The sequence below is a fragment of the Mycolicibacterium chlorophenolicum genome (genome assembly GCF_001044235.1).
Classification (GTDB): Bacteria; Actinomycetota; Actinomycetes; order Mycobacteriales; family Mycobacteriaceae; genus Mycobacterium; species Mycobacterium chlorophenolicum.
The window spans coordinates 1-53590 of sequence record NZ_JYNL01000015.1 but is presented as its reverse complement, the minus strand read 5'-3'; the positions used below and the strand labels follow the sequence as shown (position 1 = coordinate 53590).

The 53590-nt window shown below is 64.6% G+C and carries 50 protein-coding genes and 10 pseudogenes; 32 read left to right on the top strand and 28 right to left on the bottom strand.

The window, feature by feature from the left end:
• Positions 1–543 (bottom strand): cbb3-type cytochrome c oxidase subunit I (locus tag MCHLDSM_RS07305; protein ID WP_201780365.1); only part of this gene is annotated, 543 nt, incomplete at its 3' end.
• A 510-nt stretch (positions 544–1053) separates the two neighbouring features.
• Here MCHLDSM_RS07305 and MCHLDSM_RS07300 point away from each other — a divergent pair.
• The 3 genes from MCHLDSM_RS07300 (at position 1054) to MCHLDSM_RS07290 (ending at position 3640) form a co-directional block, all read left to right on the top strand.
• On the top strand, positions 1054–2073 hold the full coding sequence (locus MCHLDSM_RS07300) for a M23 family metallopeptidase (RefSeq protein ID WP_011896140.1): 1020 nt from the start codon (positions 1054–1056) through the stop codon (positions 2071–2073).
• A gap of 239 nt (positions 2074–2312) precedes the next feature.
• On the top strand, positions 2313–2696 hold the full coding sequence (locus tag MCHLDSM_RS07295) for a BlaI/MecI/CopY family transcriptional regulator (RefSeq protein WP_041801148.1): 384 nt from the start codon (positions 2313–2315) through the stop codon (positions 2694–2696).
• Complete coding sequence (locus MCHLDSM_RS07290; protein ID WP_011896142.1) at positions 2696–3640, top strand: M56 family metallopeptidase; 945 nt, start codon at positions 2696–2698, stop codon at positions 3638–3640. Before MCHLDSM_RS07295 ends, MCHLDSM_RS07290 begins: the two co-directional genes overlap by 1 nt.
• Before the next feature lie 755 nt (positions 3641–4395).
• Here MCHLDSM_RS07290 and MCHLDSM_RS07285 read toward each other — a convergent pair.
• From MCHLDSM_RS07285 to ctaE, 4 genes are all read right to left on the bottom strand, one after another.
• Positions 4396–5286 carry a cytochrome c oxidase assembly protein gene (locus MCHLDSM_RS07285; RefSeq protein WP_233211219.1) on the bottom strand — a complete coding sequence of 297 codons (891 nt, stop codon included), beginning with the start codon at positions 5284–5286 and terminating at the stop codon, positions 4396–4398.
• A 133-nt stretch (positions 5287–5419) separates the two neighbouring features.
• Positions 5420–6037, bottom strand: coding sequence for a TlpA family protein disulfide reductase (locus tag MCHLDSM_RS07280; protein ID WP_041801095.1), 618 nt, complete (start codon positions 6035–6037; stop codon positions 5420–5422).
• A 381-nt stretch (positions 6038–6418) separates the two neighbouring features.
• Entirely contained in the window at positions 6419–6688 is a 270-nt protein-coding gene (locus MCHLDSM_RS07275; protein ID WP_233211215.1) for a hypothetical protein, read from the bottom strand.
• Positions 6689–6759: 71 nt separating this feature from the next.
• Positions 6760–7353, bottom strand: coding sequence for an aa3-type cytochrome oxidase subunit III (ctaE, locus tag MCHLDSM_RS07270; RefSeq protein ID WP_011896146.1), 594 nt, complete (start codon positions 7351–7353; stop codon positions 6760–6762).
• Between the two features lie 293 nt (positions 7354–7646).
• On the opposite strand from ctaE, the gene ripC reads away from it, so the two are divergent.
• The 6 genes and pseudogenes from ripC to MCHLDSM_RS40675 form a co-directional block, all read left to right on the top strand.
• Complete coding sequence (ripC, locus tag MCHLDSM_RS07265) at positions 7647–8738, top strand: peptidoglycan hydrolase RipC (protein WP_011896147.1); 1092 nt, start codon at positions 7647–7649, stop codon at positions 8736–8738.
• Between the two features lie 287 nt (positions 8739–9025).
• The gene (locus MCHLDSM_RS35850; RefSeq protein ID WP_233211216.1) at positions 9026–9661 is read left to right on the top strand and encodes a copper resistance CopC family protein; all 636 of its coding nucleotides are present in this window, start codon (positions 9026–9028) and stop codon (positions 9659–9661) included.
• 166 nt (positions 9662–9827) lie between these two features.
• On the top strand, positions 9828–10592 hold the full coding sequence (locus MCHLDSM_RS07260) for a CPBP family intramembrane glutamic endopeptidase (protein WP_041321994.1): 765 nt from the start codon (positions 9828–9830) through the stop codon (positions 10590–10592).
• Positions 10593–11172: 580 nt separating this feature from the next.
• Positions 11173–11901, top strand: a complete 729-nt coding sequence (locus MCHLDSM_RS07255) for a lytic transglycosylase domain-containing protein (protein ID WP_011767854.1) — start codon at positions 11173–11175, stop codon at positions 11899–11901.
• Between the two features lie 196 nt (positions 11902–12097).
• A pseudogene (locus MCHLDSM_RS07250) lies at positions 12098–12795 on the top strand (CbtA family protein); the annotation flags it as partial.
• Position 12796: 1 nt separating this feature from the next.
• Positions 12797–12990 (top strand): CbtA family protein (locus tag MCHLDSM_RS40675; RefSeq protein WP_234713909.1); only part of this gene is annotated, 194 nt, incomplete at its 5' end.
• A gap of 348 nt (positions 12991–13338) precedes the next feature.
• On the opposite strand, the gene MCHLDSM_RS07245 is transcribed toward MCHLDSM_RS40675, so the two are convergent.
• Complete coding sequence (locus tag MCHLDSM_RS07245) at positions 13339–14004, bottom strand: DsbA family protein (RefSeq protein ID WP_011767814.1); 666 nt, start codon at positions 14002–14004, stop codon at positions 13339–13341.
• A gap of 360 nt (positions 14005–14364) precedes the next feature.
• Between MCHLDSM_RS07245 and MCHLDSM_RS37080 the strand changes: the two are divergent.
• Both MCHLDSM_RS37080 and MCHLDSM_RS07240 read left to right on the top strand, forming a co-directional pair.
• A pseudogene (locus MCHLDSM_RS37080) lies at positions 14365–14750 on the top strand (fused MFS/spermidine synthase); the annotation flags it as partial.
• Between the two features lie 29 nt (positions 14751–14779).
• Positions 14780–16129 (top strand): fused MFS/spermidine synthase, encoded by a 1350-nt coding sequence (locus MCHLDSM_RS07240; protein ID WP_234713911.1) that lies wholly within the window; start codon positions 14780–14782, stop codon positions 16127–16129.
• 31 nt (positions 16130–16160) lie between these two features.
• On the opposite strand, the pseudogene MCHLDSM_RS07235 reads toward MCHLDSM_RS07240, so the two are convergent.
• The 8 genes and pseudogenes from MCHLDSM_RS07235 to MCHLDSM_RS07215 form a co-directional block, all read right to left on the bottom strand.
• Positions 16161–16838 (bottom strand): annotated as a pseudogene (locus tag MCHLDSM_RS07235) (L,D-transpeptidase); the annotation flags it as partial.
• A gap of 1 nt (position 16839) precedes the next feature.
• Positions 16840–17131: pseudogene (locus MCHLDSM_RS39135) on the bottom strand (Ig-like domain-containing protein); the annotation flags it as partial.
• A 1-nt stretch (position 17132) separates the two neighbouring features.
• Positions 17133–17435 (bottom strand): annotated as a pseudogene (locus tag MCHLDSM_RS38730) (Ig-like domain-containing protein); the annotation flags it as partial.
• 1 nt (position 17436) lies between these two features.
• Positions 17437–17739 (bottom strand): annotated as a pseudogene (locus tag MCHLDSM_RS39130) (hypothetical protein); the annotation flags it as partial.
• A gap of 371 nt (positions 17740–18110) precedes the next feature.
• Positions 18111–19472, bottom strand: a complete 1362-nt coding sequence (locus MCHLDSM_RS07230; RefSeq protein ID WP_011767811.1) for a hypothetical protein — start codon at positions 19470–19472, stop codon at positions 18111–18113.
• Positions 19469–19918: a hypothetical protein gene (locus MCHLDSM_RS07225; RefSeq protein ID WP_011767810.1), complete on the bottom strand. Its 450-nt coding sequence runs from the start codon at positions 19916–19918 to the stop codon at positions 19469–19471. Before MCHLDSM_RS07225 ends, MCHLDSM_RS07230 begins: the two co-directional genes overlap by 4 nt.
• 579 nt (positions 19919–20497) lie before the next feature.
• Positions 20498–21058, bottom strand: coding sequence for an RES family NAD+ phosphorylase (locus MCHLDSM_RS07220; protein WP_011767808.1), 561 nt, complete (start codon positions 21056–21058; stop codon positions 20498–20500).
• Entirely contained in the window at positions 21055–21396 is a 342-nt protein-coding gene (locus tag MCHLDSM_RS07215; RefSeq protein WP_011767807.1) for an antitoxin Xre/MbcA/ParS toxin-binding domain-containing protein, read from the bottom strand. The genes MCHLDSM_RS07220 and MCHLDSM_RS07215 overlap by 4 nt, the downstream gene beginning before the upstream one ends.
• Positions 21397–21482: 86 nt before the next feature.
• On the opposite strand from MCHLDSM_RS07215, the gene MCHLDSM_RS07210 reads away from it, so the two are divergent.
• Positions 21483–22634: a hypothetical protein gene (locus MCHLDSM_RS07210; RefSeq protein ID WP_233211217.1), complete on the top strand. Its 1152-nt coding sequence runs from the start codon at positions 21483–21485 to the stop codon at positions 22632–22634.
• Positions 22635–22747: 113 nt separating this feature from the next.
• A complete protein-coding gene (locus tag MCHLDSM_RS35835; protein ID WP_011767805.1) occupies positions 22748–22981 on the top strand; it encodes a DUF2188 domain-containing protein in 234 nt (77 codons plus the stop codon).
• A gap of 332 nt (positions 22982–23313) precedes the next feature.
• On the opposite strand, the gene MCHLDSM_RS07205 is transcribed toward MCHLDSM_RS35835, so the two are convergent.
• From MCHLDSM_RS07205 to MCHLDSM_RS35830, 3 genes are all read right to left on the bottom strand, one after another.
• Positions 23314–23496, bottom strand: a complete 183-nt coding sequence (locus MCHLDSM_RS07205; RefSeq protein WP_041321980.1) for a type II toxin-antitoxin system Phd/YefM family antitoxin — start codon at positions 23494–23496, stop codon at positions 23314–23316.
• Positions 23497–23541: 45 nt separating this feature from the next.
• A complete protein-coding gene (locus tag MCHLDSM_RS07200; protein WP_131722613.1) occupies positions 23542–23868 on the bottom strand; it encodes a hypothetical protein in 327 nt (108 codons plus the stop codon).
• A gap of 86 nt (positions 23869–23954) precedes the next feature.
• Positions 23955–24707 (bottom strand): TniQ family protein, encoded by a 753-nt coding sequence (locus tag MCHLDSM_RS35830; protein WP_011767803.1) that lies wholly within the window; start codon positions 24705–24707, stop codon positions 23955–23957.
• Positions 24708–24870: 163 nt separating this feature from the next.
• Here MCHLDSM_RS35830 and MCHLDSM_RS07195 point away from each other — a divergent pair, with 163 nt between their 5' ends.
• Complete coding sequence (locus tag MCHLDSM_RS07195) at positions 24871–25149, top strand: helix-turn-helix domain-containing protein (protein WP_011767802.1); 279 nt, start codon at positions 24871–24873, stop codon at positions 25147–25149.
• A gap of 13 nt (positions 25150–25162) precedes the next feature.
• On the opposite strand, the gene MCHLDSM_RS07190 is transcribed toward MCHLDSM_RS07195, so the two are convergent.
• From MCHLDSM_RS07190 to MCHLDSM_RS07170, 6 genes and pseudogenes are all read right to left on the bottom strand, one after another.
• Positions 25163–27712, bottom strand: a complete 2550-nt coding sequence (locus tag MCHLDSM_RS07190) for a TniQ family protein (RefSeq protein ID WP_011767801.1) — start codon at positions 27710–27712, stop codon at positions 25163–25165.
• On the bottom strand, positions 27709–28890 hold the full coding sequence (locus MCHLDSM_RS07185) for an ATP-binding protein (RefSeq protein ID WP_011767800.1): 1182 nt from the start codon (positions 28888–28890) through the stop codon (positions 27709–27711). The genes MCHLDSM_RS07190 and MCHLDSM_RS07185 overlap by 4 nt, the downstream gene beginning before the upstream one ends.
• Complete coding sequence (locus MCHLDSM_RS07180) at positions 28887–31034, bottom strand: TnsB C-terminal domain-containing protein (protein ID WP_011767799.1); 2148 nt, start codon at positions 31032–31034, stop codon at positions 28887–28889. The genes MCHLDSM_RS07185 and MCHLDSM_RS07180 overlap by 4 nt, the downstream gene beginning before the upstream one ends.
• A pseudogene (locus MCHLDSM_RS39125) lies at positions 31031–31123 on the bottom strand (TnsA-like heteromeric transposase endonuclease subunit); the annotation flags it as partial. The gene MCHLDSM_RS07180 and the pseudogene MCHLDSM_RS39125, both read right to left, overlap by 4 nt.
• Position 31124: 1 nt before the next feature.
• Positions 31125–31714 (bottom strand): TnsA-like heteromeric transposase endonuclease subunit (locus tag MCHLDSM_RS07175; protein WP_234713910.1); only part of this gene is annotated, 590 nt, incomplete at its 3' end.
• A gap of 647 nt (positions 31715–32361) precedes the next feature.
• Positions 32362–33492 carry a lysozyme family protein gene (locus MCHLDSM_RS07170; protein WP_013470145.1) on the bottom strand — a complete coding sequence of 377 codons (1131 nt, stop codon included), beginning with the start codon at positions 33490–33492 and terminating at the stop codon, positions 32362–32364.
• Positions 33493–33834: 342 nt separating this feature from the next.
• On the opposite strand from MCHLDSM_RS07170, the gene MCHLDSM_RS07165 reads away from it, so the two are divergent.
• Both MCHLDSM_RS07165 and MCHLDSM_RS07160 read left to right on the top strand, forming a co-directional pair.
• The gene (locus tag MCHLDSM_RS07165) at positions 33835–35058 is read left to right on the top strand and encodes a tyrosine-type recombinase/integrase (RefSeq protein WP_013470144.1); all 1224 of its coding nucleotides are present in this window, start codon (positions 33835–33837) and stop codon (positions 35056–35058) included.
• On the top strand, positions 35058–37436 hold the full coding sequence (locus MCHLDSM_RS07160) for a tyrosine-type recombinase/integrase (protein ID WP_048469516.1): 2379 nt from the start codon (positions 35058–35060) through the stop codon (positions 37434–37436). Before MCHLDSM_RS07165 ends, MCHLDSM_RS07160 begins: the two co-directional genes overlap by 1 nt.
• A 31-nt stretch (positions 37437–37467) precedes the next feature.
• On the opposite strand, the gene MCHLDSM_RS07155 is transcribed toward MCHLDSM_RS07160, so the two are convergent.
• Positions 37468–37827, bottom strand: a complete 360-nt coding sequence (locus MCHLDSM_RS07155; protein ID WP_003887760.1) for an Rv2640c family ArsR-like transcriptional regulator — start codon at positions 37825–37827, stop codon at positions 37468–37470.
• A gap of 101 nt (positions 37828–37928) precedes the next feature.
• Between MCHLDSM_RS07155 and MCHLDSM_RS07150 the strand changes: the two genes are divergently transcribed.
• The 6 genes and pseudogenes from MCHLDSM_RS07150 to MCHLDSM_RS07125 all read left to right on the top strand — a co-directional run bounded on the left by MCHLDSM_RS07150 (position 37929) and on the right by MCHLDSM_RS07125 (position 41671).
• A complete protein-coding gene (locus MCHLDSM_RS07150) occupies positions 37929–38405 on the top strand; it encodes an ArsI/CadI family heavy metal resistance metalloenzyme (RefSeq protein ID WP_013470142.1) in 477 nt (158 codons plus the stop codon).
• 57 nt (positions 38406–38462) lie between these two features.
• Entirely contained in the window at positions 38463–38975 is a 513-nt protein-coding gene (locus tag MCHLDSM_RS07145; protein ID WP_013470141.1) for a DinB family protein, read from the top strand.
• A 43-nt stretch (positions 38976–39018) separates the two neighbouring features.
• The gene (locus MCHLDSM_RS07140) at positions 39019–39393 is read left to right on the top strand and encodes an ArsR/SmtB family transcription factor (protein WP_003887763.1); all 375 of its coding nucleotides are present in this window, start codon (positions 39019–39021) and stop codon (positions 39391–39393) included.
• Positions 39390–40463, top strand: a pseudogene (arsB, locus tag MCHLDSM_RS07135) (ACR3 family arsenite efflux transporter); the annotation flags it as partial. The gene MCHLDSM_RS07140 and the pseudogene arsB, both read left to right, overlap by 4 nt.
• Positions 40464–40504: 41 nt before the next feature.
• Positions 40505–41173: an arsenate reductase ArsC gene (locus MCHLDSM_RS07130; protein ID WP_013470140.1), complete on the top strand. Its 669-nt coding sequence runs from the start codon at positions 40505–40507 to the stop codon at positions 41171–41173.
• A 30-nt stretch (positions 41174–41203) separates the two neighbouring features.
• On the top strand, positions 41204–41671 hold the full coding sequence (locus tag MCHLDSM_RS07125; RefSeq protein ID WP_006246586.1) for an arsenate-mycothiol transferase ArsC: 468 nt from the start codon (positions 41204–41206) through the stop codon (positions 41669–41671).
• 306 nt (positions 41672–41977) lie between these two features.
• On the opposite strand, the gene MCHLDSM_RS07120 is transcribed toward MCHLDSM_RS07125, so the two are convergent.
• Positions 41978–43957 carry a heavy metal translocating P-type ATPase gene (locus MCHLDSM_RS07120; RefSeq protein ID WP_006246587.1) on the bottom strand — a complete coding sequence of 660 codons (1980 nt, stop codon included), beginning with the start codon at positions 43955–43957 and terminating at the stop codon, positions 41978–41980.
• Positions 43954–44325, bottom strand: a complete 372-nt coding sequence (locus MCHLDSM_RS07115; RefSeq protein ID WP_013470139.1) for an ArsR/SmtB family transcription factor — start codon at positions 44323–44325, stop codon at positions 43954–43956. The genes MCHLDSM_RS07120 and MCHLDSM_RS07115 overlap by 4 nt, the downstream gene beginning before the upstream one ends.
• 116 nt (positions 44326–44441) lie before the next feature.
• On the opposite strand from MCHLDSM_RS07115, the gene MCHLDSM_RS07110 reads away from it, so the two are divergent.
• The 8 genes and pseudogenes from MCHLDSM_RS07110 (at position 44442) to MCHLDSM_RS07070 (ending at position 49678) form a co-directional block, all read left to right on the top strand.
• Positions 44442–45080, top strand: coding sequence for a methyltransferase family protein (locus tag MCHLDSM_RS07110; RefSeq protein ID WP_006246589.1), 639 nt, complete (start codon positions 44442–44444; stop codon positions 45078–45080).
• Positions 45055–45759, top strand: coding sequence for an adenylate/guanylate cyclase domain-containing protein (locus tag MCHLDSM_RS07105; protein ID WP_006246590.1), 705 nt, complete (start codon positions 45055–45057; stop codon positions 45757–45759). Before MCHLDSM_RS07110 ends, MCHLDSM_RS07105 begins: the two co-directional genes overlap by 26 nt.
• The gene (locus tag MCHLDSM_RS07100; protein ID WP_006246591.1) at positions 45756–46400 is read left to right on the top strand and encodes a class I SAM-dependent methyltransferase; all 645 of its coding nucleotides are present in this window, start codon (positions 45756–45758) and stop codon (positions 46398–46400) included. The genes MCHLDSM_RS07105 and MCHLDSM_RS07100 overlap by 4 nt, the downstream gene beginning before the upstream one ends.
• Positions 46401–46826: pseudogene (locus MCHLDSM_RS07095) on the top strand (DsbA family protein); the annotation flags it as partial.
• A 71-nt stretch (positions 46827–46897) separates the two neighbouring features.
• Positions 46898–48060, top strand: a protein-coding gene (locus MCHLDSM_RS07085; protein ID WP_099156389.1) for an IS3 family transposase whose coding sequence is annotated in 2 segments (ribosomal slippage) — positions 46898–47182 and positions 47185–48060 — 1161 coding nt in all. Because the reading frame shifts where the segments join, the coding sequence is not laid out codon by codon here.
• Positions 48061–48085: 25 nt separating this feature from the next.
• Positions 48086–48331, top strand: a pseudogene (locus MCHLDSM_RS07080) (DsbA family protein); the annotation flags it as partial.
• Between the two features lie 79 nt (positions 48332–48410).
• Positions 48411–49022, top strand: coding sequence for a methyltransferase family protein (locus tag MCHLDSM_RS07075; RefSeq protein ID WP_006246593.1), 612 nt, complete (start codon positions 48411–48413; stop codon positions 49020–49022).
• Positions 49023–49048: 26 nt separating this feature from the next.
• Positions 49049–49678 (top strand): class I SAM-dependent methyltransferase, encoded by a 630-nt coding sequence (locus MCHLDSM_RS07070; RefSeq protein WP_006246594.1) that lies wholly within the window; start codon positions 49049–49051, stop codon positions 49676–49678.
• A gap of 115 nt (positions 49679–49793) precedes the next feature.
• Here the strand turns inward: MCHLDSM_RS07070 and MCHLDSM_RS35815 are convergent, their stop codons facing one another.
• The gene (locus MCHLDSM_RS35815) at positions 49794–50111 is read right to left on the bottom strand and encodes a thermonuclease family protein (RefSeq protein WP_006246595.1); all 318 of its coding nucleotides are present in this window, start codon (positions 50109–50111) and stop codon (positions 49794–49796) included.
• 59 nt (positions 50112–50170) lie between these two features.
• A complete protein-coding gene (locus MCHLDSM_RS07065) occupies positions 50171–50902 on the bottom strand; it encodes a helix-turn-helix domain-containing protein (protein ID WP_006246596.1) in 732 nt (243 codons plus the stop codon).
• 212 nt (positions 50903–51114) lie between these two features.
• Between MCHLDSM_RS07065 and MCHLDSM_RS07060 the strand changes: the two genes are divergently transcribed.
• Both MCHLDSM_RS07060 and MCHLDSM_RS07055 read left to right on the top strand, forming a co-directional pair.
• On the top strand, positions 51115–51411 hold the full coding sequence (locus tag MCHLDSM_RS07060) for a WhiB family transcriptional regulator (RefSeq protein ID WP_006246597.1): 297 nt from the start codon (positions 51115–51117) through the stop codon (positions 51409–51411).
• Between the two features lie 51 nt (positions 51412–51462).
• On the top strand, positions 51463–52098 hold the full coding sequence (locus MCHLDSM_RS07055; protein ID WP_234713907.1) for a hypothetical protein: 636 nt from the start codon (positions 51463–51465) through the stop codon (positions 52096–52098).
• The last annotated feature ends 1492 nt before the right edge of the window (positions 52099–53590 follow it).

The window sequence follows — 53590 nt, the reverse complement described above, 5'->3', positions numbered from 1 at the left end:
GCCCAGCCCGCCGACGATCAGGCCGAGAATCCAGAGGTCGGCGCCGGCGCCTGGTGAATTGATCGCACTAGACAAGGGTGTGTAGGCGGTCCAGCCGAAGTCCGCGGCGCCGCCGGGGGTGATGAAGCCCGCGGTGGCGATCAGTGCACCGAAGAGGAACAGCCAGAACGAGAACGCGTTCAGCCGCGGGAACGCGACATCGGGGGCGCCGATCTGCAGCGGCAGCACCAGATTCGCGAAGCCGAACACGATCGGGGTGGCGTAGAACAGCAGCATCACGGTGCCGTGCATCGTGAACAGCTGGTTGTACTGCTCGTTGGACAGGAACTGCAGCCCCGGCACCGCCAATTCGGTGCGAATGAACAACGCCATCAACCCACCGATGAGGAAGAAGGCGAAACACGCGACGCAATACATCATGCCGATCAGCTTGTGATCGGTGGTCGTGATCAACCGGTAGATCAGGTTGCCTTTCGGGCCCATCCGGGCAGGAAAAGGACGGCGTGCCTCCAGTTCCGCGATCGGTGGCGCATCGGCAACCATTGAATCCCTTCCGCCACGCGCCGGAACGCGCTCCCATTATCTACTGACTAGATACGTAGGATACTCTACGGCGGAGCTTAGTACTACCTTGCGTAGCTGCGCCATCCCGGATCCGGGCGTGAGCCACATCGCCCGGTGACGGGTGCCCCGCCGGGGCGGGTGCAGAGCACTCGCGCCCGCTCCGGCCAGCGCTGAAGGGTCGTTTTCTGCGCGCGCGGCGTTGCGCTATCCGGCGACGACGGGAGTTGTTTCGAGGTGGGTCGCCGAACGACATCCATCCTTGGCGATCGTCCGTAACTCGCAATCTACTACGTACGTACCAAGGATCGAGATTGTGTGCAGCGCTGCGTTCTGACGTAACCAAACTGATTGCGCCTCAACCCTTTGCGCGAAGCATGTTGCCATGCCGGGGGGACCTCGCTACGGTCGGCGGCTTGCCCAATCGCGGGCATTGGGTTAGCGTCTCGCCAACCAGATAACGAATTGGTAACGGCAAAGGATCGTCTCGAAGTGGTGCATCACCGGATCGCGCAACCAAACGCGCCGGCCGATCTCGCCAACGACGTCACCGAGATCATCGCCCTCGGCGAGTTCGGCGCGATGCTGGATATGCCCAACTATTGCACTGATCCCCTTGCCATCGAGCTCGCGGTGTTGAACGCACCTGAACTCGACGACCTCAACGATGTGGTCGACGAGTCTCCGCGGCTGCTCCTCTCACCGAGAGATGCTTCGAAGTCAGAACCGCCGACCGTGCCAATCCCCGTCGGCGGGGCAAGGCTTCCGGGAAGCCCACTTCCGTCTCACCGGGCGCTGTCGGGCGCTACCGTCCGCGCTTCTTGTGGGGCGCATCGAAAAATCCCCCCGGCCACCGGCGCGGCGCACAGCAGGCTGGTCGTCACGGCTATCGCCGTTGGCGCGATCGCTGCCGCAGCGAATACAGCGGTCAACGCAGCCGATGCGCAGCAGCCGGTTTTGGTCGCAGACACTGCGGCGTCCCCGGCTGCCCTGCCCGACCCTTCGGGGATGCAGATCATCCCAGTGGCGAACAGCTTTGATGCCGGGATCCATCGACAGGAGTTGGCCAACGGGGCGGCCTACGCTCAGGAGCGGGCACAGCGGGAGGCACGACTTCGGCGCCCACAGTTCGTTTTTCCTTCCCGAGGCATCTTGACATCGGGCTTCGGAGCCCGGTGGGGCACCCTGCACGCCGGTCTCGACATCGCCAACGCCGTCGGTACTCCGATATACGCCGCATCAGATGGCGAGGTCATAGCTTCCGGTCCGACACCGGGTTTCGGCATGTGGGTCAAGATTCGTGCCGGGGACGGCACCGTGACGCTCTACGGGCACATTGACACCACCATGGTGCAAACCGGCCAGCGGGTGATGGCCGGCGACCAGATCGCCACCATGGGCAACCGAGGCAATTCGACAGGACCGCATCTGCACTTCGAGGTGCATCGCAATGGAACTGACAAGATCGACCCGATGGCGTGGTTGGGGGAACGGGGAGTACCCGACGGCTAGGCGCCCTGGAGAGGCCGGGCGATCCGAGGGGTCGAAGGCCCGGCCTCATGGCCGGCAGCATTCGCGAAGTGCATGCCCGCCGCTGAAGGCTACCAGCTCAATTACTGACTTCCTCAGTAGGATCCTGCCTGGCCCGGCTGGCCGCTGCGAGGTTGCAGTCGGTGCCGCGCGCTCACTTCAGCGTCGGCACGCCGATCGACACCGTAAGCTACCTACTGACCAATTCAGGAGGTTCGATCATGGCTCGGGTGCGTGGCTTCGGAGAACTCGAGGCGTCGATCATGGATCGCCTCTGGAACCGTGACCCTGACGCCGACACCACGGTACGGGACATCTTCGACGAGTTGAGCACCGAACGCCACATTGCGTACACCACAGTGATGTCGACGATGGACAACTTGCACAGCAAAGGCTGGCTGTCGCGTGAACGCGACGGCAAGGCTTATCGCTATCGGCCAACGCTGACTCGCGAGGAGCACAGTGCACGACTCATGCTGGAGGCACTGAGCGGCGGCGGTCGATCCGAGGCGATCCTGAGTCATTTTGTGGCGCAGATCGACGCGGAGGAATCCGCTGATTTGCGTGCTGCGCTGCGGCGTCTGGCCCGCAAGTCGGGTCGCTGATGACCGTCGCGGCGGCGTTGCTGCTGTACGTCGCGGCAGTCCTGTACACCGGACCGAAGGTGCTGGTTCACATCACGGCCGACGGCGGGGCTCCGCGCCTGGCGATAGCCGCGTGGATCACAGCTGTCGTGACGGTGATCGGCTGCGCGGTCGCCGCCGTCGCGCTGCTGCTCATCGAGGCCGCTGGGCATTGGGACAGCCCCGACGCGCTGCTCGTCACGTGCCTGGAACGTCTGCGCGCCATTCTCGTCGGCCACGCCGGGTGGCCGGCCCGAACCGTCGCAACCGTCGCGGTAGCCATCGCCGTCGGTAGTCTGATCGCCGTCGTCTTTCGAATCGGCCGCGCTCTGGGGCGCATGCGCTCCCACACTTTCGCGCATGCCGACGCCGTACGCCTGGTGGGCAGGTCGTACGGCAGCGATGTCGTGGTCATCGAAGCATCCGAGCCTGCGGCGTATTGCGTGGCGGGCCGCCCACCGGCGATTGTGGTGACCTCCGCAGCTCTTGCCGCACTCAATGAAGACCAACTGGCTGCCGTTGTCGCCCACGAGCGTGCTCACCTAGATGGCCGGCACGCCTACGTCGTCGCCGCGACCCGCGGCCTGACCGCCGCGCTGCCCACCTGCGGCCTCTTCGCGAGCGCCGCCAGCCATATCAGTTCTCTATTAGAGATGTGCGCCGACGACGCGGCCGCTCGTCGCCACGGCCGTCAGCCGCTGCTCGCTGGCTTGTTGACCCTCTCGGGCGCCACCACCCCGGCGCACGGTCTGGCCGCCGCCGGTATCGCCGTGCTCGCTCGTGCCGAACGCTTATTGAAGCCACCACGAAGGTTTGCCCGCATCCGCACCCAAGTCACGCTCAGCGGTGCAGTAGCAGCGATGGCCACTACACCGTTGGCGATCGTCGCTCTGTCCCTAGCGGGCGTGTTGATCTGCTTCGCGTAGACGGCTCACGCGCCAAACGACTTCCCGACCGACCGTTGGCGCGTCCTAATACGGTGCTGGACGGCGTCCTTGTTGAACTTGCAGCTACGCAAGGGGCTTGGTGCTTGTACTGATAGCTAGACGCCCATGAGGTGAGCGGCGGCCGGGTCGGCTACGAGCAAGGCCAGCACCGCCAAACTCAGCGCCAGCAATAGCGCAGTCGCGATCCATCGGCGAGCTAGCCGACCCGCCGACCGCGCGTGATGCTGGTGTGGCCAAGTCGACCGCGGTCCCTGGCAGGACACGGCCAGTGCACTCTTCACACCACTAACCTACTATGTGACTACGTATATGACCATTGCTTGACTGTCACGCGGCACCAGGTGCGGCGATGGTCCCCTAGCGCCGGATAGTCGAGCCTGCGCCCGGGCGCCTAAGGCATTCATCGTCTCCTCCTCTTCTATGCCAGTGAATTCGGAATAGACTGCGTCAGTGAGGATTCCGTAAAGACCCGATTACCGATCCATGCGGTATGGGCGGCTCTCGCAGCCGTTGCAACCATCGTTGCGCGAATGCGCTGATACACAAAGCCCTCGTCGCCAGGTCGCGGGCCAGTATCTCGAATTGATGATCAGCAGCACGGTTTACGATTCCGGCCGCACCACCGGATGCAGTTAGGGCGGTTCTCCGGGGATGGCGATGTGCGGCGACCTAGGTCCGGCGCCAGGATATTGCCCACGTCTCGTCGTGGCGGTGTTCGGCAGATGGGCAGCTGGTCAGCGCTGTTGGTGCAGTTGGCGCAGAAATGCGTTGTAGGCAGCCAATTCCGCGTCGTCGCGTTCGACGTCGGCCTCCCTCTTCACCGACTCCAACTCCTCGTCACGGCGCCATCGGATGGCGAAGATCACCGTGGTCAGCAGGGCGACCGGCTCGCCGTAGGACCACGCCAAGGCGCCGGCGACCCCCTGGTCGGCGACGGGGTCGACGTTCCAGTCCGGCGGAGGTTGGGCGAAGGTCTCGGTGAGCGTCCGAGGCGCCATCATCAGGATGACGCCGATGAAGACGTGCAGCGGCATCTCGACGAAGATGTCGAAGAAGCGTCCGAGGTTGCTCTGCCGGACCGGCAAGGGACCGGTCGACAGGATCGGCACGATGAACAACAGGCCGCTGACTAGGAAGAACACTTGCAGTGTGACGTGTCCGGCCACGCTGGCCGCCGCCGCGTCGAACAGGTCGGAGAGGTACAGGCCGTAGTAGCTCAACAGGAACACCGGAATGGTGAAGCCGGGGTGCAACACGATTCTGCTTGCCCGGCAGCGCAGTCCGCCGAGCGCGGAGATGACGACGTAGCGTCCGAGTCCACGATGGGGCGTGGACCTCAGTAGCAGCCTGCCGGGCGCACCCAGCACCAGCAGCGGCGGGACGAGGATCGAGAGCGTGAGGTGCTGGAACATGAAGGCACTGAACAGTCGGTAGCCGTAGCCGTCGATGGCCAGGCCCGTCACCGCCGCCAGGGCGATACAGCCCGCCAGGAAGCTCGCCGTCCGTTTCCACGCCCACTGGCGGCCCCGCGATCTGACGACGCGAACGGCGAGCAGGTACCAGACCGCCAAAACAATTGCTAATACGGGCAATAAAGGAACCGGTGGTACTAGCCAACCGAGCATCGCCCAGAGCGACGGCGGCGAGGTGGGGAGCACCACCTGACCAATCACGGTGCCGCCTTCCGTCGAGTCGCACCGTTGCGCCTGAGCCTCGGCCGGGCCCCGCGGTGACGTGCGGCCGGGGCGGGGTCACCGTTCACCGCGGTGGTCCGGAGCCGGTTGCGGTCTCGGCGGCGAGCCGACGGACCACCGGTTCGAGATCCTCGGCGAGCAGCGCCCTCAGGAACACCGCGGCGACGCGATGTGACCGGTCCAAGACGATGGTGGATGGAATAGCGGTCGTGGGATACCTCGCGCCCAAAGCGATCATCGTGCGCATCGGTGGGTCGTAGATCGATGAAAAGGTGACCTTGCGATCGACGATGAAGTCAACCGCCGCTTCGCGATTGTTGTCGCGGACGTCGATGCCCAGGAAGGCGACTCCCTCGTTGCGGGTCGCGTCGTACACCCTTTGTAGTTCTGGCATCTCGGTTCGACAAGGACCACACCACTGACCCCACACGTTGATCACAACCACCTTCTCGGAGAAGTCATCAAGTGACAACGTGCGGTCAGGGTCCATCAGGTCGGGTCCGCTTATCGGCCCCGGCCGACCACGACTCAGCGGCGGGTCATAGAAGATGTCGACCTGCCCGCCCGGCGACACGAACTCGAATGTGCCACCCTGCGCGACGGCATCGGCTCCGCTGGAGCATCCGGACACTGCGGCACCGAGCAGTACCGCGCTCAGGCCTGCAGCGATGCCGCGCCGCATCAACGGTGACCAACGTGTCGGGGGTCGCCGCCGGCACCAACGCTCAACACCCATGTCCAGCCGCGACCGCGACATTCGAGGCGCATCGGTCAGTCGATGAGTCATTTGAGCGCCTCTCACGTTCGCTCGTTGAGATATAGGCCTGCCGACTCGAAGCTGCGCAACGTAGGGCGTGAACTTTGGCGACGACACAACGACCTCCGTTACGGGACGTTCGGCGGCGACCCTGGTGCAAGAGCCCGCTGCGCACGCCACATCCTACGTAGGGACTACGTAGGATGTTAGTGCACCGGCTTCACCCGAATGACCGGACTGGCATGGTGGGCCGGATCGACCATGCTCGCGATCCATCGGCGCAGAAGCGTTCACTCGCCGTTGAGGTCACGGCCCCCGGTTGAGGTGATGGCGTGCAGGTCTGCCCGCTCTCAACATGATGACGGCGATCGCGACCAGTCCCGCGACGGCGCCACCCAGGATCCACAGCGCCGGGTTCGCGACTTCGGGTTGGTCGGGGTGCGTGTCGTCGTAGGAGTGTTTGGTCGGCGTTGAGCCCACGGGTCGTGGCGGAGCTGTCGAGGTGGCCTGCGCCGACGTCGGCTCCGCGGCGACGTTCGCCGCGACCGTCGAGGCGAGTCCGAGGAGGGTAGCCACGACTGCGACGACAACGGCCGCCCGCGCCGGCCACCTTCGGGATCGTCGACACCTGCGCGGCGTGCCCCCCGTCATCTCACGAAGTAGATGACGGCAAAGAGCGCGATCCACACGATATCAACGAAGTGCCAGTAGTAAGACACCACGATGGCGGCGGTCGCCTGGGCGGGAGTGAACTTACTCATGCGCGTGCGCACAAGCAGCAGGATGAACGCGACGAGACCGCCGATCACGTGCAACCCGTGGAAACCCGTCGTGAGGTAGAAGACCGACCCATAAGCGCTGCCAGCGATCGTGGTTCCCTCACGCACCAAGCTGAGGTACTCGTACCCCTGGCCGAGCACGAAGAACAACCCCATGACGAACGTGACGACGTACCACCGGCGCAGGCCGAACACGTCGCCGCGCTCGGCGGCAAATACACCCATCTGACAAGTGAACGAGGACGCAATGAGGACCAGGGTCACCGGCACTGCGAGCGCGAGGTTTAACTCGGTGGGTGGTGGCGGCCACTCCTCGGCCTGAGCGCGAGCGGTGAAGTACATCGCGAACAGACCGGCGAAGAACATCAGCTCACTGGACAACCACACGATCGTCCCCACGGCGACCATGTTGGGCCGATTCAGGGAATGAACCCGTGCCGTGATGGCGGTGCCACTTGTCATGTCGTTCCTCGTCGAGCCAAGTCCGCAGACGGTCTACTGAGTTCCTACCTACTATTGCACATAGTAAATATGTGATAGTAGCGGCGTCAGGTCCATGGTTCGCCTGCCCGAAACATGCTGCGGAAAGGCGGTTTTGAGCGGTTCCTCATGCGATGGAGCGCGCGCGATCGAAGTGTACGGCCGCTGAGCGATGCCGCGCGCGTGGACATTGGACGCAGTTACTCGTAATCTTTCCGTGACCTACGTAGCTAGACCATAGATGTCCCTGCGGGGTGAGGACTGGTGTTTTGAGGATGAACCGCCATGGCGCGGTATGCCGATCGGCGGGTGCTCTCGTCGTGGCGATCGTGCTGGCACTGACACTCGGCGACTCGGCCGGCGTCGGGTGGGCCGACCCGGCTGCCGATGCCTTGGCCCGCTTGACGGAGCTCTCTCGGGAGGCCGAGCGGACCACGGAAGCGGTCTATTCGGCCGAACTCGACCTCGCGGCGAAACTCACGGCGCAGCGCAGGGCTGAGGATCGTCAACGCGCCGAACTGGCGGCGATGACCGCGGCGCGAGCCGACCTCGGTGAGTACCAGACCGCCGTGAACCAGGTGGCAGCTGCGTCTTACATGGGCGGTTCCACCAGCACAATCAGCGCGGCGCTGACCGCGGAGTCTCCGCAACGCCTCCTCGACGAACTCTCGGCGAGCAAGGTGATGGCCACTCAGATGTCGGACCGTATCGAGGCTTTCCGCGCCGCATCGACCCGTGCCGACGACGCAGCGCGTGCGGCGCAGTCGTCGGCGCTGGCAGCTCGTACTGCCACGGAGCAGGCGTCCGCGGTCAGCGCAAGCCTGCAATCCAAGCAGAGCCGGCTGCGAACACAGATCGCCGAAGTAGAGGCGCTATATCGCGCACTCACTCCCGACCAACGTGCAGCGCTTGCCGATCCCGGTCCCGTGCCGCCCACGCCGCCGGCCCCCCCAGCGGCAAACCCGGCCATCATGGCGATGCCCGAGGCGATAGCGCCGGCGGGGCCGGGTCCGTCCAACTCAGCCGACGGGGCCGCCGTCGTGCAGGCGGCGTTGACCCGTGTGGGTGCGCCCTACTCGTGGGGCGCGACAGGACCAGATGCCTTCGACTGCTCGGGGCTCATCAAGTGGGCATTTCTGCAGAACGGCAAATCGCTCCCCCGATCCAGTCAGGCGCTCGCGGCGGGCGGACAACCCGTGGCGACGACCGCGGTACAGCCTGGCGACATCGTCACCTTCTACTCGGACGCCTCACACGCGGGCATCTACATCGGCGACGGGAACATGGTGCACGCCTCGACGTACGGCACTCCGGTGAAGGTGGCGCCGATCTCGTCGGCCCCGATCTACAACGTGCGCCGCTACTAGCCGGCTAGCGTTGTGTTGCCCGCCCCCACGGTTCCCAGGGAATGTTCCATCGCCGAGTCCGTCGGTCGGTACCGGACAGGGTGGTCCCACCGTGTTGACGGCTTCGACGACTATGCGGCGTTTGGTGTTGTCGTACGTTTGGTGTTGTCGTAGAAGCCCTTGCCTGCAAGGGTGCCGGTGTTGAGGCACGCGTGACTGGCGTTGGCGTTGGCGTTGCCAGACCAGAACATACACTCAGGTGCGCGGACCCCGTGTTGGCGCGACGGACGCGAAGCTCAAGGAGGACCGTGAACCTGGCCACTCGCACCGTCATGACCACACTGGCGGCGCTGGCCTTCTGGCTGTCCGGGGTCGGGGTTGCCGCCGCGCACACCTCACTCGTTGGTTCTGACCCGGCCAAGGACGCGAGCGTGACGTCCCCATTAGCCGCCGTCGTGCTGAACTTCTCCGAGGAGATCAATCCGGCGTTCGCTGACGTCGCCGTCACCAGCGCCGATGGTCGCAACTGGGTGTCCGGGTCGGCAAGCGTCGAAGGGCCGCGCCTCACCGTCGCCGTCGGACCCGACCGACTCACAACGGGCCTATACACCGTCAGCTACCGCGTGGTTTCAGCAGACGGCCACCCTGTCTCCGGCGCTTACACCTTCACCATCGCCAGCGTCCCCGAACAGACTTCACCCACAACCGCGCCAGCCCGTGCAGCACCCATCACCGCTGACCCGTCTCCCCCGGCGCCCGCCGGTTCGGACACCAAGGCGTCTGTACTCACAGCGGCCGGCGTCGGTCTCGCGCTCGGAGGTGCGATCGCGTTCTGGCAACATAGGCGAAACCGCCGGAAGAAGGCAGCAAAACACCCCGGATCTGAAACCGGGCCCTCACGTGGAGAACAAGACACATCACCTCCTTCTGGTCGGAGAGACTGAATGGGCTATGAGCAGTGGACCTGACGCTGGGCCAGTGATGTCTTGATAGGGGTATGGGCAATCAAGAAATGATGCGCCCCAGACGATCACGGGCGCTGACGGCTGCCCTTCCTCGACAGGTTATGTGATTAGCAGGTCTGAACCTGGCAGGCTACCGTGGCTTTTAGTGACTGCCCCAGACGCCTTCACGGACGACCAGCGGCGGCCGCTGCGGATCGAGATCGTCGTTGTGTTGATGGTGACATTCGCTCTGAGCGCCTATACCGCGATCCTGGATCTGATCGAGGCGGTGCTGCTCGGCCTGGCGGGGCAGACCATAGCGCTCAACCCGCGCCGCTCCGCGTTCGACCTCATTGATCTCGGCCTTAATCTGGCGACTGTTTTCCAATTGGTCGCTTGGGGTCTTCTAGCGGTATACCTTTTGTGGCGCAGTGGTTTTGGGCCGGCAGCAATCGGGTTGGGCCGACCACGGTGCCGGGTCGACCTGCTCGGTGGCATCGGGCTCGCGGCCCTTATCGGGCTGCCCGGCCTGGCGCTGTATCTTGCCGCCCGCGCATTGGGTCTCAGCGCATCGGTAGTGCCCTCGGAACTGAACGACACGTGGTGGCGCATCCCCGTCCTTATTTTGGTGTCGTTCGCCAACGCCTGGGCCGAAGAGATCATCGTGGTGGGTTTTCTGCTCACCCGGCTGCACCAACTGCGGGTGCGCCCGGTCACCGCGCTCGTGCTGTCAAGCCTTTTGCGCGGCACCTACCACCTGTATCAAGGGTTCAGCGCCGGGCTGGGCAACGTCGTAATGGGTCTGGTATTCGGCTACACGTGGCGGCGCACCGGTCGGCTGTGGCCACTGATCATCGCACACGGTGTCATCAACACGGTGGCCTACGTCGGCTATGCGCTGGTCGCGGATCAACTGAACTGGCTGTATTGAGTTCACCGCAACCCTCCTGGGACCTAGCCCAGACCGACCACCCGCGGCGCGGGCCTAGAGCTGGCAGTCACAACGCGATGCCGAGATCCCAACGCGGATCCGTCACCGCCGGCGGTGATGCAGAGCACCGGCGATGCCCTCACCGTCACGCTGCCGCGGTCTAGACGGGCGTGGTGGCCATCAACACCGACTGAGCCGCCGACTATTGCCTACGTAGCCGTTGTTGCTCAAAGAACATTGGCGTCCCGACGTGCACACGATCTCGAAGGACGGCGTCGGCTCAGGCTCTGCGAGAAGGCCTTGCATGATCGTGATCTCCCGCTGCTGGGTAACCCCAATCGATCGGGGCAGCGCGACGGCCGCTGCCCATGTCCTCGAAACGCGCGATCACGCGGGATTAGACATCCCACCGTCGAGCCTCGGCTCTGGTATTCCAAGATTGCGCGTTGCCCGCTTGAGGTCGAGCGGGGCGATGGGCTCTGCCACCGCTCGGACGTCTGCGCCCACAACACGCAAGGTGAACCCCCGGCTTCAGGCCCGTGGCACAATGGCTTCGACCAGAATGGCTTGAGGGAGTCCAGTGTCGCTGGTGCGTGTGCGGGTTGTCGCCGTTGTGGGCGTGACCGCGATGCTGGTGGCGTCCAGCTGTTCGTGCCAGATCGGCACCTCGATGCCCGAAGGTATTCCGCCACCCTCGGGCGCCCCGGTGCCCTACATTGACTATCCTGCCCGCGGCCGACCCGCCGACCAGTTGCGCGTCTGGGCTGCCCAGCGGGCGCCGGCGCTGAATATGCCGGCTACCGCGCTGGAGGCATATGCCTATGCGGCCAGAGTCGCCCACGTCGAGAACCCCGACTGCCAGCTGGCTTGGACGACGCTGGCGGGGATTGGCATGGTCGAGAGCCGCAACGGCACCTTTCGCGGCGCTACCATCGCCCCGAACGGGGATGTCACTCCGCCGATTCGTGGTGTACGCCTTGATGGCTCGAACGGCAATATGCGCATCATCGACAACGGCGGCGGCTCGCCCGACGGTGAGCCCGGATTCGCCCAGGCGATGGGTCCGATGCAGTTCATCCCGGAGACTTGGCGGCTGTATGGGGTCGATGCCAACAACGACGGCGTCGTCAGTCCCGACAATGTCGACGATGCTGCGCTGTCGGCCGCCGGCTATCTCTGCAATCGCGGCGGCGACCTGGCGACGCCACAGGGGTGGATGAAAGCGCTGCGGGCTTACAACCAGTCTGATCCGTACGCCCGCAGCGTGCGAGACTGGGCCACAGCCTATGCTTCCGGCCACTCTCTGTAGCCACTTCGAGGTCGCCGAATCTATGCGGTCGCGCGCATTATCGACACATAGATGTGGCGCGGCGGCGGGTCGCGCATAGGATCGAACTGCCATCTGATGAGGCACTCGTAAGGTCCAGTCGATGGACCCGACCGCCAGTCTGAACCACTCTGCTGATGTTTCCTTGTTATGCCGAAACCGAAAGGGAACGAACACGATGGAGAAGCACATCATCTGGCGCGGCCTGTTGGCTGGCGCCGGCGCGGGAGTACTGGCGTTCGTGTTCGCGCGATTATTCGCTGCGCCGCAAACTGCACGGGCAATCGAGTACGAAGATGGCGTGGGTGCCGCCCGGGAGGCCATGGATTCGGCGGGGGGACACGCCGGCCACGGAGAGAACGTCGAGCTGTTCACCCGCACGGTGCAAATGAACATCGGCATGGGACTCGGTCTACTCGCGTTCAGCGTCGCCATTGGCGCCTTGTTCGCGGTGGTGTTTGCGGTGGCATACGGCCGTGTCGGCGGTGTGTCGGCACGACTGCTCTCGCTCTACATCGCGGGCGGCATGCTGCTGAGTTTGTACGTCGTACCCAACTTGAAATACCCCGCCAACCCACCAGCGTTGAGTCTTGACCAGACCGTCCGTGAACGCACGCTGCTGTACGTGTTGATGGTGGTGCTCTCGGGGGCGCTTCTGATCGGCGCGGTGGTACTGGCTCGCCGATGGGTGACCAGGTTGGGTGCCTTTAATGGGGTGTTGGCCGCCGCTGGGGCCTACGCGGCGGCGATGGCAATCGTCATGTTCGCACTGCCGACCATCAACGAAACACCGGCACCGCTGCGCGACGCTACAGGCGCGATCGTCTATGAGGGCTTTCCCGCCGATGTCCTCTACTATTTCCGGCTTTACGCGCTNCCATCAACGAAACACCGGCACCGCTGCGCGACGCTACAGGCGCGATCGTCTATGAGGGCTTTCCCGCCGATGTCCTCTACTATTTCCGGCTTTACGCGCTCGGCACCCAGGTTGTCATCTATACGACGATCGGCCTCGTGTTCGGCGCGATGACGTCGCGGCTAGTCGCGGATCGCCAAAAAACGAGCAACTAACTGTGGCGCCCGATTCCCGGCCATGCAGGCGCCAGCGTCAGGGCAACAAGTCCAACCGCAGTGACTTCGCGGTACCTCGCGCTGAGATCTTCCACAAGAAGGCGAACTGGCGGCGTCGGCCAGGCAAGCAGGCCGCTCCCTCGTCGCGGCCTACAGGTCTATCAGCTGAGCCGGGTTGAACGGTGAGCGGGTAATCAGCCCGCGCGACCGCGCTTCGTGAGCCGGGTCAATGGGTTAGCGAAACGCCCTTCGCTGTCCGCGAGCGTTGTGCCGGGTGGTCAGGACGGCATAGCCCGTTACGGTCTCGGTTCGCCACGCCGAAGCGGGTTGGGGCCCGCCAGGCGCTGACTACTGCTGCTCACCGAGAGCGTTCTTGATCGCAGCGCCCAGGTCTGCGTAGGTCTTGATCTCTATTTGCTTTCCGTTGACGAAGAATGTGGGCGTGCCCTGCACGCCGAGGGCGGTGCCGTCGGCGACGTCCTCTTCGATTCGATCGAGGGTGGCTGGAGCGTTGTACGCCTCCTCCCACGCGGCCACGTCGAGACCTAATTCCGTTGCAAATCCGCGGAATACCTCGTCTGCGGGTACCTGCTTTTCGCCCCACTGACTCTGCGTCTCGAACATCTTCTTGTACATGGGTTCGAACTGGCCTTGCTGCGCTGCCGCTTCTACCGCGCGCGCCGCGCGTTCTCCGTTGAAGTGGCCAGGCATCGGAAAGTACCGGGCGACGAAGGTGACTTGCTGGCCGTACTGGGCGCGCAGCTGCTCAACGGCGGGGAACGCCGCGCGGCACCCTTCGCACTCGAAATCGAGAAACTCGACAAAGGTCACATCGCTGTCGGGCGCGGAACTGAGGCGATGACTGTTCTCGCGGACTACCTGGGCTTCGCCATCAGCCTGTGTTCCACCTGATCCTGCGGTTCCGCCATCTCGGGTCGAGAAGTACACACCGGCACCGATGGCGACAGTGATGACTATGAAGAAAGTCAGCAGAATTCGAGTCAGTGGATTCACGCCGGCAGTTCCTTTCGCTCCGTAGCGCTCTGTGAGCCTGAGCAATCTACGGTGTATCTACGTAAATATTTCTACCACGATAGCTCTCCCCCACGTTCAAGCGTTCCGCACTTGCCCTTCCCACTCCGTTTCAAGGCTCAGAGTGCGTCGCGAATCAACCATGCATAACGCCATGGCTCCTAGCTTTGCAAGGAGGCTCTAGAGCCCCCGTATCGCCACAGCGGAGTTCATCCGCATATCCACCAAATCATATTATTTTTCAACAGGTTTCGAGACTCATCGGTCTTGAACACTGTCCAACTCAACGTCGGCAGACACAGACCTCTCGCGACGACATCAGTGCTGAGCCCTCGCCCGCCGATGCTTGCTGACCACCTTCCGTCCCGCCGCAGCGCACCGCTACCGCTGGCACTGGCACACCCCCCTTTCTCAGTTGTTGTCCGCAGACGCTGGCGACCTGCTGCCAGGATTGAGACTGTGACCGGCACCCCTCCAGTACCCGACGAGCATCCGTCGCCTCAAACGCTGCCCGAAGTTGGAGCCCGCACCGCGACGGTCCTTGTGTTCACTTCTTCGGCTGCGGTGCTGGTGGTAGAAATCACCGCGCTGCGGTTGCTTGCGCCGTACCTCGGGCTGACCCTGGAAACCAGCACCCTGGTCATCGGAATCGCCTTGGCCGCAATTGCCCTTGGGTCCTGGGCGGGCGGCCGGCTTGCCGACCGCGATGATCCGCGCCGCTGGCTGGGNAACCAGCACCCTGGTCATCGGAATCGCCTTGGCCGCAATTGCCCTTGGGTCCTGGGCGGGCGGCCGGCTTGCCGACCGCGATGATCCGCGCCGCTGGCTGGGGACATCGCTAGGGGTATCAGGGGTAGTCGTGGCCTTCACGCCTTCCGCCGTCCGCGCGGCGGCCGAATGGGCACCTGCGACGCTGTTGCTAGTCGCGACGCTCACGATTCTGGCACCCGGAGCGTTACTATCGGCGGTCACACCGATGGTGACCAAGCTGCGCCTGATCAAGCTCGCCCAGACCGGCACCGTTGTCGGTCAGTTGTCTGGTGTAGGCACCATGGGTGCCATCGCCGGCACCGTGCTTACCGGATTTGTCCTCGTGTCGCGGATACCAGTGAGCGTGATACTCATCGGACTCGGATCGATACTGGTACTCGGCGGCATCGTTGTGCAGTGGCGCATGCGCCGACGGAACACCGTAAGCGCCACCGTACTAACGCTTACAACCGTCGGCGCCGGCCTGGCTGGCTATCTCGCACCCGGCGGTTGCGACGTGGAAACCAAATACCATTGCGCCCAAGTCATCGCCGACCCGGAGCGAGACAGCGGCCGAATCCTCATGCTCGATGGCGCGCGCCACTCGTACATAGACCTCCAAGATCCGGCTCTCCTGCAATTCACCTACGTGCGCGCCTTTGCTTCGGTCGTCGACGCATCCTTCCCCTCCGAGAAGGCATTGGAGGCATACCACCTTGGTGGGGGCGGCCTCACCTTCCCGCGGTACCTTGCTGCTACGCGGCCAGGAACACGCAACGTGGTGTCCGAAATCGACGGCGGCGTGGTGCGCATAGACCGAGACAAACTCGGATCGGCTTCCAACGCTGGGACACAGGTGCTCGTCGAGGACGGCCGCCTGGGCCTTGCGCGGCTCGATGACGACAGCCGTGATCTGATCGTCGGCGACGCCTTTGGCGGCGTGAGCGTGCCATGGCACCTGACGACGGTGGAAGCGTTGACAGACGTACGCCGAGTCCTCAAAGACGACGGTATGTACATTGCCAATCTCATCGATTACGGCGAGCTGGCGTTTGCGCGTGCCGAAGTCTCAACACTCACAGAGATTTTCGATCACGTCATAGTCGCCGCCGAGGCCGGCGACGTCGGCGTCGATACCGCTGCGACACCCGATGGTGGCAACCTGGTCGTGCTCGCTTCCGATCGACCAGTTGACCCGGACACGCTTCAGCGCGTTCTGAACACCCGCAAAACCGGGTGGACGATCACTGCCGGCAAAGAACTCAGCAGGTGGATCGGCGACGCGCGAGTTCTGACAGACGACTACGCGCCCGTCGATCAACTTCTCGATCCCTACCGTCGACAGACCGGCGAGTGACTTGTCACGCTCAGCCTCGATCGAACACTGATCAGGGACGCAAAGCGCTGCCACTCACCCATTCATCCCAGGGCACAGACCAATCTCCGTTCTGCCACTGTTCCAGCGGTGCGCCGCCGGTATTGCGGACCTCGACAACATCGCCCGGATTGGCGAACTCGTAATACCACTCGGCGTTTTCCGCGCTCAGATTCAAACAGCCCGCCGACACGTTGGTGTTTCCCTGCGCCCACACCGTCGCCTCGCGCTCATGCAGGTAGATGCCGTCAGGACTGATCCGCACCGCGTGCGGGACGCTGATCTTGTACCCCGACGCAGAATCGACGGGCAATCCGTAGGTCGACGAGTCCATCAAGACGGGATTCTGCTTCTCCATCACCGTATAAACGCCAGGCTGGGTCCAAAAGGCAATCGTCTTGCCCCCGACAGTCTGCGTCCCGCCCCGGCCCATCGACGTCGGCATCGTGCGGACCAAACGGCTGTTTTCGTACACACTGACCTGTTTGGTCGTGTCATCGGCGACCGCGACACGAGACGGTCCGATCCGGAAACTGACCTGCTTGTCCTGTTCTCCGAATAATCCACCACCCAGATCAGTGCCGTAGAGATCGGCTTTGACCGTGACCTCAGTACCGGAAGGAAAATACTCACGGGGCCGCCAGTGCGCCTTGCGATCGTTGACCCACATCCAGGAACCGGCTAGGTGGGGNCGGCTTTGACCGTGACCTCAGTACCGGAAGGAAAATACTCACGGGGCCGCCAGTGCGCCTTGCGATCGTTGACCCACATCCAGGAACCGGCTAGGTGGGGTGACGTTTTGACCTCAAGCCGCGATTCGGCCGCAGCCCGGTCCGGGATGTCGGCGTCGAAGGTTGCCACGATCACGGTTCCGACACCGTAGACGCCGCCCTCCGACAGCGACGCTCCGTTAGTCATGCCCAGCCTGACCCCGACCTGGGATTGCGGCGCGACGGTGGAGAACTCCGAAACGGACGTGACGGTNGCCCTCCGACAGCGACGCTCCGTTAGTCATGCCCAGCCTGACCCCGACCTGGGATTGCGGCGCGACGGTGGAGAACTCCGAAACGGACGTGACGGTACGGGAGTCAGCCCCCTGGCCCGTCGCGCTGAGCCTGTAGGACCGCCCGTATCCGAGTGGCTCGGCGGGCTCCCAGGCGCGTCCGCCCCCCACCATTCGGCCGGCAACGACCCTGCCCTGTTCGTTCTGCATACGCACATCGGTCAGGGTCCCAACAGTCGCGGTCACCTTCACTGCTCCGACAGGGACCACATCGCTCGCGCCTGTNGCCGGCAACGACCCTGCCCTGTTCGTTCTGCATACGCACATCGGTCAGGGTCCCAACAGTCGCGGTCACCTTCACTGCTCCGACAGGGACCACATCGCTCGCGCCTGTGCGGGGGAGAATCTCGATTGCGGGAGGCCCGGGTGCGGCCTGCGGCGTCTGCTCAACCTCCACAGCACCGGGCGCAACCACCGTATTCGACAGCCGAGAGTTGAGCGCACTCGTCTGCGATGCCGTCACGAGTACCGCGACAGCCGACAACACGCTCAGCGCCACTACCTGTCGTCGTTCACTCAACACTTTCATCACAACAATCCGTCGGGTCCCGCTCCTGCTACTACGTACCCACATAGTAGTTGGTGGGACGACCAACCGCCGTTCCGGCGCGGTGGGATAGCAGAAGGGCGGCGCCCAAATCCCAAGCGGCTGACCAACCGGTGTCGGCGATATGGGTATTACGCCGTCGGCGGGACCCACCTAAAAATAGGCTCACCCTCCGGCTTAGACGCCAGCTGGACGGCCGCTTCGGGAGCTCGCTCGAAGTAACACTGTGGCGGAATCCCCCGACAGGATTCCGCCACAGTGCTTAGTCGGGATCGGTCCCACCTCACCTGACGGGTCCACAATCTACTATGCCACTCAGTAGGACGTTGAGAAATCTGCGAGAGAGGCTGTTATCAGCCTCCGAACAGAAGGTAGAGACCGGTGAAGGTGTAGCCGACCATCGTCAGCATCATCGCCACCTGACCGGTGATCTGATGCTGTTGCGGCAACAACCGCAAAGCGCGATCGTGCGCAGAGATCACCGCCACGATGTGCCCCACGACCACACAGGCAACCTTGATCGTCCAGAGCACTGACGGATGTTGAGACAAGACGTAACTGACGTCATCCGGCGCCAATCCGAACAGTCGCCAACCCAGGCCGAACGGATCAGCCAAGCGCACGACAGTTTCCTGTCCGCGTTCGACGAGGTAAGACAAGTAGTGGGCGAATATGTAGCCGACCACGATGGGTATCAGCGAGTGCGCTAACTGGCCGGGAAGTCGTTGGCGCTCCTGAGGGCTGATGCCGCCGGTTGCTCGTGCCGCACCCCAGAAAGTCGTACCGACAACCGCGACGAACACGACCAATGCCGTTGTCCGCAGCACGGTCGCACCGCCGGCGTCTCCGAAGAACGGAACTCCTGTTGCGGTGCGATCAACGAAGTTTCGGAATGCCGGAGCCTGGGAGAAACTGTCGAACGCAGTAGAGCCCAGCAGCACCGCCAGAACGGCGACGGTTCCAGGACGCACCGGCAGCGTCGGTAGATGATCGAGGGGATTGATGAGTTCTATTCGTCCCGATGCCGGCGCACGCCGAAAAGGTGATAGCCGCGATACCGCCATGCTGTAGACCTCGAACGGGTCTGCCCGCGCGAACCACCGTGCGCCAAAAGCCCACGCACCCAACCCCATAGCCAGTGCGTAAATTAATAGCCATGTCTTGATGGCAGCCAGGGAGCCCGGGTCAGGGCTGGCCAACTCCAGCCAGACAAAGGCGAAAAGCCCGAAGGCCGCCGGCCAGTAACCCCAGTGTTGCGGGTAGGAGCGGCCCGAGCTATCGGGACCCTTTCGTCGAACGATGCCGTAAATGCGATAAACAGTGCGTGGCGGCGACAGTAATCGCCAGACTGGGCCGACGCAGACCGAGAGAGCAACGAGCCCGACCCAAAGTAGGACGTAGAACGCGCCGGGCAGAGCGTTGTCGCTTCCGGCGGGGCCCCATATGGCGGCCACCAGAACCCATAGCGCAAACAGCAGTGCCAATATCGCGATGATCCAGCGCGCCGTCGGAGAGTCGACGGCACGGCTGACCCAGGCAGGTAATTCGCGGCCGGGCTTTGCGGGGTCGAAGCGCGGGTGCTTCCAAGCGAGGGCAACGATCGCGAAAGTTGCCGTCAGGGCCCATGCCGCACCGATGAGGGCGAACGACAGCGGTACAGGAAGGTCAGTGGAACCTCCTACGCCGTGCGCGAAGATTTCGACGTGCGGAGTCACGGCCGAACTTGGATGGTGACGACAGTGCGATTGAGGTCGTGGAGCTCGATGTCGACTTGTCCGGGCACATCGACAGTGAACTCGAAAGTCTGATCTGGGCGCGGTTCGATGCTGAAGGTGTGCTCAGGTATTGAGTGGACGTGCAGTTGGTCGGCGTCGTCGCTGGTCACCTGCAGCACAATCGGCTTTCCGACTGTGGCTTGCGCTTGGCCGTTCGTCGGAGTGACCGTCCCCCCGGCGATCGAGACCACAACGAGGGTGACGTCAGTCGCTGGTGACGCCTGTTGGGGCCGAGGCGGCTCCGTGGAGATCGTCGTGGCGGCTGTCGACGCAGCCTGGCTGGTCGACGATGTTGAATCCGTCGTCGTGGATCCGCAGCCGACTAGGGCAGATAGCGTCGCCGCAGCTGCGATGGCGGCGCTGAACTGGAGTGTCCGAGCGATCATGCGTTCTCGTTCCTCTCGACGACGGGGCTCTCCGCGGAACCTGGTTCGCGACGTCGGTTCCGACGGGCAGTAAAGAAGACGACACCAACGATGACTAATGCAGGCGCGAACGCTGGAAGCGACATCCACAGGCCGACGTCGGTAGCGAGGTAGGAGATCGCCGGAGGATTCGCGCCTCGACCGGCTTCGCTCGCTAGAAGGTCGATCAGCACCGTGGGCCACCGATCGCCATGGACATCAGCGACACCCCCTTCGACGCCAACCATCCGATAGCCCCGCGCGCCGGGTCGGGACTCATCTCCTCCGACGCCTACGTACTATCGCCGTACTTTGTGAGGACGAAACATACCGGAACCGTCGGTACCGAATTTCTTCAGGTGAGCCCAACCTGGCCAGGCATCGATGGTGCCCGTCGTTCCGCTGTTGACCGACGGCAGCGGGTCACCCCTGACCGGCATCACGTGGTCGGCGACGACTTGCGTGCACGAGTCGCTTTGAGCCGTTCGCGCAGCCGTGAGTCACTCACATCCCCTCACGGACGGCCCTCAGTCAACGCGGTTGAGGAGCAATGGATGTTGATCACAGTTGCCGCAGTTCGCGGTAGCGGGCAGGCGTCAGATGCTCGCTGCGAGTGACCTGCAGTTGGCCCGGGCGCGTGCGTTGCTCGTAGGCGGTTATGACTAGGCCGACTCCGCCGGCTGCGGGCACCAGGACGCCTTGCACATGCAGAAACCATGCGGCATGACCTACTGCTTGGCAGGCCGACCAATCGTCGCCGTGGATGTCGTCGTCTTCCAGTCCTACCGCCTCGCGGGCTTCTGGGGTGGTGAGATCCAGGACTGACAGGTCGGTGGCCTCGATGGTATGCAGCCGGTAGGAGGCTTCGAGCAGCTTCTCCGGGGTCGTTGATGCCGCCTGCGCGGCGCGTTCCACTTCAACCATGCACGCTTGCGCGGAATCGGCCAGATAGATCGCTGAGAACAGCAACGGCGGGTTCCACCTGCCGCCGAATCTGCGTGCCCCTTCCCCCGATAAAGGATCACGGCGGGCGCCGGTGTACCGAGCGCACGTTCCCGACCACTGGATGGTGCCACGCGCGTCGATGCGCTGCACCAGTCCTTCGTCGAGCGCATCGCTCACACAAAGATCCCTTCGGCCATGGCGTCAATGAGGGCCAAGACGCGCTGGTATTCGCCGTCGCGTACCAGGTCGGCGGGCTTGCCGTGCGCGAGTAATCGATTTGGCGAAAACATCCAGACGTTGGCCTGGTCGCGGGGGAGCACCTCGGACAGCGCGTCGGCGACGTAGGCCAGTTCGATTAGTCGTTGCTTGTTGAGGCGTTGCGGGACGACCTGACCTGAGGTCCAGCGCGCCACCGAGCGCGCTGAGGCATCGACGATGCCGCCGACCTCCTCGTAGGTCAATCCCAAGCGCTCGATCGCACTCGACACGGTCGAGGCGAGCGCATTAGCTCCCATATCGTCTGCCTGTCTTCCTTTTGTCAGTCCCTATGTCATGTAGTCTGTCACGAAACGACGCCTGGGGCGAGAGGACTTTCACCACGATGGGCATTCAGTTTCGGCTGGGACCTAACGACCACAAGCCGGTCGAAGACTTCCTGTCCCGCGAGCACGCCGGCACCGACGCCATCACCCTCGATACCAAGGCTGCGCGTCACCAAGCGGCTGCGGCAGCGGCTGCCGCCGACGCGGGCCTGCAGGTGTACTGGGAGCCCGCAGCAGAACGGCTGGCCGACGAGGGTTTCGGCCTCGACAAGTTCCCGCTGTGGACCGGGCAGCCCTACGACATTGACAACCTCTCCGCTGACCAGGCGGCACGCGCCGCACTGGTCGGCCTGACTGTGGACAAGCACCCGGCGCGGGTCACTCACTTCACCGCCCCGCACTTCTATGTGACCGATGAGCGCACCGCACGCCTCAACGTCGACCTCGCCGAACGGACCCGGCTGGCCGTCGGCGAGGACAAGCCCACCCGGGCCGTGATCACGGTGTCGACCACCGCCGTGGGCCGCCTCGGCATCGACCTTGCCGCCGAGTACGCCGGCGCAGGGATCAACGACGTCGAGATCCGCTTCTCGCCCTTCGGTGGCGACGACGAAGGTATCCGCAAGATCCGCGCCGCTTTTGGGGTGCTCGACCAGTTCCGTGAACACGACCTCACCGTCACGCTTGGGCTGTCGGGCAACATTGGCCGCGCTGCACTGGCCATGGGTCACGCCGACGCCTACTCAGTCGGCCTGGGGATGCTCGAGAAGGTCAACCACTCCCAAACGATGGCTCGCTACCGTAAGGCCCCCGACCCGGATAAGGACCAAGGCGGTGGCGCCGCCGGCGGCATTTACCTGCCCCTACTCGGAGCCACCGTGTCGGCCAAAGCTGCACGACAGCTGTTGAGTCACACCGATATTCGCACTCGCGTCGGGTGTCGTATCGGATCGTGTCGCAACAGCGTGACAGGACCCCTCGACGACCGAAGAGCACACTACCTGCACTCCCGGTCCAGCGAGGTGGCCGAGATGCTTCGTCGGCCCGCACCCTGGCGCGGGGCGATGGAAATTGACCGCCTGAACGTTGCGATCGGACTCCGCGAACGCGTCAACGAGCACTATCTCAGCGACGACGTACACAAACTGGGTACGCGCACGCTGCGCAGCCTCATCGACGAGATACAACACGAACAGCAGCAGGCTTCTTAGAAGTCGCCGCCGCCGGTTAGATGAGCGCTCGAATCCAGGTGCCGGTTCAGCGTCCGTGTCGTGCTGCGGGAGTAGGTTGCCAACAACCGATCCGGTCAATTAGGAGAACCATCGTGGCTGACTACGACGTGCAGTACGACACAAATTCAGGTGACTGGGGCGCCAAACGTGCGGGAGCAGAGAAAGCTGCGGGACGCTACGAGACCCAGGCCGAGGCGCACGAGGCCGCGCGCGGTTTCGCAGAACGAAGCGGCGGCGGCGAGGTTCGAGACCACCGCAAAGACAATAACCAGATTCGGAACACGGACACAGTCGGCAAAAGGGACCCCTACCCGCCGAAGGGCTGAAGCGGGCGCGTCATCCCCTGCCGGCAGCCTGCGCAGTCTGGTTCTTGAGAACTGGAAGCTACCCGACGAGCAGCGACGCACGATTACAGGGGCAACAACCACTACGAGTTCGGAATTGCGTGGCCGTCCTCTGTCCACGCGCCGAACATGCGGGAACTGTCGCTCCCACGGGTATGGGATTCGGCCTGTCGGTTCTTACCGACTAAAGGCCATTACGTCACGGTGGCAAATGATCACAGCCGAGCGTCTCTAAGTCAACGCTGGCCGCCGCGACCGCCGACATGCGCGTTGTCGACGTAAGCGCGCAAGAACGCCGCCCAGTGATCGCGCAGTCAGTTATTTGCGATGCGGCGGTATTCCTCCACCGGGATGAGCACCGCGATCTCTCGCCCGCGCCGGGTGATGACGTAGGTCTGTCCCTGTGTTACTTCACCGAGTATTCGGCCGAACTGGCGGCGTAGTTCGGTCACACCGATCCGCGGCAGCGAGGGATCAATCATCAGGGGCCGCAACATGTCGGATCCGTACCACGCAGCGCGGCCCGCGGGTTGCGGCGGGCGTCACCGAGACCACCGCGTCCCGGAGTGGTGTGACATCGAGTCGATGCGGGCGGTGGCGCGGGCCAGACGGTTCTTCTTGCGGCTTTGTGCTGAGTTGGCGGCGGTAATGTCGAAGCAGCGTCGGAGCTTGAGCGTTACTCGGGCGTCTTCGCTGGCGCGTTGACAGATGAGACGGGCGAGCGGTGTGAGCGCCTCGTCGTGGTACACGTCATGAGATTCGAACTTGCCGTCAGCGAGGATGACCTCAGCGAGCAGGTGCTGCGCGGCGGTCGGGTCGTGAGCGTCCAGTACCGCGGCGGCAAGGGTACTGGCTCTTGCGGTGTGCACGGCGGAGGGCATCGTGGGTCGGGCCGTGGTTCGTCCTTTGCTGCTGCGGTCTGGGCTGGCGGCAACAGCGTTGTCGGAGCGCAGCGTTAAGTCCGCGGCGCCGCCGAGAAGTGTGAAGACGTACGAGCAAGGGTTTTCACGTCCATGAGCATCTCGTGTGGTCTCGGTTGATGTGCGCCGTACACGCGGAGCCGCCTTGGTCTTCCCGCGAGCAGCGCGTTGATGAGCCGCTGGGTCCGCGCCATCGAGAGGCTCAGGGGGTGATCGGCTGGCTGAACGCGGGTCAGGTCGGCGCCGCAAAGCCGCCGCTGCCCGACGAGGTCGAGGATCGGTTGAGCACATCGGTCCAACTCGGGGATCATGTAGGTGGGTGGGCGGTAGCGTTGCGGCGCAGCGCAGTTCGGGCAACCGTCCTGCAGCAGGCATTTGTGGGTAGGACAGGCGAAGGTCCAGTTGAGTCGCCATGCGAGCAGCCAGCGCCCTCCGGTGTCGGTCAGGCACTGTGGGCACCAACGTGAGGAGGTGCGCCAGTCCCAAGTCGAGGACAGCAGCGTTCGTCCACCGCTGAGCGGGCCCACACCACTTCCGCTGCGCGGCAACGCCAACGCATTGACAACATGGCGGCCGTAGCCGGTTGCCTGAGCGATTCCGTCGATATCGGCGGGGGTGAGTAGGCGTATCCAGGCCCCGTAGAACGAAATGGGTGCGATGGCGCATCGCTCGATGACAGCTCGGCGTGGCACGTGGTGCCGGTGGGCGATCGCGTCGAGCCAGGAGTCAAGCGCCTCGCCCTGGATCGGCGCTACCCGCAGCGGAAAGCTACGGTCGATCCGTGACATCGAGGGGGTGGCACGTCGACTCGAGGACGCGAGGACTGGCTGAGCCGGTATTGACCGGTTGCCCCTCGCGCCTCACTCACACCTCAATGTACTGCTAGCGATACATATTTTTATGCCCTTCTTGGTGGGCTGACTTTCGTGTATCGCAGGTGACTACTTGGGGGTGCCGACACGACTTCCTGCCGATGATCCCGACCGTGCCCAGCAGTGGCAGCGTCGCCGCGCGTTGGTGGGGTCACGGATCCGCGCGTTGCGGCTGGAGCGGGGGTTGTCGCAGGAGAGTCTGGCGCTGGAGTCGGGGGTGGCGCGCAATCAGTTGATTCAGATGGAGCATGGCCGGCGTGGGGTGTTGATCGAGCGGGTGTATGACATTGCCGAGGCTCTCGGGGTGTCGGTGAACGAGATCGTGGTCGACGATCCGGCTGCTACCGCGCAGCGGTAGTCCAGTACGTATGTCAGGGTCCGCCGAGTTCGGCGAGTCGGTGCACCGCCGCGAGGACGTCTTTGCCGAAGTCGGTGCAGCGCAGCGGTTTCTGGGTGAGCAGGCGTGCGCGGAAGTCTTTTTCCAGGCGGGCGATGTGGTGGCCGGTGACGGCTACTCCCCTGCCGAGGTGTTTCCCGGCGTCGGTGAGCGTGGTGAACTGGGTGATCACGGCGAAGCGTTGTAGCCGTTCCCAGCCGCCGTGGCCGACGAGGGCCGGGATGAGGATGGCCGGGATCTTTGGGTTGTCGCGGAGTTCGGCGTCGGTGTGTCGGGCCACGGTGCGTACCGGCATTCCGAGCGTGGCGGCTTGGGCGGCTACCGCTCCGCAGCGGATTTGGAGTTCTCGCGCGAGGTCTGCACACGAGCGTTGGCGGACGATGTATTCGGTGTAGAGCCAGTCGGGGTCGACCGGCTCAGTGGGCCGTGGCCCGGACGGCCGCAGGGGAATCGTGTAGTCGTGCATCAATCGAGAGAGGGTGCGTTTGCTGAACCCGGTCAGGGCGGCGATGTCGGCGAGGCTGCGTTGTTCCTGGCTGTACAGGGCGACGAGGCGTTCCCGCGGCAGCGCTTCGGCGGCTTGCTGATACACCCTGCCGGGCCGCCGGGCGCCGATGCGCGGGGCACGCGGGCGCGGGGGCAGCGCCGGGGCGGGATGCTGTTCGAGTGCATAGCGAATGAGGTCGCCGCTGACTCCTAACTGCTGGCTGGTGGCGGCGATGGTGCGGCGGTCAACCCGGATTAGTCGGTGTAGCTCCGCGATCTCGATATCGCCGAGCTCGACACCGGGTAACGATAGGCCGGCGACGATATTCGTCGGGGGTTCCCACACCACCGGCTCGTCCTGAATGCCTTGGGTTGCAAGGAACCTCGTTGCGTGACGGTGTAGGGCGCGGCTGAGCTGCGGGGTGAGGCGGCCCGGGAATTCCCTGAGCTCGGTGTCGGGGCCGTCCAGGCCGGTGCGGGGTTTGGTGGTGCCGCGGAGCTGGTGCTGCAGGTAGCTGCGTGGGTGGGCTGCCGAGCATCTTTGGTGGCTGAGGCTTCCGCAGATGCGGTCCCACTCGTCTTGGGCGAGCAGGCCGCGGTAGTCCAGGCGCCGTCGCCGCGCGTAGTCGATGGGTGCACTCTCCTCGCTGAGGTAGTCCGATAGGGCAGCGAGGGCGTCGCGGATCGCGGGCCAGTGCGGCGATTCTTTGAGCCGCCACAGCAGGTAGATGGCGTTGAGGCGGGCCAGCTCGCCGCCGAGATGCGCGGTGGCCTCGGCGATGTCCAGGTCGCTGCCGACCAGCAGCACTGCGGCAGCCAGCGCCACCCGCGAGCTGGAATGGGCCAACGCCGGCGGGCTCAGCCGCAACGCCCAGCCCGTCCACAATGCTGTGGGCAGCGCCCGAACCAGCTGCTGCTGCCGCTGCGTGTCGGTGGCGTGCAGCCTTGGGAAGGCACTGCCGAGGCGGCACTGCAACTGCGCAGCGGGGCTCAGGCGGTCACCGAGTGCGGTGAAATGCAGGGCCTGAAGCACCGGGCTCGCCGACGGCCCGGCCGGCAGGTCGAGATAGGTCCATTGATGCAGCACGTAGCGGCTGACCTCTTCAGGCAGCGCTGCCAGCGGCGCCGCGGCCGACCCGAAGTCGGGCCTGCTGAGCACGGTGACGGCCGCGGTGATCGCCGCGGCGCACGTCAGGACCGACGATGACATCTGCGCGTTGGCCGCCTGCCGCTGGTGTCGATATTGTGCGGCCAACTCGGCGGGCAGCAGGTCCTCGAGGTAGCGACCGGCGGTGGCCGACAGGATGCCGCGGCCAAGGATGCGGATATCGGCCAGCACGTCCCGAACTGGCATCGGATGCTGCGCGTAGAGCCCGAACTGGCCATTCTCGGCGGCGACCAGGTCGAGGAGCACCTGTTGGGCGAGCAGTGTCGGATGATCAGCCTCCAGCATGGTGACTGGGGTGTCGGCCAGGTCGGCGTCGCAGCGGAGCCGGTTTCTGCCGGCAGCCGTGGGGCTGGGGTGAGCACAGTGCACTGGACGCGGTGGGGCGGCGTTGAGGGGTTGGGGCGCGCGTTGGCGCCGGCCGCAGCGCGGGCAGTGTTCGGCCAGCAGGCATCGATGCTGCAGGCAGGCGAAGCTCCACATCAATCGCCACTGCAGCAGCCACGTTCCCCCGCTCGCGCCGAGGCAGTGCGGACAGAACCGCCACCCGCCGTGGTGGCGCGGCGTGGTTGCGGTCAGATCCGCTGTCGCTTCCTGTGCCCAGGACACGTTCGCTAGGTAGTGCGCCAAGGTCATCGCGTGCACCTGTGTCGGTGTGAGTCCTGTTGCGGCGGCGATCCGTTGCGCGTCGTCCTCGCTTACCGTGGCAGCGGTGACGCGGGTGCGCAGATCGGCAACGGTGTCTAGGCCCATGTGGTGGTACAGCGCGTTGAGTGACGTGTTGTGGCGCACCGCGATGGCGTGTAACCAGGAATCCAGCGCCTCCCCCGCCGCCGGTGCTGTGGTCAGGGGTAGCGCGCGGACGGTGGTCATGGCGGGTTGGGCGTGGTGCGTAGCCGGGTGGTTTTCTTGCCGGTGCGAAACGCGGCGTGTAGTTCACGGCGGCCGAGCTCGGCGGCGCTGTCGATGCGGCAGGACTCGAGGAGCTCGGCGGTGAGTTTCTCGGTGCCGGTGCGCATGGCTTTCTGGCAGGCCAATCGGATCAGCGCCATCAACGAGCCGATGTGGCCGGTGCTGCGCACGAACAACTGATCAGAGAGGTCATCGGCGAGCATGCCCGGATACTTCTGAGTCAGGAGCAGCCGTTGTTCGAGGGTGAGCAGTAAATCCCGCCAGCGCTGTCGTTGCTTTTCGGTGCCGACCATGAACGGTGACATGTCCACCGGCGTGGTGCAGCGCAGCAGCTGTTCCATTTCGTGATCGCGGTAGGCGTTGCAGTCATCGAGTAGCGCGTTGCGCTCGTGCAGGCCGATCCCGATGAGCAACACCGTCAGGGGGAACTCGTTGGCGATGTATTTGAACTGGTTACTCAGATCGGTCATGCGTTCCCGGCGACCGCGCAAGAAGTGCAGGTCATCGATGATGAGTAGCCTTGTCTCACAGGAGGACACATCATCGAGCGCGTGCCGCAGCAGTTGTTGGGCGCTGGCCCGCTGCCCTCCCGGGTGGGCGTAGAAGTCGCATATTGCCGCGTTGAACTCGCGGGTGCCCGTGGAGGCGGTCATACCGATCCGGCACACCGGCCACCTTTCATCTCCGGCGCGTGTCGTTGTCCCGTAACGCTCGATATGTCTGCGGTGCAGGCGTTTCCCGAACACCCGCGAGACGGTGCTCTTACCCAGACCGGGCAGTCCGCTGAGCGCAATCATCGGTTTGGTGTCCTCACCGGTCTGGCAGTTGCAGGCCACGAAGTCTTCGAGTTGCTCCAGCACGGATTGGCATTCAGCGGTCATCACCGTGCCCATTTGGGCGTGCCAGCGGCGGCGCTGATCGTTGTAATCCTCGCTGGCAGCCGCACCCAGATGACGTAGTTGTTTGTGGGACAGCGCTTCCGGCCGGTCCAGGGTCGGTGCGTCAACCATGTCGCGCCACCCCTCCTTGCGGGCCAGGGTGAGATTATCCAGATACTCGCGAGGGTTTCTGACGTCCGATTTGCCCCGCGGCGCCCTGGCAGGTCGCCGCTTCGGTGTTGAGGACTTCGGTGAGGTCATTCCACCTCCAGCACACCGTCGTAGAAGCTGCCCTGCTCCAGCGGCGGCTCGTCGGCGTCATCGAGGTCGCCGGGTTCCTCGTCGAGGTCATCAACGAACGCATCAGCGCCGGCGTCGTGGGCCCGCTCGCGAGGTTCGCGATCCAGTGCTGTAGCGACCGAGCTCAATTCGGCGCTGTCCGGTGGCGGGTTGAGATCACCGATGAGGCTGGACTGCTCGCGGGCCACCCGCAGTGCCCGGCGACGCTCGGCCATCGAGTTCGCGACGCTGAGTTTGCGGCGTTCCAGGAAGCTAGTGATGGCCAGCGGGTCATCGACATACCGGTTCTGGGCTTTGGCCAAGGTGCGCTCGAAACGCAAGATTTCCTCGCTCATCGGGGCGTCAAGCATGTCGGCGTGCTCCCATACCAACGGATGCCAGTGGCGGGTGCGGTCATCGCGGAAATACACTTTGGTGATGTCGTCGACGTTGTAGGCGATCGGCCACTTCTGGTTCGGATACGGGCTTTTCTCCTTCGCGCGTCCGGCGACGATGTCTCCTTTGTAGCGGCGCCCTCCCACGTCGATGCCATAGTGCTGGATGACGCGCCACACCACCGGCAGAAACTCGTAGGCGAGATCCGGATCGCGCGGCACCTCCAGATAGCCGGCGCGCGCCACCCCGTGGGCGAACATCTCCGCCGGGGTCATCGTCAGCTTCGGCACCCCCAGCCCGGACAGACTGTCGTGGGCGCTGTGGTGATAGATGACGGCGATCCACTCCCGGATGATGGCTTCCAGCTCATCGAGGTAGAACCAGGCATCCTGTTCCGGTGACACCCCGCGCGCGAAAATGTCCTGCCCCTTATAGCCGGGCAGCTCCTGCAGCAGACCCACGCGCAGCGTGGAGAAGAACCGCTCCACCGGCCCCTTATCGCGGGGTTGGCGCAACCGGGCCGGCTGGATTGAGATCCCCAACCGCTGACACACGCTGTTGAGGTGCGCGCTGACATAGATTTTGCCGTGATCGACGACCAACGTCTCGGGAACGACCGCCGGGGTCGCCGCCGGCACACTGCCCGGGTCGAGAGCGTCCTGTTCGACGAGCACCGAGCGCGGGATCCCGCGTGGGGGCCACATCGCTTCGGCCGGCCAGTCCCGCCCCGCCGGTTGCGGCCGAAACGTCTCGTACAACACCGCGGCCGCATCAATGGATTTCGTCGACACCGGGGTCAGCCGCAACCCGGTGACGCAGCGGCTGTACCAGTCCATCGCGACCGTCAGCTCGGCGTTCACCCACGTCAGCGTGTAGGGATCCATCGCGAACACATCCAGGCGAGTGGTGTCCATCAGCAGGTACTCCCCCGGCCGCATCGGATGCAGCTTGCCGTACACCTCGTTCGATCGGGAAGCGATGTCGCGGTTGCGTTTCGTGCTCTGCTTAAACAGCGGCCGCTGGTCCTCGAGCCGGGCCAGGATCCGATACGCCGTGCGCTGCGACGGCACCTTCACCACACCGGCGCCGAACCGCGCGTCCAGACGCGCACGGGTACGTCGAATCACCAAGTCCTCGTTGGGCTTCGACAGATCCGTGTACTCGCTCATCACCTCCAGGGCCGTCTGCTGCCACCGCGGATCCTGCCGCCCACCCATGCCAGGCTGCACCGCCCGCTGCGAGATCAATCCCGCTTCCCCGTGCGCCTGGTACTGCGCAACCCACCGCTCGACCGTGCGGGACTGCACACCCAACTCGGCCGCCTTGGCGGCATAACGTTCCATCACCGGCAGCTCGGACCGGTACGCAGTGCGCGGTTCATACGGCAGCGCGGTCTCCTGGCATCCGGAGCGGTAACCTGTCAACACTTCTCGCACGTGGGCCGCCCGTTCCAGCGCTTGTTTCCGGGCGGCCGCGGAGACCGCAGACAATGTCACCGCCGCGACCTCGCCGGGATCATCGGAAGCGGGTCCTTCATCAGAGCTGAGCACCCGAGCGCGATCAGACATCAGCAATTCACTCATGGATAATCGACGAATCACGTTGCCGCGCAGACCCCTCGACAACACTTCCAGGGACGAAGCCGTCACGTGCATCTCGACGATCTCTAACGCTTCGCCTTCGTAGATGATGCGCGACCCCACACCCACGGGCACCGCGGCATTCGTCATCGCCGTACCTCCAAGACACTCGAGGGCCGCAGCGGTGTTGCGAGGTCGACCACGATCTCTTGTTTCCACAGCAGATGCATCAGAGCATTNCCTGCTCGGGAACGTTCGTTTTCTTGCCGGTTATCGTCCAGACGCAGCCCGCCCAAACCGTCCATCGCACAACGAATGCGGTCGAGTGATCGCTGATCGACATATTGCTCTCGGCGATAACCGGCAAGAAAACGAACGTTCCCGAGCAGGATGGGTGGCTGCTCGCTCAACACCCGATACTCCCACCCCAGCGCCTCGAGCACTTCACGCGTCCACTCGCACAGCATCTGAATCTTCGGGTTCTCGGCAAGTCGCTGCGCGCGCACCACATCCACGACGGTGAGTCCGACCCCACTCCCCCACAGAAAATCTGGAATGTGGCGTCGCAGCCGACCGTTCACTACCGCACTCAGCCGGAACGGCTGCGCCACAACGCGGGTAACCGCCGGATCGAAATCCGCCAATAACAGCGAGGAAAGCTCCAAACGCGACTCGTAGATAACGTGGTCGCGTTCAGTAGCGGCCCAATACTTTCCGGAGTAATGACGCTGACCCTGATAGAAACGAAAAGTACGCCAAGGAACCGCCTCCAAGAGGACCGTATCCGAGACCTGACTCGCGGAGCGGACGTCGGCCTCACCGCTGCCCATCCGGTGCTCGATCACAGCCGTGGCCAAATCGACCTCGACACCGCCAGTCACGTCGGACATCCACAAGTAGGCCCGTGCAATGCAATCCCGCGTCCCGNCGGTGCTCGATCACAGCCGTGGCCAAATCGACCTCGACACCGCCAGTCACGTCGGACATCCACAAGTAGGCCCGTGCAATGCAATCCCGCGTCCCGCCCGACCCGGTGCTTCCGCGAACAGCCAAGTGGCACAGAAAGAATCGCGCAGCAAGCCCATGCGTCGCCGACGCCACGCCGATTTAGGCCGAAGGGCTTCCACCAACGGCCAACTGACCGTAGGGATCGAGAAGCGCTCTACCGGTACCACACCTAAGCAACTCCACCCAGCTTGTGATGTCCTCTGAGCATGTGCCTGCCCAGGACCAGAAGCAATAGGCTGGCCACGGAGAATTGATAGTCCACCGCGCCGCGATCGCTCTGGCGCAGTTTTACCCGTGCACACGGGTCGTCCGCGCCGTACTGCCGTGTCTCGACCGGCTACTCAGGCTCTACCAAGCAATGATCAGACCTTTTGCCATCCGACATGTCGAATTCGACATCGTTCGACATTTCATATGGCAATTCGACACGGAGAATGGCAACCTACACGGCCCTGATTTCGGCAGCCGCTCAGTATCCCCTCGGCGGCCTTGTTGGGTCTGCCTGTTGAATTTTCTGCGCGAGATCCGATCCGTCGGCCGAGACGTTGTACCGGCCCATTGCGTAGTTGACGAACGCTGCGCCCTGAGCCACCGGGTCACGCAAAAACGGTGAGGTGCCTGGCTCGTGGTAGGCCCGAAAGGTCGGCTCGATAAACTGGAAGGCGCCCTGGGACGGAGTTCCCTTGACAGCGTTGGAATCCCAGTTGTTTACGGCGTTGATGTCGTTTCCGGACTCCCGGGTTGTCACGACTTTCATGCCGGTGGCCCAATTGCGGCGAGCCCGCGGGTCGGTAATGCCTTTTATGTCGAGCGCTCTGCTAATCGCGGCATCAATCCCGCCCGCAACTGGCGACGAGGCAATGTCGCTGCGGCGCAGCCGCATCCCGGCATGGCGGTCGCCCAGCGGGCGCCGCCCGGAGTGAATCTGCCCGGTCAGATTGGCGGCCTTGGCCAGCTGCGGAAGGTTGAAGCTCGGAAAGCCACCGCCTCGCGAGGAGCCCATCGGCGTACCGATCCCGGCTCCGCCGGCGCCAAATGGTGAGCCCCCGCCTACAGCCGCGCCACCGGCGTACCGCATCGACCGCAGCATCGCCGCCATCTGCGCGTCGCGGGTTTTGTAGGCCTGGACGACTTGTTGTTGTTGGGCGACGCGGTTGCGTAGTGCGACCAGGAGTGCTTTCTGGCCGGCGGGGGTGTTGGTGAACGGGGCTAATCCGTTGGTGTCGGTGGCGGCGCCGTTGACCACTCCGCCGGAGCTGGTGCGTCCGGTGCGGTCGGTGCGGGCGGCCTCGTCGAGCTGGGTGCTCAGCGCCCGGTCGTTGCCGGCCAGGGTGTCTAGGGCCGGGCCCGCGCCGCCGGCGAAGGTGGAGTAGTTGGTGGCCAGCTGCCCCGACAGTGGTGCCATCTGCGCTTGTCCCGAGCGCACCAGCTCCCCGGCGCCGGAGAGCTTCATCACCGAGCCCGCGGCCGGGCCTTGTCCGGAGGCCGGTGGATCGCCGAACAGCGAGTGCGCGCGGCCCAGCACCTCACCGACCTGAGCCACCACCGCGCCAACCGACACGAAACCAGTATCAGCGACCCAGACCCACCACCCAGACACAAAATCTGCTGGCGGCCGGCACTCTCGCTAGCGCGGCTGGGCGCCGGTGTTGCCCGAAGCGGGGTGGACCCCCACAAGCCGCGACCGGCCCCGCGGGCTGAGTCCTCCGCGAACGGCGACCTCGCGTGCTCGCCGAGGCGGGTGGGATGAGTCGAAGATGTGGCTGCGCCCGGCACCCGCGGCCGCGCCCAACACCGAGAAACCTTCCTTCGCAGTCTGGATGTAGGCCAGCGTGCGGTTAACTGCAGTTGGATGATCCACGTGGTGCGGCTGTGCAGGCTCAACTTGTCGGCCGGTGCGTTTAGTCTCCACGCAGATTGAACTTCCGGACCAGGGGCTGTGATGGATGACGGGATCGAACCGAGACTTGTGGAGGTTCTCGATGTCCCGAGGCTTGGTGCGGTCGTTCGCGGCAATGCGGGCTCGTTGCCGTGGCGTTTGGTCGACGAGTCGGGTGCCGGCGTAAACCACGTCAATCTGTGGTTGGCCGACCTGTTCGCGTGCGACAACTCGCCTGCGACGCTGCGCGCCTATGCGTACGACCTACTGAGCTGGAGTCGTTTCCTCGGCGCACTGCAGGTTTCGTGGACTCAGGCAACGCGGGGCGAAGTCCGGGACTGGGTGAGGTGGTACCGGTGTCGCGCGAACCCGCAACGACGCCGCGGATCGAGTGCGGATACTCATCGGCCGACCCCAGGTTCTGTGAACGAGCGGACGGGCAAGGCCTACCTGGAGTCTTCCTACGCGCGGTCGTCGATGAATCGCAGACTGTCGTCGCTCAGTGGCTTCTACGAGTTCGCCCTGGAGTCGGATCTCGGGCCGCTCATCAACCCGGTACCGAAATCGCGCGACGATCTCACTCGACTCGACGTGCACCGCCAGCACTTCGATAACCCGCGCCCCCAAAAGCGCGCGCCTTATCGGCAGAAGCTAGTGGAACGTGCGCCGCGCGCGCTCAGCGACGACCTGTACGAGGAGGTATTTGCATCGCTGAGAACAAACCGCGACCGTGCCATTGTCGCTACGGCGATCTCCTCTGGTTTACGCGCCAGTGAACTGCTCAGCATGCGGCGGGGGATGCTCCATGCCGCCGACCAAACCGCCGATGTAATACCCAAGGGCGGGAATGGAAGTCGTGTCATGGTCCGTATCAGTCCCACTGCGTATCTCTGGATCGCCCGGTACCTTGCTGAGCGCCCCGTGGGTCCGCCTGAAGAGCCAGTCTGGCTGACATTGCGCGGCACACCGCGGCCGCTGAGCTATTGGGCAATGCGACAGATCCTTGAACGCAGCAACGCGCTGCTGGGCTCCAACGTCACGATGCATGACTTCCGGCACACCTTCTGCATGCGTCTCGCCCAGGACGAGAACATGACCATCGCGGAAATGCAGGAGCTGATGCGGCACGCGTCGATCGCCAGCACCACACGCTACCTGCGACCCACCGTAGCCGAACTCGTCGACAAACTTGATCAGCACTGGAATAGACCCCCGTCACCGCAGCCCACGCCGGCGAAAGGCTATGCGGCAGAAGATCTCCAAGTTCTTTTCGGTCGGGCATTCTGATGGCGCGGGTGCTCACGCGTGCCCAGTCGCTGGCGAGTTCGTCTGCGTTTGCCAACCATCCAGTCGAAGTACTGCCTTCGCTGTCCCCGACGCCCGAGGACCATCCGTGGTTCGGAAACACTGTCACCTGCGCCGAACGTGAACGCATCATCACTGCGCGACTTCCGCTCGTGATGGCACGGATGAGTGAGAAGTACCGCAGCGAGGCAGTAGCCCGCAGCGGTGCACGGCTCTGGCTGAGTCGCCTATTGGACTGGCTGGATGGCTTTGTCGGCGACAGTTATCAAGACCGTTGGATCGCCAGCGATTCCGATCGCCAGCCGAAGGCGTGGTGCCCAGCCTTATCAACCGGATCGCATACACGGCTTGGGGCAAGGCTGTCGATCAACGCACTCATAATGCTGGGGGTCATTCGTCCCGGCCATGACTGGTTGATCGAGAACAAGCAGGCGCGGTTCTACCGTGACTGGACGACCACGCACGAACCGAAGGCGTGGGATCGCTACTTCGCCGCCGCGGAGCACGAGGGCGCACCGGAAGTGAAGAAATGGCGAACCGCCACCCACCTGGTACGTATCAGCATCTGCAACGGGCTGCCAATCACCGAGCTGCACAGCCAGCATGTGTTGGCCTACCGAGACTTTCTCGTCTCGACCGGCAGGATGCCGGGGGATCTTCTCGCCATGTGGCACTACGGACGCCGCGGCGGACTGTTCGCCGGTGAAGCCGACGACCTGCGGCACTACCTCATCGCCAAACGTCTCAGTCCCACCGAACTGGTCGACCGCTTCAATGTGCGAGCTCCCAGCGTGCGAGGACTGTTGATCGCCTACCTCGCCGAGATCGCCGTCGGTCAGGACTACGCCAGCCTGGACGGAACCAGCCGAAACCTGGTGAAGCTGTTCTGGAAACCGATCGAAGACGCCAACCCCGGCATCGACACAATCAGTTTGACGAAGGCCCAGGCATCCGCCTGGAAAGAGTGGTTGCGCACCAAACCGGATGGGACTCCGCGCCGGCACGCCGAGAGCATTCTGGGAGCGGTCCGCAGCTTCTACCTCGACGTGGCTGCCTGGTCCCACGAGGATCCCTCGACGTGGGCCCATTGGGCTGTCTCATGCCCGGTCAGCATCCGCGACGTCCGAGGCCAGCAGAAGCGCCGGGCCCAGCGGGCACACCGCATGCATGCCCGCACCCGCACCCTCACCCCGCACGTCGATGCACTCGTCGCTGCAGCCCGGCGGGCGTACGTGCAAGCAGCAGAGCTGCAAGCGGTCGCGACGACAGCGCCGTTCGGTGAACCGTTCGCCGTGCACGGGAGCACCTACATCAAGCACACACCGGGCAAGCGGGCCGACCGAGTGCGCATCCATGTTCTGCAGGATGGATCGGAGAAGCGGGTTGACATCCACTACACCGTGACACGGGCCTTCATGACCTGGACGATCATCGAGGTGTTGCGCCACACCGGTATCCGGATCGAAGAGATGCTGGAGCTGACCCATCTGAGCATCAAGCAGTACCGCAAACCCGATGGCACCGTGATACCGCTCCTGCAGATCGCACCGAGCAAGACCGATCAGGAGCGGATATTTCCCTGCAGCCCGGAGTTGACCACCACCTTGGCGCGACTGGTCGAGTTCGTCAGCATCGATGGCCGCGTTCCGCTGTGCTGCCGAATCGACACACAGGAACGCCAGGTGTCGGCGCCGATGCCGCATCTGATCCAGATCCGAGAGGGTGGACGGTCGCGGGTAATCAACCAGTGCACGGTCCGAAAGTGGTTATCAGAGCTGGCCAACAGCATGGCCTTGAAGGACGCTGACGGTACTTCGCTGCATTTCACGCCACACGACTTTCGCCGGATCTTCATCACCGACATCGTCAACGCCGGGTTCCCGATCCATTTGGCCGCAAAGATGGTGGGCCACAACAATATCGAAGTCACGCGCGGCTACACCGCGGTGTATCAGAAAGATGTCTTCGAGGCATATGACCGGTTCATCGACAACCGTAGACAGGCACGGCCATCGGCCGAATACCGTGAGCCCACCCAAGCCGAATGGGACGAGTTCGTCGAACACTTCGGCCAGCGCCGGATCGCGCTCGGCAATTGCCACCGCCCCTATGGATCTGACTGTTCCCATGAACATGCCTGCATCCGGTGCGATTTCTGCGAGGTTGAACCGGCCCAGGCCGCAAGGCTCGATGAGATCCGTGACAACCTTCGCCTCCAGGTGGTCGAGGCCCAAAAGAACCGGTGGCTGGGCGACGTTAACCAATTACGCCTCACCATTGAGCACGCCGACCGCAAGGCGGCGAGGCTGGCAGCCCTCACCGAGGCGGCCCCGGTACTCCTTGCCGCGCACACGTCCTGACGCGAGCAGTAAGGGACCGTCCTTCTGACAGCTAGGTGCAGCAGTTGGGGTCGAGGACGACGCAGAGTGCCTGCAGGGCTTCGGGTTTGACGCGGTGAAAGACGTTCATGCCGCGCCGGTCGGAGATCACCAGCCCGGCTTTGCGGAGCTGGCCCAGGTGGTGGCTGACGGTGGATTCACTCAGGTCGAGCACCGCGGCCAGATCGCCGCTGGTCTCTTCGCCGGGGCGTGAGCTGAACAGCAGCGACATCATCTTGACCCGCACCGGGTCGGCGAGCGCCTTGAGCCGCATCGCGACCTGCAGGGCATCGGCGTCGCTGATCGGGCCCGCGGCGACCGGGGCGCAGCACACCGGGGCGGACATGTCGATCACGGGCAGCGCTTTGGGCATGACCCCATCCTGCCACCTGTCTTGACATATATCAAAAAGGTGGCATCCTGAGGTCGACGCGCCAGTTCGATATATGTCTCATCCCTAGTGGGAGGTCCATCATGTCCCGTATGCAACTCGCCCTCAACGTCGATGACCTCGACGAGGCGATCACGTTCTACACCAAACTGTTCGGCGTCGACCCCGCCAAGGTCAAGCCCGGCTATGCCAACTTCGCCGTCGCCGAGCCGCCGCTGAAGCTGGTGCTGCTGGAAAATCCCGGTAAGGGCGGCACCATCAACCACCTCGGCGTCGAGGTCCAATCCAGCGACAAGGTGCACGCCGAGATCGCCCGCCTGACCGGCGAGGGGCTGTTCACCGATGAGGAGATCGGCACCACGTGTTGCTTCGCCACCCAGGACAAGGTCTGGGTGACCGGGCCGGCCGGAGAGAAATGGGAGGTCTACACGGTGCTGGCCGACTCCGACACCTTCGGCACCAGCCCACAGCACCTCGACGATTCCGCCGACGGCGAGGGTGGGGTGTGTTGCGGCGGAGCCTCCAAGGAGGCTGACCCCGCCGCAGCGTCCTGTTGCTAGCCGATCGCACCTGCCGCGGCCGTGGTCACATGGCCGCGGCAGGCGCATGATCGGGGCATGGACCGCGATGCCATCGCTGCCGATCTGGAGCGCGCGCGTGTCACGTTCCACCAGCTACTGGCGGCCGCCGGCCCCGACGACTGGGATGCGCCGACGCGCGGAACCCGGTGGACCAACGAACAATTGCTGTTCCACATGGTGTTCGGCTACATGGTCGTGCAGCGGCTGCTGCCCCTGGTGCGGGTGATGGGCCGACTACCTGACCGCGTCAGCGGGGCATACGCCCGGTTGCTCAACGCCGCGACCACGCCGTTTCATCAAATCAACTACTACGGATCATGCGCCGCCGCCATGGTCTACAACCGGCGCAGGATGGGCGCCAAACTCGACCGGGTCATCGACTCACTGCAACACCGGCTCGCCCGCGAGACCGACGACACCCTGCGGCGCGGCATGCATTTCCCGCCGGGATGGGATCCGTTCTTCTCCGACTACATGACGCTGGAAGACGTCTACCGCTACCCCGGGCGCCACTTCGACTTCCACGCCGCCCAACTCACCTTCACCTGACGTTTCATTTGCCAACAACTTCGATATCCGTCAATATTGATGTATGTCGAAGTCGCAGGAGTCGTTGACCGACGGGGACGCGTGCTGCCCACCCGGGGCGCTGCTGCGCGAACCCCTTACCGCCGCGGACGCGGCGGACATGGCGGTCAAACTCAAAGCGCTGGCCGATCCGGTACGCCTGCAGCTGTTCTCCGCGATCGCCAGCCACGCCGGTGGTGAGGCCTGCGTCTGCGACATCTCCGCCGACATCGAGGTGTCACAACCGACCATCAGCCACCACCTCAAAGTGCTGCGCGACGCCGGGCTACTGACCTCACAGCGCCGGGCCTCCTGGGTGTACTACGCCGTGGTGCCCGACGCGCTGGCCAGCCTCGCCGTCCTGTTCGGCATTGACGCAGCCGCCGGGGTGTCGGCATGACCGACACCACCACCCCGGCCCCAGCGGTCGTGGGCAAGCTCTCCACCCTGGATCGGTTCCTGCCGCTGTGGATCGGCGCGGCGATGGTCGCCGGGTTGCTGCTGGGCCGCTGGGTTCCCGGCTTGAACACCGCGCTGGAAAGCGTTCAGCTGGACGGGATTTCACTACCCATCGCTCTTGGCCTGCTCATCATGATGTACCCGGTGCTGGCCAAGGTCCGCTACGACCGCCTCGACACCGTCACCGGCGACCGCAAGCTGCTGCTGTCCTCACTGGTCCTGAACTGGGTGCTCGGCCCCGCGCTGATGTTCGCGCTCGCGTGGCTGCTGCTGCCCGACCTGCCCGAATACCGGACCGGCCTGATCATCGTCGGCCTGGCCCGCTGCATCGCCATGGTCATCATCTGGAACGACCTGGCCTGCGGCGACCGGGAAGCCGCCGCCGTCCTCGTGGCGCTCAACTCGATCTTCCAGGTCATCATGTTCGCCCTGCTGGGCTGGTTCTATCTGTCGGTGCTGCCCGGCTGGCTCGGCCTGGAACAGACCACCATCGACACCTCCCCGTGGCAGATCGCCAAGTCCGTGCTCATATTTCTGGGCATCCCGCTGCTGGCCGGCTACCTGTCGCGCCGGCTCGGCGAGAAAACCAAGGGCCGTGACTGGTACGAGGCCAAGTTCCTGCCCCGGATCGGGCCGTGGGCGCTCTACGGGCTGCTGTTCACTATCGTGATTCTCTTTGCGCTGCAAGGCGACCAGATCACCCACCAACCGTTCGACGTCGCCCGCATCGCCCTGCCGCTACTAGCGTACTTCGCGATCATGTGGGGCGGAGGCTACCTGCTCGGCACCATGCTCGATCTCGGTTATGAGCGCACCACCACCCTGGCGTTCACCGCCGCGGGCAACAACTTCGAACTCGCCATCGCCGTCGCGATCGCCACCTACGGCGCCACCTCCGGCCAAGCCCTGGCCGGCGTCGTCGGCCCGTTGATCGAAGTCCCGGTCCTGGTCGGGTTGGTCTACGTGTCCTTGGCGTTGCGCAACCGGTTCCACCACCACACCTCCCAACACCTTCCTGCCGACGGCTCGACGACGAGAACGGAACCCAATCCATGACTGACAGCCCCGTCACCCACGAGCTTCGCCACGATCTGTCCATCGACCAGCAACTCGCCCTGAAAACCGCGGCGACCCGGCTGGGCGGTGAGTTCGATGGCACCTTCGGTACCGAAACCATCGAACGGTTCTTGCATTCGTCCTACGACCAGTTCGCCGGCCGGGCCACCATTCCGAACTTCCTGCCGCTGTTGGCCGAACGGTTCGCCCGCCAACGCCTGCACGCCCTGGCGAGAGTGGAAGGAAAGATCAGCGACGGCAAACCGACCGTGTTGTTCCTGTGCACCCACAACGCCGGCCGCTCGCAGATGGCGCTGGGCTACTTCACCCACCTGGCCGGTGACCGGGCCGTCGCCTGGTCCGGTGGATCCGAACCCGGCAACGAGATCAACCCCGCCGCGATCGCTGCCATGCACGAAGTCGGTATCGACATCACTGGCGAATACCCCAAACCCTGGACCGACGAAATTGTGCAGGCGGCCGACGTCGTCATCACCATGGGCTGCGGGGACGCCTGCCCGATCTTCCCCGGGAAACGCTACGAGAACTGGGAACTGCCCGACCCCGCCGGCCAGGGCCTCGACGCCGTCCGCCCGATCCGCGACGACATCGAAGAACGCGTCCACCGTTTGTTGGCCGACCTGAACGTGCCCGTCACCCGGTAGCCGCGAAAACCTCAAGGGAACACACCGAATATGGCTGACACATCAGTGTTGTTCGTCTGCGTCAGTAACGCCGGAAAATCGGTCATGGCCGCCGGGCTCATGCGCCAGATCGCCGGACCGACCATCCACGTCAGCTCGGCGGGCACCCGCGCCAAGACCGCCGTCAACGACCTCTCGGTACAAGCCTTGGCAGAAGTCGGCGTCGACATCAGCGACCATCAGCCCGCCCAACTCACCGCGCAGATGCTCGACGACGCCGACCTGGTCGTCATCGTCGGCAGCCAAGCCCACCTCGACGAGTACTGTCCCGGCGTCACCATCCAGCGGTGGGATACCGACGAACCCTCCTTGCGCGGCATCGACGGAATCGACCGCATGCGAATCATCCGCGACGACATCACCACGCGCGTCCAGGCCTTGGCCGCCAACCTTTCCACCGCGATCACACCACCCACCGGCCAGCCATCCCGATCCAACGCGCGTATTGAGCGAAGCTAGATGTATGCGTGTGGAACTTCTCACGAGCCCGGGATGTCCGAATGCGGCGGCGGCTCGGCGCTTGCTCGCCGAGTGTCTGTCTGAGGTTGATATCGCTGAAGATGTGGTGGTGGAAAGGGTCGGTGGATATCCATCGCCAACAGTGCTCGTTGATGGTATGGATGTCATGAAGCCGGGCACTGAGCTGGCAGCTGATGCGTGCCGATTGGACCTTCCGACCAGGGATCGCGTGCTGGCGGCGCTTCGGAGTGCGACGCCGTTGACGTGATCGATCCGGGGTCTTACCCCGATGTTGCGGCCCCGAGTTCAGCTGGCTGCCGTGGTCTTCTGGTTGCGGGTGTGGGCCAGCCGGTGGGAGTCGGTTCCGGTTTCGATGATGGTGCCCCCGAGGGGCTTGGTGCGTCCGGCGCGCACGCCGTTGGCGATGACGACGATTTCGGCGAGTTCGTGCACCGCGACGACCGCGGCCAGCCCGAGGACACCGGTGAGGGCGAGCGGAATGAGCACCGTAATCAATGCCAGTGAGAGGCCGACGTTTTGCAGCATGATCCGCCTCGCGCGCCGCGCGTGGGCCAGTGCTTGGGTGAGGTGGCGCAGGTCTTCACCCATCAGCGCGACGTCGGCGGTTTCGATGGCCACGTCGGTGCCCATCGCGCCCATGGCGATACCCAAATCGGCAGTGGCCAGGGCCGGGGCGTCGTTGACGCCGTCACCGACCATGGCCGTCGAGGAACGTTGGCGCATTTGACCAATTAGCGCGGCTTTGTCTTCGGGCCGCAGATCGGCATGCACGACCTCGATGCCCACCTGCTTGGCCAATGCGTGGGCGGTCGCTTGGTTGTCACCGGTGAGCATGGCCACCTGATACCCGCCGCGGCGCAGCTGGGCGACGACGTGGGCGGCTTCGGGCCGCAGCTCATCGCGCACCGCGACTGCCCCGATGATCTGGTCGTTGTCTTCGATGAGCACGGCGGTGGCGCCGGCGGCCTGCATGGCCGCGACCTGGCCGGCCAGCGGGCCGGGGTCAAGCCAGCCGGGGCGGCCCAGCCGCAATCGACGGCCATCCCGCGCGCCGGTCAACCCGGCACCGGTGACCGCCTGCACGTCATCAGCCGGTTGCACGGGGCCCTGCGCGGCGGCGAGAATCGCTGCCGCGAGGGGGTGTTCGCTGCGGGCCTCCAACGCCGCCGCCACATCCAGCACGTGCTCGCGGGTGGCGCCGTTGGTGGTGGCGACGTCGATGACGGTGGGTGCGTTGGCGGTCAGGGTGCCTGTCTTGTCCAGCGCGATCGTGCGGACCGCGCCCAGGGCTTCCAGCGCCGCCCCGCCCTTGACCAAGACACCGAGCTTGCTAGCCGCGCCGATCGCGGCGACCACCGTGACCGGCACCGAGATCGCCAGCGCGCAAGGAGAGGCCGCCACCAACACCACCAGGGCACGTTCGATCCACACCAGCGGATCGCCCAACACGCTGCCGATGGCGGCGATGAGGACCGCGGCGATCATGATCGCGGGGACCAGGGGTTTGGCGATGCGGTCGGCCAGGCGCTGGGCTTCGCCCTTGCGGGACTGCTCGGCCTCCACGATCGCCACGATGCGGGCCAACGAGTTGTCAGCAGCAGTGGACGTGACCTCAACCTCCAGCACGCCGGTGCCGTTGATCGACCCGGCGAACACCTCATCACCGGGCCCGGCCTCTACCGGCACGGATTCGCCGGTGATGGCCGAAACATCCAGCGCCGTGCGCCCCGACACGATCGTGCCGTCGGTGGCGACGCGTTCGCCGGGCTTGACCAGCATCCGGTCACCCACCGCCAACTCTGCTGGGGCGATGGTGGTTTCGGTACCGTCGCGGAGCACGGTGGCCTCATCGGGCACCAGCGACAACAACGCCCGCAGACCTCGGCGGGTGCGGGCGAGGGAGTATTCTTCGAGGCCCTCGCTGATGGAGAACAGGAACGCCAGCATGGCGGCCTCGCCGACCTCGCCGAGGATCACCGCGCCGACCGCGGCGATCGTCATCAGCGTGCCGACCCCGATCTTGCCCTGCGCCAGCCGGCGCAGCGTCGAAGGCACGAACGTGTAGGCACCGATCACCAAGGCGAGCGCATACAGGCCGATTTCGACCGCATGGGGGCCGCCGGACCAGCCGACCACATAGCCGGCCAAAAGCACCACGCCCGCCACCGCGGCGGCGCGCAGTTCGGTGATCTCCCAAAGCCGTTCGGGTTCCTGCTCGTCCTCGCCGGGGCGGTCGTCGCTGCCGCAGCCGCACGCCTCACTCATCGCCCAACCTTCTTCCGCTCAGTCGGGTGGCCGTAGTTGGGGCACAACGCCACCGCGTTGCCGGTGGCCTCCAAGACAGCTTCGGCGGCCCGCAACATGTCCAGTAGTTCCGGGCGGGCCAGCCGATACACCGAGGCGCGGCCCTGCGGCCGGAAATCCACCAGCCCGCAGTCGCGCAGGCACGCCAGATGCGCCGACACCGTCGACTGCGCCAACCCCAACTCGCCGGTCAGATCCACCACCCGCGCCTCACCGACCGCCAGCCGGCGCAGGATCGCCAACCGGGTGCCATCCGAGAGGCTGTGAAACAACGCCGTCGCCGCATCCACATTCCCGCACATCGCGGGATCGACCGAACCACTTTTCATCGCCACACGACGATGATAGCGTCCAACACTATTGATCGGTCAACCCCGCCAACATCGATACAACCCGATGGATGAGGACGCAGGGCGGGGACGGGCCGACCGGGAAGGAGCAGGCGATGGCACTGACTGCACTGGGCCTGTTCGCGATGTTGATGCTGGTGATCGGGGCCTGTCGGCGCCGGATCCAGCTGGCCCGCATCGGCGACAGCGGCAACCGGCGGGGTTGGCGGCCCGACGGCACCCTGGAATGGTGGGCGCTCGCGCTCGCCGACGTGGGCTATCTGCTGGTCGGCGTCGGCGCCCCAGCGGCGGCCCTGGCCGGGCTCGCCCCACTGCGTTTCGCCGACCATCTGCTGGTTCATGCGACTGGGATCGCGGTTGCGGTGGTGGGCATCGGGCTGACCTTGCAGGCCCAGCTGGGGTTGGGGGCCTCGTGGCGGATCGGGGTTGATGAGACCGAACGCACCGAGCTGGTCACCGGCGGCCCGTTCGCGATTGTGCGCAACCCGATCTTCACCACACTGCTGCTCACCCTGACCGGCCTGACGCTGATGGTGCCCAACCCGATAGCGATCGCCGGCCTGCTGATCGCGATCGCCGGCATCCAGCTGCAGGTGCGCGAAGTGGAAGAGCCCTACCTGCGCCGCGTCCACGGCCACACCTACCGCGACTACACCACCCGAGTGGGGCGCTTCCTACCGTGGCTCGGCCGCACCAGAGATGAGACCAATGATGCTGCCCGACACTACACCTGACTTCGACACGGTCGAGGCGACGGCGGCGTTTGTCGACCTGGCCGGCTACAGCATCCTCACCGAAATCTGCGGCGACCACGAAGCCGCCCAGCTCGCCGCGCGGCTTGCCGACCTGGCACAGGCTGCACTACAACCGGGCGTGAGGCTGGTGAAGACGATCGGGGACGCGGTCATGTTGACCGCCGACACACCCACCCAGATGCTGGCCACCCTCACCGACCTGGCAGAGCAGGTCGCCGGCGAGGACGGGTTCCTGGCGCTGCGCGCCGGAATCCATCACGGACCCGTCATCGCCCGCGGCGGCGACGTGTTCGGCCACACCGTCAACATCGCCGCCCGCATCACCGCACTCGCCGGGGCCGGCCACGCCGTGATCACCGACCCGATCGCGGCTGCCGCTACCCGACAAGGCCTGTCCACCCCAGCGATCGGTGCTCCGCCGCTGCGCAGCATCACCACCCCGATTCCGCTACACACGCTGGCCCTGACCGAGGCCCGCTACCCCCGCGACCCGGTCTGCGGCATGCGGATCAACCCGGAAACCGCCCGGGCGCGACGCCGCTACCAGGACCGGGATTGGTGGTTCTGCTCGACCGACTGCGCCCACCAATTCACCACCACCCCAAGCACTTACACATCGACACTCCCGGTCACCGCCAGTGAACGGCAGCCGACATGAGCCGCCCCTGGGGCCGCAACCGGCTCAAATTCGCCCTGGCCGGACCGCTGTTCGAAGCCGGCAACCGGTTCATCCCCGGCCGACCCCATGACCGGCTCGCCCAGCTCGTCGCCGACCAGAAACCGAAACGAGTGCTCGAACTGTGCGGCGGCACCGGCTACGCCGCCCGCCTGCTCGCCCGCAAATCCCCGAGCACACGAGTGGATTGCCTCGACATCTCCCCGGAAATGCTGGCCGTCGGCCGCCGCTACCTCACCCGCGCCGGGATCGGTACCGTGGCGCTGCATGAAGGTGACGCCGCCGCACTGCCGTTCGGCAATGACACCTTCGACGTGGTGATGAGCGTGTTCGGCTGGCACGAACTGCCCACCGACATCCGCCACCGCGCCATCGACGAAGCCATCCGCGTTCTACGTCTCGCCGGCCAGGTCATCGCCATCGACCTCGACCCACCACCCACCGCCCGCACCATCTTCGAGACCTACATGCGGCTCGCCGAACGACCCCACGCCCGCGACGTCCTGGGCACCGGCCTGGCCGACGCATTCACCGCACACGGACTGGCCGTCACCACCCATCTGCCCGCGCGCAGCTGGGCCGCCCCGTTCCAGATCGTCCACGCCCACAAAAGAGGTATCTGAATGGCGCGCACCAGCCGCATCCTGCTCACCGCGTTCGTCATCGCCGCCATGGCGATCGGGGCGCTGGTCTACCTGTCAGTGCGCGACCGCGACTCGACCACCACGGCACAGCCCGATACCGGCGAGGCCGGGCAGGTGGTGCGCGAGAACAGCCACCGACTCAACACGGTGCCCGACAGCACGGTGACGTTCGTGGAGTTTCTCGACTTCGAATGCGAGGGCTGCCGCGCGGTCTACCCAGAGATCGAAAAAGCGCGGGCCGAATACGGCGACCGGGTGAATTTCGTGATCCGCTACTTCCCGCTGCAAGCCCACGTCAACGCCGAGCGGGCCGCCCGCGCGGTGGAAGCCGCCGCCCAGCAAGGCCAACTGGAGGCGATGTATCGCAAAATGTATGACACCCAAGCCCAGTGGGGTGAAAAGCAAAGGGTCTGCTGCACGAATAGGTGACATCTGAGTTGGCTTGCCCAGCATGGGCGGGCTGGAAGGATGTCCCCATGGCAAGGCCCTACCCCCGCGAGTTCCGCGACGACGTCGTCCGGGTCGCTCGCAACCGCGATGACGGTGTAACGATCGAGCAGATCGCCACCGATTTCGGAGTGCACCCGATGACGCTGCAGAAATGGCTCCGTCAGGCCGACATCGACGAAGGCACCAAGCCCGGCAAGAGCGCCAGCGAGTCCGGTGAGCTGCGCGAAGCCCGACGGCGGATCAAACTGCTAGAGCAAGAGAACGAGGTGCTGCGCCGGGCCGCAGCGTATTTATCGCAGGCCAATCTGCCGGGAAAAGGGTCTACCCGCTCGTGAAAGAGCTCGCCGCCGACGGGATCCCCGTCGCGGTGACGTGCCGGGTACTCAAGCTCTCCCGCCAACCGTATTACCGCTGGCTGGCCGACCCCATCACCGAGGCCGAACTCATCGAGGCCTACCGCGCCAATGCGCTGTTCGACGCGCACGCAGACGATCCGGAGTTCGGCTACCGCTACCTCGTGGAGGAGGCGCGCGATGCCGGCGAGCCGATGGCCGAGCGCACCGCATGGCGGATCTGCTCGCAGAATCGACTGTGGAGCGTGTTTGGTAAGAAACGCGGCAAGAACGGCAAAGTCGGGCCGCCGGTGCACGACGATCTTGTCGAGCGTGACTTCACCGCTGAAGGGCCAAATCAGTTGTGGCTCAGTGACATCACTGAGCACCGCACCGGTGAGGGCAAGCTCTACCTCTGTGCGATTAAGGACGTGTTCTCCAACCGGATCGTCGGCTACAGCATCGACTCCCGAATGAAGTCACAACTGGCCATCCGGGCACTACACAGCGCGGTAGCCCGACGCGGAGATGTCGCGGGGTGCATTCTGCACTCGGATCGCGGATCTCAGTTCCGGTCAAGGAAATTCGTACACGCCTTGAATCAACACGAGATGGTCGGCTCTATGGGCCGTGTCGGAGCCGCCGGCGACAACGCCGCCATGGAGAGCTTCTTTAGCCTGCTGCAGAAGAACGTGCTCGACCGCCGCCGCTGGGACACCCGAGAACAACTCCGCATCGCGATCGTCACCTGGATCGAGCGCACCTACCACCGGCGCCGCCGCCAGTCCGGCCTCGGGCGGTTGACCCCGATCGAATTCGAAGCAATCATGACCACACCGGCCAGTCAGGCCGCGTGACCGAAACTGTCACCTGATCGTGCAGCAGACCCAAACCCCAGCCGATGACGTATTCCGCGGATTCGCAACAGAACTCGGCCTGGACATGGCCGAGTTCGACGCGGCCTACGCCAATCCCGCCACCCTCGAACGCATCCAACTCGACATGGCCGACGGCCGCGCCTTGGGCGTGCAGGGCACCCCGACCTTCTTCCTCAACGACACCCGCATCCAGCCACACAGCTATGAAGACCTAGCCCAGGCCTTCGATCAAGCGCTCGCCGAGAACTAGGCGCGGCCTGCCGCATCCATCGGCTTGACCGCCCCTCTCCACATCGACACTCATCTCAGTCCGGCCAGGAGGTTCACCCATGCCCGCCACCGCGCTCGTTCTCTACCTGGTCTTTGCCGTCTTAGGGTTCGGCTGGCGCAGCTGGACCCAGCACCGCCGCACCGGCTCGACCGGGTTTCGCGGCATCCACGGCCGGCCTGGCTCGCTGGAATGGTTCGCCGGCGCCGGATTCATCGCTGCCATCCTCGCCGGGGCGGCCGCACCGCTGCTGCAACTGCTCGGCATCCTCACCCCGATCGCGCTCCTGCAGGCGCCGTGGATTCAGGTGGGCGGGACGGTGCTGGCGGTGGCGGGTATCGCGGCCACCCTCTACGCCCAGCGCGACATGGGCGAGTCCTGGCGGATTGGCGTCGACCCCAGTGAGACCACCACATTGGTGCTCCGTGGTGTGTTCGGGCTGGTGCGCAACCCCATCTTCACCGCGATGCTGATCTTCGCCGCCGGCATCACCCTGATGACCCCCAACCCGCTCGCCCTGGTCGCGTTCGTCGTGCTGCTGGCCACCATCGAGCTGCAGGTCCGCGTCGTCGAAGAGCCCTATCTCAACGCTATCCACGGCCAGGCCTACCGGGACTACTGTGAGACGGTCGGCCGGTTTGTTCCCCACATCGGACGCACCCGAATCGTCTGACTGGCCGACTCGAATCGAGGTGAACCATGGCCACCGGTGATCGCACCGCCCGATGGAACCGATACTGGGACAAGAAATCCCGTACCTACGACCGCGAAATCGGATTCTTTGACCGCCACCTGTTCGGCGACTCCCGCCAATGGGTCTGCAGCCAAGCGGCCGGCACCACCCTGGAAGTCGCCGTCGGCACCGGCCTCAACCTCGAGTTCTACCCCGACACCGTCACGCTGACCGGGATCGACTGGAGCGAACAGATGCTCGACCTGGCTCGTCAACGTGCCGCCGACCTCGGCCACCCCGCCACGCTGCAACAAGCCGACGCCCACCACCTACCGTTCGACGACGCCACCTTCGACACCGTCGTCTGCACCTTCGGGCTCTGCGCCATCCCCGACCACACCAAAGCCCTCAACGAAATGACCCGCGTCCTGCGCCCCGGCGGACAACTCATCCTGGTCGATCACATCCGCAGCAGCGTCGCCCCCGCCCGAGCCGTGCAACGCTTCCTCGAACTGTTCACCGTTCCCCTCGGCGGCGAACACTTCCTGCGCCGCCCCCTCAACCACATCCGCAACGACCCCAACCTCGACATCGAACGCGTCGAACGCTTCAAACTCGGCCTCGTCGAACGCCTCACCGCCCGCAAAACCACGTAACCCGACGCGAACTCACCGACCATCCAGCTAGAGCTGTCCCACATCAACAGCTCAGCCGCGCCCTCGAAGGCTCCAAAGACTCCGACTGATGACCGGCCCCGGTGAACCGGATTGACTAGTGCAGATAAGTCCGCCCATACCGATCCCGCGCGTCCTGGCTCGGATCGCCCACCAGTACCACTCGCTTGTTCAGCAACGTAGCCTCGGCGAACTCAGTCGCCTCAGCGCCCCAACACTGAGCAGGCGGCTTAGTCTCCGGAGTATTGATCCCTAGAACCCGCACGCGCAGTCGGCCACGCCCGTCGTCGCGCACATCGAGGGTGTCACCATCGACCACACGCAACACCACAGCGGAACCAGACTCCGCAGAGACCGGGGCACACCCGGCCAACGCGGCGACACCGAACAACAGGGCGAGCAGTCCTGGACGCATACAACCATTTTCGCGCAGCAGACACACGCCACATGCACAAAAATGCGGCCTGGCGGTCTCTAGTGGTCTGAATCCAGGTCCTGGATGAGTGCTTCGATGCGCGCGGCCTTCTCCGCATCGTCAACCGCTGCGCCGTTCTCCACCGCCACGACGAGCTCATCCGGCAACCCGCTGATCGCCGCGACCTCACTCGCAGTCAGATTGGTGCGATGACGCGCAGCGTAGAGCCTCTGACCCAGCGTTGCGGCCGGATGCTCGCTAGTGCGCAGCATCAGCTCGTCGTAGCGGCGCCGAATCACGCCGAGCGCCTTGACCACCTCCACTGCTGACCCGCGGCTATGCCGTACCGCCCGGGCTCCTATCTGTTCCAACTTGCGCAGATCGGCCAGAATCACCGAGGCGTGATCGACGAACTCTGGTGCATCGGCCGGCGGCAGATCGGCGATAGCTTGATCAAAACGAATGAGCGCTGGCTGGACCGCATCAGCCACCAACGACGCCAAAAATTCGCCATCGGCGCTGTCTGCGCTGCCAGTGCCCATGAAAGCCTCTGCCGGTTCGCCGTCGCGGATACGCGCTATCGTTCCCGCCGGCCACTGCAATATTTCTTCGAGCACGTGTCTAGTGCGTTCACGCGGCCAGGTGCGCCCCTTCTCGAAGCGGATCAGCGCAGTCGCGTTGATGATCCCCTCACGGGCGAGCTGGCGCTGAGAGATCCCGAGTTCGCGCCGCCGAGCTGCGACGGTCGCGCCGGCACGAGCAATGCCAGGGTCCGGTGCGCCGTCTTCCACGGCGTCAGTGTAACCAGCAGGTATCGGCCGATCGGGATATCGCACCCGCAAAAGGAGTCATCGGTGGCGGCGCAGGTGCTTGCGTTCTAGATTTCCCTGGTTTGTGGCCGCTATCTCTCCTGGGTGTGCGTTGCAATACGATGAAAATATTGCACTGCGATACTTTAGTGCTAGAGTCCAGATCATTCGATAGCTCAGTGGGAGGAGCTTCAGTGACCGTGACACTCGAACGACCGGTAATCCGCAGCAGCAATGCACAGCCCTGCGTCTCAGACCCCGACAGGTGGGCGGCCGGCGGCAACGACCCCGAACTCAAGACCCTCTGCCGGGGCTGCCCCCGACGCTGGCAATGCGCCAAGGATGCCCTCGACACGCCGGGCGCCGAAGGCATGTGGTCCGGGGTGCACCTGCCCAAAGAGGGACGCGGCCGCAAGTTCGCGCTGCGCCAACTGCGCTCCTTGGCCGCTCACGGCGGTTTCGACGTTGCAGAAGATCTCGACGACGAATAGGTCCGGCGGGCGGCCATCCTCATGGATAACCCCCGCGAGGGACGAAACACAATGCGCCAGAACATCATTGCGATCCTCAGCGCGGCCGACGAGCCACTGAGTACCGCACAGGTCTACGCGGCCCTGGCTCAATGCCTCACCACCAGCAGCGTTCGCCGGCATCCCGCCACTCACGAACGTGTCTACCGACAACTCCTCAGCCTCCAGCGCAACGGCACCGTGCAGCGCACCTCCAAACACGGCCGGCACGTCTGCTGGTCAATGGCAACCGGCCAACGGCTGGCTGTGCCCGTCGCGTCGAACGGCCCCAGTGACATAACAGGCCTGCAGCCGGCAGCCCAGGAATGCGGCGCCGGCAGGGATCACCCAACGGCATCACCTGCAAGAGCGCTCGATGTGAGCGGTCGCATCGCAGTGCGGACATCCGACGAAACGGTGACCATGACTTATGGCCGGCCCGGTATCGACCGCTGCCGTGCTGTGATCGGGCAGCACGGATACACCACCATGCTGCGTGTGCAGCTCAACTACAACGCCCTCACAGCCGACGATATCGAAGCTGTCGAGCGCGCTATCGCCGAAATCGCCTGTCGAATGGTCCGTCTCGCGGCGGCGCAACGTCACGCCAACAGCCCTTTGTTCGGAGTCGCGCACGTCATAGAGAACCTCAACCGGCGGCGGCTATGACCACCCCCAAGGAGTCCGCCAATTCGACGATCGTCTGACCATGGTTGACGCAGAGCCCGAGCCAGTGACCCGGCACTGTCTGCGGCTGGCCGTGCACCCCTACTCCAGAGTCTCCCAACGGATTCGCCACCTACGGGGCGATAGCGGTGCCTTGTCGGGCAGTCAGTATCTGGCTACTCGCGCCCCGAGCTGCCGCCTCCGTGGACTCCAAGCCAAGGAGGTATCCCCACACACCAGCGACTAACGCCGCTACCTGGCCACGACCACCACCAGTGGCGACCAGGTTGCCGCACATGACATTTGAACAACGCGAGAGCCTCAGAAACGGCGAAACCCCCGGAGTACCAGTCCGAGGGTGAACGCCATCTGAAGTTATCCGAGTTACCAGGCTCGGCTCGTGCTCTCGCCCCTATCCCTAGGGAGCTGTCGTGCAAGACACCTCTCACGGTAGCGCACGCCCGCGTGGAGCACCAGTCGTTGCGCACCGTGAACGCAGATTGGCGGGACCAGAAAAGGTTGACCGCGGGTACCGCGGAACGAGCAAAACCAGGCCGCGACGCGGCACCGCCCGTACCCGCTCATGCCGGCAACGACAGGCCAGCCAGACCTCGTCGGCAGCAACGCAGCACTTCCTGCACCAGTTATCCCACGAGGTAGCCGGCCGCACACCAACAGCGATTCACCTCGAACTCGACGAAGATACCTACGCCGGCGTGCCATGCTGGCTGTCCGGCGAACAACGATGGGCCCGCGTCGCGGTCCCCATCGCCTACCTCAGCCACTACGACACCAAAGTCCGCCCCGCGATGCCGAGCAACCCCATCTCATTGCGCGCCCTCGTACGTGTCGCTGAGGCACGAGCCCGCTACGCGGACTGGACAACCGGGCGCAATAGCCGGCCAACCAATGCGCGGCTTGCCCGCGATACCGGTCTGTCCGTACGCACCGTGCAGCGGGCCGACACCACTCTGCGGTTGTTGGGCTTGGCCACGGAGGTCCTGCGGGGTAGGCAGCGTACCCGTGCAGAGCGGTTCGCGTCCTGGCGCGTCGGGGATCGTCACCGCGGTTGGGCATCAGTGTGGGCGCTGCATCACGCGCCGGTCCTACCCCTGTCACCCCACCCCCGTAAGGGGTCTCTTTTAAGTTCTTATCTCTTGATCTCTAGTAAAAAAGTTGTATCCAGCTGCGCCGGGGGCCATACGGCCCACACAAGAGGCGGCGCTCCGCGCCCAGCATCGACAAAGGAGATCCGCCGGCGACGACCAGAAATTGCCCCAACGCCACGCGTGGCCTACTTGTTGGCTTGTGACTGGCTCCGTGACGAACGAACACCGCGGTGGGCGCGTCAACACTCCCCCAAGGCATGGGCAAGGATTCTGGCCGCGCTGGCGGCTCACCTGGCGGTGACAGTCTGATTCGGGACCAGTGTGACGGTCTGATTCGGGACCCACCCGGGCTTCGGCGTGGCGTCGTGACGGCTTGATCTGGACCC

What these genes read in the sequence shown, in the direction of transcription:
- MCHLDSM_RS07295 (WP_041801148.1), top strand. Translation starts at nt 2,313, where the DNA reads ATGGCTCGGGTGCGTGGCTTCGGAGAACTCGAGGCGTCGATCATGGAT.
- MCHLDSM_RS07290 (WP_011896142.1), top strand. Translation starts at nt 2,696, where the DNA reads ATGACCGTCGCGGCGGCGTTGCTGCTGTACGTCGCGGCAGTCCTGTAC.
- MCHLDSM_RS07285 (WP_233211219.1), bottom strand. Translation starts at nt 5,286, where the DNA reads ATGCTCGGTTGGCTAGTACCACCGGTTCCTTTATTGCCCGTATTAGCA.
- MCHLDSM_RS07280 (WP_041801095.1), bottom strand. Translation starts at nt 6,037, where the DNA reads ATGCGGCGCGGCATCGCTGCAGGCCTGAGCGCGGTACTGCTCGGTGCC.
- ctaE (WP_011896146.1), bottom strand. Translation starts at nt 7,353, where the DNA reads ATGACAAGTGGCACCGCCATCACGGCACGGGTTCATTCCCTGAATCGG.
- ripC (WP_011896147.1), top strand. Translation starts at nt 7,647, where the DNA reads ATGAACCGCCATGGCGCGGTATGCCGATCGGCGGGTGCTCTCGTCGTG.
- MCHLDSM_RS07225 (WP_011767810.1), bottom strand. Translation starts at nt 19,918, where the DNA reads ATGATCGCTCGGACACTCCAGTTCAGCGCCGCCATCGCAGCTGCGGCG.
- MCHLDSM_RS07215 (WP_011767807.1), bottom strand. Translation starts at nt 21,396, where the DNA reads ATGGGAGCTAATGCGCTCGCCTCGACCGTGTCGAGTGCGATCGAGCGC.
- MCHLDSM_RS07210 (WP_233211217.1), top strand. Translation starts at nt 21,483, where the DNA reads ATGGGCATTCAGTTTCGGCTGGGACCTAACGACCACAAGCCGGTCGAA.
- MCHLDSM_RS07205 (WP_041321980.1), bottom strand. Translation starts at nt 23,496, where the DNA reads ATGTTGCGGCCCCTGATGATTGATCCCTCGCTGCCGCGGATCGGTGTG.
- MCHLDSM_RS35830 (WP_011767803.1), bottom strand. Translation starts at nt 24,707, where the DNA reads ATGTCACGGATCGACCGTAGCTTTCCGCTGCGGGTAGCGCCGATCCAG.
- MCHLDSM_RS07190 (WP_011767801.1), bottom strand. Translation starts at nt 27,712, where the DNA reads ATGACCACCGTCCGCGCGCTACCCCTGACCACAGCACCGGCGGCGGGG.
- MCHLDSM_RS07185 (WP_011767800.1), bottom strand. Translation starts at nt 28,890, where the DNA reads ATGACCTCACCGAAGTCCTCAACACCGAAGCGGCGACCTGCCAGGGCG.
- MCHLDSM_RS07180 (WP_011767799.1), bottom strand. Translation starts at nt 31,034, where the DNA reads ATGACGAATGCCGCGGTGCCCGTGGGTGTGGGGTCGCGCATCATCTAC.
- MCHLDSM_RS07165 (WP_013470144.1), top strand. Translation starts at nt 33,835, where the DNA reads ATGGATGACGGGATCGAACCGAGACTTGTGGAGGTTCTCGATGTCCCG.
- MCHLDSM_RS07160 (WP_048469516.1), top strand. Translation starts at nt 35,058, where the DNA reads ATGGCGCGGGTGCTCACGCGTGCCCAGTCGCTGGCGAGTTCGTCTGCG.
- MCHLDSM_RS07155 (WP_003887760.1), bottom strand. Translation starts at nt 37,827, where the DNA reads ATGCCCAAAGCGCTGCCCGTGATCGACATGTCCGCCCCGGTGTGCTGC.
- MCHLDSM_RS07150 (WP_013470142.1), top strand. Translation starts at nt 37,929, where the DNA reads ATGTCCCGTATGCAACTCGCCCTCAACGTCGATGACCTCGACGAGGCG.
- MCHLDSM_RS07145 (WP_013470141.1), top strand. Translation starts at nt 38,463, where the DNA reads ATGGACCGCGATGCCATCGCTGCCGATCTGGAGCGCGCGCGTGTCACG.
- MCHLDSM_RS07140 (WP_003887763.1), top strand. Translation starts at nt 39,019, where the DNA reads ATGTCGAAGTCGCAGGAGTCGTTGACCGACGGGGACGCGTGCTGCCCA.
- MCHLDSM_RS07130 (WP_013470140.1), top strand. Translation starts at nt 40,505, where the DNA reads ATGACTGACAGCCCCGTCACCCACGAGCTTCGCCACGATCTGTCCATC.
- MCHLDSM_RS07125 (WP_006246586.1), top strand. Translation starts at nt 41,204, where the DNA reads ATGGCTGACACATCAGTGTTGTTCGTCTGCGTCAGTAACGCCGGAAAA.
- MCHLDSM_RS07120 (WP_006246587.1), bottom strand. Translation starts at nt 43,957, where the DNA reads ATGAGTGAGGCGTGCGGCTGCGGCAGCGACGACCGCCCCGGCGAGGAC.
- MCHLDSM_RS07115 (WP_013470139.1), bottom strand. Translation starts at nt 44,325, where the DNA reads ATGAAAAGTGGTTCGGTCGATCCCGCGATGTGCGGGAATGTGGATGCG.
- MCHLDSM_RS07110 (WP_006246589.1), top strand. Translation starts at nt 44,442, where the DNA reads ATGGCACTGACTGCACTGGGCCTGTTCGCGATGTTGATGCTGGTGATC.
- MCHLDSM_RS07105 (WP_006246590.1), top strand. Translation starts at nt 45,055, where the DNA reads ATGATGCTGCCCGACACTACACCTGACTTCGACACGGTCGAGGCGACG.
- MCHLDSM_RS07100 (WP_006246591.1), top strand. Translation starts at nt 45,756, where the DNA reads ATGAGCCGCCCCTGGGGCCGCAACCGGCTCAAATTCGCCCTGGCCGGA.
- MCHLDSM_RS07075 (WP_006246593.1), top strand. Translation starts at nt 48,411, where the DNA reads ATGCCCGCCACCGCGCTCGTTCTCTACCTGGTCTTTGCCGTCTTAGGG.
- MCHLDSM_RS07070 (WP_006246594.1), top strand. Translation starts at nt 49,049, where the DNA reads ATGGCCACCGGTGATCGCACCGCCCGATGGAACCGATACTGGGACAAG.
- MCHLDSM_RS35815 (WP_006246595.1), bottom strand. Translation starts at nt 50,111, where the DNA reads ATGCGTCCAGGACTGCTCGCCCTGTTGTTCGGTGTCGCCGCGTTGGCC.
- MCHLDSM_RS07055 (WP_234713907.1), top strand. Translation starts at nt 51,463, where the DNA reads ATGCGCCAGAACATCATTGCGATCCTCAGCGCGGCCGACGAGCCACTG.